Source organism: Pseudomonas sp. 2hn, from assembly GCF_019646095.1.
GTDB classification, from domain to species: Bacteria; Pseudomonadota; Gammaproteobacteria; order Pseudomonadales; family Pseudomonadaceae; genus Aquipseudomonas; species Aquipseudomonas peradeniyensis.
Genome location: NZ_CP081016.1, coordinates 619,774 through 675,616, shown reverse-complemented (window position 1 = coordinate 675,616; position 55,843 = coordinate 619,774). Strand labels below are relative to the sequence as shown.

Below are 55,843 nucleotides of genomic sequence, written 5' to 3'. Positions count from 1 at the left end.
TCGCCCTGATCAAGATCATCGCCATCATGGGCCTGGTCGCCACCGGCCTGTACATGGTCATCACCGGCTTCCAGTCGCCGAGCGGCCACACCGCCACCCTGGCCAACCTGTGGAATGACGGCGGCATGTTCCCCAATGGCCTGCTGGGTTTCTTCGCCGGCTTCCAGATCGCCGTGTTCGCCTTCGTCGGCATCGAGCTGGTGGGCACCACCGCCGCCGAGGCAAAGAACCCCGAGCGCACCCTGCCACGGGCGATCAACTCGATCCCCGTCCGCATCATCGTGTTCTACGTGCTGGCGCTGATCGCGATCATGGCGGTGACCCCCTGGCGCGACGTGGTGCCGGGCAAGAGCCCGTTCGTCGAGCTGTTCGTGTTGGCCGGCCTGCCGGCGGCGGCGAGCATCATCAACTTCGTGGTGCTGACCTCGGCGGCCTCGTCGGCCAACAGCGGCGTGTTCTCCACCAGCCGCATGCTGTTCGGTCTGGCCCAGGAGGGCGATGCGCCCAAGGCGTTCGAGAAACTCTCGCGCCGCGCGGTGCCGGCCAACGGCCTGTACTTCTCCTGCACCTGCCTGCTGCTGGGCGCGGTGCTGATCTACCTGGTACCCAACGTGATCGAAGCCTTCACCCTGGTGACGACGGTGTCGGCGGTGCTGTTCATGTTCGTGTGGACGCTGATCCTGCTGTCGTACCTGAGCTACCGTAAACAGCGCGCGGCGCTGCATGAGCAGTCCACCTACAAGATGCCCGGCGGGCGCTTCATGTGCTATGTGTGCCTGGTGTTCTTTGCCGGCATCCTGGTGTTGTTGAGCCTGGAGGCCGATACGCGCTCGGCGCTGGTGGTGACGCCGATCTGGTTTGTTATTCTGGCGGTGACCTATCAGTTTGTGCGTAGCAGGCGCCAGCCGCGTACCGCCGTGCGTGGGGCGTCGAACAACTGATCCTGAACCCATCGCGGGGCAAGCCCGCTCCCACGCCTGCCGTGTGAGGTCGGCGTGGGAGCGGGCTTGCCCCGCGATGAGGCCCGCTAGCCTTGCTCCAACCCTTCAAGCACGGCTTCGGCCAACGCCAGGCCTTTTTCCAGCGAGTTCTCCGTCGCCGTCAGCAAGCTGCGCAACGGCTCCCCCGCCTTCTCCAGCGCTGCGGCATTGGTCTCATACGCCGCCTTCAACGCCGCCACCGCGCACACCAGCGCATCCTCGCTATCAACGCCAGCACGTACCGAGAGAATCGGATCATGGGCGTGATTGCAGGTGCCAAAGTGGGAACAAGCGGTGACGGGACGTGATTTGCGCGGGGTGAGGTCGAGCAGCGATTCCTGGTTCATGGCTGCACCTCTCGATGAAAGGTGGCGATCTCGACAAATACGAACGGTGGATCTGGAACGATCTTCTTGAGCATGGTGCATCTCCTTGCAGCTCTCTCTTTTGGAAGCTCCGCGCCCATACGCCAAGATGGGTGGACGAAGCCGTGCGGGTTGGCGTGCCGGCAGAGAGAACCGGTGAGCCCGAAGGCTCCCACACACGGCTCCGCCCATAACGGGTGCAGCCATGCAGAACACCGCCGCAAGGTGCGCCAGTGCTCGATCTCTCTGAATACGGGACGCCAATCCCGAACCGCAGAAACTACTGCGGTGCGGCACGGTACTCAAGTACCGCTTATGTGTCAAAAGTGTTCATCGCCCCCGGCCCCAATCCTGTGCAGGCCCAACCTGCAAGCACCATCCTGGCCCCACCCCGCGCCCCGATTCGTCGCACAACCGCTCTACCAAGCACATTCCATCGCTCGGCACAGCCTTTGCAATCTCCGACCTGGCCAACACCCACCATCACATCGGAGTGAGCACATGAAGCGACGCAGTCTGATCAAGGCCTTTACCCTCAGCGCATCGATCGCCGCGATGGGCCTGAGCTGGAGCATCCAGGCCGCCGAGACCATCAAGGTCGGCATCCTGCATTCGCTGTCGGGGACCATGGCGATTTCCGAGACCTCGCTCAAGGACATGGCACTGATGACCATCGACGAGATCAATGCCAAGGGCGGGGTCAACGGCAAGCAGCTCGAGGCGGTGGTGGTGGACCCGGCGTCCAACTGGCCGCTGTTCGCCGAGAAGAGCCGCCAGCTGCTGACCCAGGACAAGGTGGCGGTGGTGTTCGGCTGCTGGACCTCGGTGTCACGCAAGTCGGTGCTGCCGGTGTTCGAGGAGCTCAACGGGCTACTGTTCTACCCGGTGCAATACGAGGGTGAGGAGATGTCGCCGAACGTGTTCTACACCGGTGCTGCGCCCAACCAGCAGGCGATCCCGGCGGTGGAATACCTGATGAGCGAGGACGGTGGCGGCGCCAAGCGCTTCTTCCTGCTGGGTACCGACTACGTCTACCCGCGCACCACCAACAAGATCCTGCGCGCCTTCCTGCACAGCAAGGGTGTGGCCGACAAAGACATCGAAGAGGTGTACACGCCGTTCGGCCACGCCGATTACCAGACCATCGTCGCCAACATCAAGAAGTTCTCCGCCGGCGGCAAGACGGCGGTCATCTCGACGGTCAATGGCGACTCCAACGTGCCGTTCTACAAGGAGCTGGCCAACCAGGGGCTGAAGGCCACCGACGTGCCGGTGGTGGCGTTCTCGGTGGGTGAAGAGGAGCTGCGCGGCATCGATACCAAACCGCTGGTGGGGCACCTGGCGGCGTGGAACTACTTCGAGTCGGTGGATAACCCGGTGAACCAGAAGTTCGTCGCCGACTGGAAGGCCTATGCCAAGGCCAAGAACCTGCCGGGGGCCGACAAGGCGGTGACCAACGACCCGATGGAGGCTACCTACGTGGGCATTCACATGTGGGCGCAGGCGGCGCAGAAGGCCGGCAGCACCGAGGTGGACAAGGTGCGCGAGGCGCTGGCCGGGCAAAGCTTCAAGGCGCCGTCGGGCTTCACCCTGTCCATGGACAAGAGCAACCACCACCTGCACAAGCCGGTGATGATCGGCGAGATCCAGGATGACGGGCAGTTCAGCGTGGTGTGGCAGACCGAGGAGCCGCTGCGGGCGCAGCCTTGGAGCCCGTTCATTCCGGGGAATGACAAGCGGCCGGACTATGCAGTGAAGGGCAACTGACGCCATCGCGGGGCAAGCCCGCTCCCACGCCTGCCCCCTCCCCCATGTGGGTACGGCGTGGGAGCGGGCTTGCCCCGCGATGAATCCACCGCCGATTTCCAGGACTGCCCGCATGCTCAGACTCCTGCTCACGCTACTGCTGCTACTGCCCCTGGCCACCCAAGCCAGCGAGGGCGAATTCTTCCTCAGCGCCAAACCCGCCGAACAGGCCAACCTGCTCGAAACCTGGGCCGCGCAACCGGACCCGGCCCGCCTGCCGCTGCTGGAAAACCTGCGCCAAGGCCGCATCGCCGAAACCGACACGCGCAAACTGCGCCTGAACAACCGCCTGCGCGGCCTGATCGACAACGCCCTGGCCAGCCATCAGCTGTTCAGCGACCAAGCCAACGTGCGCCTGGCCGCCGCCCAGCAACTGCAAAAAACCGCACAACCGGCGCAGATGGCCTTCCTCGACCGCCGCTTCGCCAGCGAACCCGACGCCGCCGTGCACGCCGCACTCGGCCTGGCCCTGGCCAACCTGCAACTGGGCGCCAGCGAGCCCGCGGTACGCCTGGCCGCGGTGCGCCTGCTCGGCGAAACCGGCGACCCGCTGGCCCGCACCCGCCTCGAAGCGCTACTACAACCCGACGCCGAAACCGACGCCGCCGTGCGCACCGCCGCTGAAACCAGCCTAGCCCAAGTGCAGCGCAAATTGCTGGTCGGCGAACTGCTCGGCCAAGCCTTCAGCGGCCTGTCGCTGGGTTCGATCCTGCTGCTGGCGGCGCTGGGCCTGGCAATCACCTTCGGCCTGCTCGGGGTGATCAACATGGCCCACGGCGAAATGCTGATGCTCGGCGCCTACAGCACCTACATGGTCCAGGTGCTGCTGCAGCGTTATGCCCCCGGCGCCATCGAGTTCTACCCGCTGATCGCCCTGCCGGTGGCCTTCGCCGTCAGCGCCGGGGTCGGCATGGCCCTGGAGCGCACGGTGATCCGCCACTTGTACGGCCGCCCACTGGAAACCCTGCTGGCCACCTGGGGCATCAGCCTGATCCTGATCCAGGCCGTGCGCCTGATCTTCGGCGCGCAGAACGTCGAGGTGAGCAACCCAGCCTGGCTGTCCGGCGGCATCCAGGTGCTGCCCAACCTGGTGCTGCCGTACAACCGCCTGGTGATCATCGGCTTCGCCCTTGCCGTGGTGCTGCTCACCTGGCTGCTGCTCAACCGCACGCGGCTGGGCCTGAACGTGCGCGCCGTCACCCAGAACCGCAACATGGCGGCCTGCTGCGGGGTGTCCACCGGGCGCGTCGACATGCTCGCCTTCGGACTCGGCTCAGGCATTGCCGGGCTCGGCGGCGTGGCCCTGAGCCAGGTCGGCAACGTGGGGCCGGACCTGGGCCAGAGCTACATCATCGACTCGTTCCTGGTGGTGGTGCTCGGCGGCGTCGGGCAACTGGCCGGCAGCCTCTGGGCCGCCTTCGGCCTTGGCATCGCCAACAAACTGCTGGAGCCGCAGATCGGTGCGGTGCTGGGCAAGATCCTCATCCTTGCGCTGATCATTCTGTTCATCCAGAAGCGCCCGCAAGGCCTGTTCGCCCTCAAGGGACGGGTAATCGACTGATGAACCAGCCATTGATTGTCACTGCCACGCGCAAGGTCGGCACACGGCTGTCGCTGGCCGTCGGCGCCGTTGTCGTCCTGGTGCTGCTGGCCCTGCCGCTGCTGTCGCTGCTTCCCGACGGGCATGCCTTGCAGGTCTCGGCCTATACCCTGACCCTGGTCGGCAAGATCCTCTGCTACGCCATCGTCGCCCTGGCCCTGGACCTGGTCTGGGGCTATGCCGGGCTGCTGTCGCTGGGCCACGGCCTGTTCTTCGCCCTGGGCGGCTACGCCATGGGCATGTACCTGATGCGCCAGGCAGCCGGCGATGGCTTGCCGGGGTTCATGACCTTCCTGTCGTGGAGCGAGCTGCCCTGGTACTGGGCAGGCACCCAGCATTTCGCCTGGGCGCTGTGCCTGGTGGTGCTTGCACCGGGGCTGCTGGCGCTGGTGTTCGGCTTCTTCGCCTTCCGCTCGCGGATCAAGGGCGTGTACTTCTCGATCATGACCCAGGCCCTGACCTTCGCCGGGATGCTGCTGTTCTTCCGCAACGAAACGGGCTTTGGCGGCAACAACGGCTTCACCAATTTCCGCACCATCCTCGGTTTCGACATCACCGCCCAGGGCACCCGGGCCGTGCTGTTCCTGCTGACGGTTGGCCTGCTGCTGGGCAGCCTGTTCCTGTGCTGGCGCCTGACCCAGAGCAAGTTCGGGCGCCTGCTCACCGCCGTGCGCGATGCGGAGAACAGGCTGATGTTCTGCGGCTACGACCCGCGCGGCTTCAAGCTGCTGGTATGGGTGCTCAGCGCCGTGCTGTGCGGCCTGGCCGGGGCGCTTTACGTGCCGCAGGTGGGCATCATCAACCCCAGCGAGATGTCGCCGACCAACTCCATCGAGGCCGCCGTGTGGGTGGCACTCGGCGGGCGCGGCACGCTGGTCGGGCCGTTGCTTGGCGCAGGCCTGGTCAATGGCATGAAGAGCTGGTTCACCGTGGCGTTCCCCGAGTTCTGGCTGTTCTTCCTCGGCGCGCTGTTCATCCTCGTCACCCTGTACCTGCCCAAGGGCGTGGTCGGCCTTGTAAAGAAAAGGAGCCAGCCATGAGAAGCGTGCCCCCGGTGCATCCGGAATTCATGCTGGAACCGATCTTCGACCAGCTCGGCAGCGGACGCGAGGTCATCGGCCTGGGCCGGCGCCGCGAGGCCGGGCTCGACACCCGACATGGCACGGTGCTGAGCCTGGAGGGCATCAGCGTCAGCTTCGACGGCTTCAAGGCGCTCAACGATCTGAACCTGTACATCGGCGTCGGTGAGTTGCGCTGCATCATCGGCCCCAACGGCGCCGGCAAGACCACGATGATGGACGTAATCACCGGCAAGACTCGGCCCGATACGGGTACCGCGTTTTTCGGCGACACCCTCGACCTGACCCGCATGAGCGAGTGCCAGATCGCCCAGGCCGGCATCGGCCGCAAGCTCCAGAAGCCCACGGTGTTCGAGGCGCTGACGGTGTTCGAGAACCTGGAGCTGGCGCTCAAGGCCGACAAGTCGGTGTGGGCAAGCCTGGTGGCACGGTTGTCCGGCGAGCAGCGCCAGCGCATCGAGGAGGTGCTGACCACCCTGCGCCTGCTGCCCCTGGCCCAGCGCCAGGCGGGGTTGCTGTCCCATGGGCAGAAGCAGTTCCTGGAGATCGGCATGCTGCTGGTGCAGGAGCCAAGGTTGTTGCTGCTCGACGAGCCGGTGGCGGGGATGACCGATGCCGAGACCGAGTTCACCGCCGAGCTGTTCCGCTCATTGGCGGGCAGGCATTCGCTGATGGTGGTGGAGCATGACATGGGCTTCGTCGGCAGTATTGCCGACCATGTGACGGTGCTGCACCAGGGTAGCGTGCTGGCGGAAGGGTCGCTGGCGCAGGTGCAGGAGGATGAGCGGGTGGTCGAGGTGTATCTCGGTAGATAGGCCTGTGAGGGTGGCGTGGGAGCGGCGGTGCGCCGATGCGACTTGCCCCGCGATTGCGTCCGCCCGGCCAACATCATTCCCAGGCCTGACGCTATCGCGGGGCAAGCCCGCTCCCACGAATTGAACGACTTAAGGGCAGAACATGCTGAAAATCGACACCCTGCACCAATACTACGGCGGCAGCCACATCCTGCGCGGCCTGTCCTTCGAGGCCAAGGTCGGCGAGGTCACCTGCCTGCTGGGCCGCAACGGCGTGGGCAAGACCACCCTGCTGCGCTGCCTGATGGGCCTGCTGCCGGCCCGCGAGGGCCGCGTGGAATGGGAAGGCAAGCCGATCACCACGCTCAAGCCCCAGCAAAGGGTCCACGCCGGCATCGCCTACGTGCCCCAGGGCCGCGAGATCTTCCCGCGCCTGACCGTCGAGGAAAACCTGCTGATGGGCCTGTCGCGCTTCCCCGCCCGCGAGGCACGGGAAGTGCCGGCCTTCATCTACGAGCTGTTCCCGGTGCTGGAGCAGATGAAACAACGCCGTGGCGGCGACCTCTCGGGCGGCCAGCAGCAACAGCTGGCCATCGGCCGTGCCCTGGCCAGCCGCCCGCGCCTGCTGATCCTCGACGAGCCCACCGAAGGCATCCAGCCCTCGGTGATCAAGGAGATCGGCGCGGTGATCCGCAAGCTCGCCGACCGGGGCGACATGGCCATCCTGCTGGTGGAGCAGTTCTACGATTTCGCCGAGGAACTAGCCGACCAGTACCTGGTCATGGCCCGCGGCGAGATCGTCCAGCGCGGTCGAGGCGAAAACATGCAGGCCGAAGGTGTGCGCGGCCTGGTTACCATTTAATCTGCAACCACTTCCCCTGCGAGACGCTGTCATGAGTTACCAGATCCGCGACGCCCTGATCGACGACGTGCCGGGCATCCTCGACATCTACAACGACGCCGTGGCCAACACCACGGCGATCTGGAACGAAACCCCCGTGGACCTGGGCAACCGCCTGGCCTGGTTCGAGGCCCGTGCGCAGCAGGGCTACCCGATCCTGGTCGCGGTGGACGACAGCGGCGTGCTGGGCTATGCCTCATTTGGCGACTGGCGGCCGTTCGAGGGTTTCCGGCATACCGTCGAACATTCGGTGTACGTACGTAGCGACCAGCGCGGCAAGGGCCTGGGCCCCGTTCTGATGGAAGTGCTGATCGAACGGGCGCGCCTTTGCGACAAGCATGTGATGGTCGCCGCCATCGAGAGCGGCAACGCCGCGTCGATCCGCCTGCACGAACGCCTGGGCTTCAGCATCACCGGGCAGATGCCGCAGGTGGGGGTGAAGTTCGGGCGCTGGCTGGACCTGACCTTCATGCAGCTGTACCTGGATGACAACACCCTTCCCCCTTCAAGGACCTGAAGCCCATGAACACCGCCCAGCTGCACCGCGTCACCCACGAAGGCCTGGCGTACTACCGCCACGGGCTGGTGGCCCTGTTGCTCGATGCGGTACGCCAGGGCGCGTCGGTGGGGTTTATGGCCGATATCGACGAGCAGCAGGCCAAGGCCTACTTCGATGAGGTGAAGGCAAAGCTGGCCGGTGGCGAGCAGCTGCTCTGGGTCATTGCCCAGGGGCAGGAGGTGCTGGGTAGTGTGCAGCTGGGGTTGTGCCTGAAGCCCAATGGCCTGAACCGGGCCGAGGTGCAGAAACTGCTGGTGCACAGCAATGCGCGGCGGCGTGGGCTGGGGCAGCAGTTGATGCGGGCCCTGGAGGCCGAGACGCGGCGGATCGGGCGGGGGATGCTGTTTCTCGATACCGAGGCGGGGTCTGGGGCCGAGGCGTTCTATCGGGCGCAGGGGTACAGCAAGGCGGGGGAGATTCCGGATTATGCCTGCGGACCGGAAGGGGTTTATCGGCCGACAGCGCTGTACTTTAAAGTGATTGCGAAAGCTTCGTGAAGCTAGGGGCGCTTTGCGCCCCTTTCGCGGCACAAGGCCGCTCCTACAAGGGAACGCGGTCGCCTGTAGGAGCGGCCTTGTGCCGCGAAAGGGCTGCGCAGCAGCCCCAGCTACATCTGGGTAAACCTGCCCAACCGCTGCTTCAACATGCTGTTCTCGCTACGCAGCTGCTGCACCTCTTCCAGCAACTCCAACGCCAGCGCCACCCCTTCCCACTCCAGCTCCAGCTCCTGATGCAGCTTCACCGCGCGCTTCAAGGTCACCGGCGCGCGGTCATCGAACACCCACTCTTCAGGCGTTCGCCCCGACGGTTCGACAATGCCGTGCTCGACGATCTCGATCACCCAGTCGGCCGATACATCGGCCTCCTGGCACAGGGTACGCATGTCCAGTTGAACGATCAGGGTGCTGCTCATGATCACTTACTCCATTGAGTCCTCGGGTTGAACGCGGCTTTCTCGGAGAGCTGGGTCCACAATGCGCGAGTTGCGTCGTCGGATTGGGCAGGCATCACTACCTTGAGCTGGGCGTACAGGTCGCCGCGCTCGCCCTGCTTGTTCAGCAGGCCCATGCCCTTGACCCGCAGGCGCTGGCCGCTCTGGCTGTCGGGGCGGATCGTCAGGTTGATCTTGCCAGTCAGGGTCGGCACGGCCACCTTGGCGCCGAGCGCCGCTTCCCACGGTGCCAGGGGCACGGTGATGATCAGGTCATGGCCTTCGACATCGAACAGCGGGTGCGGTGCCATGCGGATGGTCAGGAACAGGTCGCCATTGGCGCCACCGCCCACGCCCGGCGCGCCCTGGCCCTTGAGGCGGATGCGCTCGCCGTCGGTCACCCCGGCGGGGATCTTCACGTTCAGCGTTTTCGTGGTGAAGCCGGTGCGCTGCCCGGCGCCGTTGGTCTGCGGCACCTGGAAGCTGATCTGCTTGGATTCCTTGTTCAGGGTCTCTTCGAGGAATACCGCCAGTTCAAGCTCCACGTCCTGCCCCCGCCTGCCGGCACTGCGTTGTTGCCGGCCACCGCCGCCACCGAAGGGGTTGCCACCCCGGGCGCCGAAGATCGAGCTGAAGAAGTCAGAGAAGTCGCCACCCTCGAAGCCGCCGCCAGCGCCGCCGCGCGACTCCCAGCCAGGCGGTGCCTGGAACGGCCGGCCATGCTGGCCGCCATACTTGCGGATCTCGTCGTACTCGGCGCGCTTGTCCTTGTCGCCCAGCACTTCGTAGGCCTCGTTGGCCTCCTTGAATTTGTCCTCGGCGTCACGCTCCTTGCTGACGTCGGGGTGATACTTGCGCGCGAGCTTGCGGTACGCGGCCTTGATCGCCTTCTCGTCCGCGCTCGCCTCGACGCCGAGTATCTTGTAATAGTCTTTGAAGTCCATCTATGGATCACCGATGTGAATGTACGTATTGCCACTGAAGATTGGGGTCAAGCATAGCCTTTCAAGGTTCATCCGGGGTTGCGCTATCGCAGACGACCGGTCTTGATTTAGCCGCAGACTGGCATAAACTGCGCGGCCGTTTTGCCTCCGGAAGCTCTCCCCCATGTCTGACGTATCCCCGGCCCGCGCCCTTGGCATCGACTTCGGCACCTCCAACTCCACGGTCGGCTGGCACCGTCCGGGCGTCGAATCGCTGATCGCCCTGGAAGACGGCAAGATCACCCTGCCGTCGGTGGTCTTCTTCAACATCGAGGAGCGTCGTCCCGTCTACGGTCGCCTGGCCCTGCACGAGTACCTGGAGGGCTACGAAGGCCGCCTGATGCGCTCGCTCAAGAGCCTGCTGGGCTCCAAGCTGATCAAGCACGACACCAGCGTGCTGGGCAGCGCCCTGCCGTTCAAGGACCTGCTGGGCATGTACATCGGCGAGCTGAAAAAGCGCGCCGAAGCCGATGCCGGCCGCGAATTCGAACAGGTGGTGCTGGGCCGCCCGGTGTTCTTCGTCGACGAAGACCCCGCCGCCGACCAGGAGGCCGAGGACACCCTGGCGGAGGTTGCGCGCAAGATCGGCTTCAAGGATGTGTCGTTCCAGTACGAGCCCATCGCCGCGGCATTCGACTACGAGTCGGGCATCAGCCGTGAAGAACTGGTACTGATTGTCGATATCGGCGGTGGTACCTCGGACTTTACCCTGATCCGCCTGTCGCCGGAGCGTCACCAGGTGGCCGAGCGTCAGGACGACATCCTCGCCACCGGCGGCGTGCACATCGGCGGGACCGACTTCGACAAGCAACTGAGCCTGCAGGGCGTGATGCCGCTGTTCGGCTACGGCAGCCGGATGAAGAGCGGCGCGCTGATGCCCACCAGCTACCACCTCAACCTGGCCACCTGGCACACCATCAACGCCCTGTATTCGCAAAAGTCGCAGCTGGCCCTGGGCAGCATGCGCTACGACATCGAGGACACGCTGGGTATCGACCGCCTGTTCAACCTGATCGAGCAGCGCGCCGGGCACTGGCTGGCGATGGAAGTGGAAGCGAGCAAGATCGAGCTGACCGACCGCGACAGCCGCCGCATCGACTTCGGCCGCATCGAGCCGGAACTGTCGGCGGAGCTGACCCGGGCGCTGTTCGAAGACGCCATCGATGGTTTGCTGGAGCGAGTGCGCGGCAGCGTGACCGAGCTGCTGGCCAAGGCCGGCGTGAGCGAGGGCCAGGTGGACACGGTGTTCTTCACCGGTGGTTCCAGCGGGATTCCGGCGCTGCGCAACAGCGTGGCGGCGATGCTGCCCAATGCGCGGCATGTGGAAGGCAATATCTTCGGCAGCATCGGCAGCGGGCTGGCGATCGAGGCGCGCAAGCGTTACGGGTCAATCTGATCCATCTCCATCGCCTGTACCGACCTCTTCGCGGGTAAACCCGCTCCCACAGGTTCACCGCAGCCTTCAAGGCATCGGTAACCCTGTGGGAGCGGGTTTACCCGCGAAGAGGCCGACACATGCGAAACAGGTGTCAGACCAACTCCGCCCGCTTCAACTCACTCTTCAGGTAGGCGTAATAAATCGGCCCCGCCACCACCCCCGGCAGCCCGAACGCCGCCTCGAACACCAGCATCGCCAGCAACAGCTCCCAGGCCTTGGCACTGATCTGCCCGCCGACGATCCGCGCGTTGAGGAAGTACTCGACCTTGTGGATCACGATCAGGTACCCCAACGCCGCCATCGCCACCCAGATCGACAGCGACAACCCGACGATGGTGATCAAGGTGTTGGACATCAGGTTGCCGATTACCGGCAGCAGCCCGAGCAGGAAGGTGAGCACGATCAGCGTCTTGGTCAACGGCAGGTGCACGCCGAACAGCGGCAGCACCACGGCCAGGAAGATGCCGGTGAAGACGGTGTTGAGCAGCGAGATCTTGATCTGCGCGAAGACGATGTTGCGAAACGCCTTCACCAGCAGGCTCAGGCGTTCGAACAACGCCGCGGCCAGGGGCTTGCGCCGGGAGATGTCGGGGATGCGCTGCAGGGCGACGATGGCGCCGAGGATCATGCCGATCAGCAGGGTGACGAACATGTGCGCCATGCCCTTGCCCACCAGTTGCAGGTCGCTCAGGTGGCTCTTGATCCAGTCGCCGATGGCCACCTTGAACTCGGCGGCGCTGGCCGGCAGGTAGGCTTCGATGAACGGCGGCAGCTGGCCTCGCGCGCGCTCGACCAGGCCCATGAACTTGTCCAGCGAGGCACCGGGGTTCTCGGCCTCGTGCAGCAGGAAACTGAAGGCGCCGGCGATCAGCAACGTCAGCGTGCTCACCACCAGGGTGCCGAGCAGCGCCACCGCCAGCCAGCGCGCGCGCTGCCCGGCGATCAGCGGTTGCAGGCGCGGGGTGAGCATGTTGACCAGCTCGTAGACCAGCAGGCCGGCCAGCAGGCTCGGCAGCAGCTTCAGCGGCAGCGCCAGCAACAGGCCCGCCATGACGATGATCCAGCTGGCCAGGGTGACCTGGCGGGGAGTGAAAGTCATACAGCCTCAACGGCAGACAGCGGAAAGTCCCGCAGTCTGCCAGCCTTCACGGCAGAGGCATAGGCGCAGGTCATTTCTTCTTCAGGCAGTCACTCATGAAGGTCTTGCGCTCATCGCCCTTGAGCGCCTTGGTGGTGGCGTCGGCGTTGCAGGTCTTCATCTTCTCCTGCTGGGTCTGCGGCACATCCTTTTTCAGGCAGGTGCTCATGAACGCCTTGCGCTCATCGCCCTTGAGCGCCTTGGTGGTGGCGTCGGCGTTGCAGGTCTTCATCTTTTCCTGTTGCGCGGTGGCGGCGAATCCCTGGCCCGCGATCAACAGGCCCAACACCAGCAGGGGTACGTGCAGCAGCTTCATGGAGTAGTCTCCTTGCCTGCGCGCCGGATGCGCGCTCGTCGCAGCTGAGTGTAGACAAGAATTCTTACATCTCTGTCCGCGCCCGCCGCCGGTACTGCTCCGGGGTGCAATTGGCCTGGCGCTGGAACATGGCGATGAAGGCCGAAGCGCTGCTGTAGCCGAGGTCGAAGGCGATGGCCTGGATCGGCGTACCCGCCTCGAGTGCCTCGATGGCCCGCAGAAAGCGCAGGCGCAAGCGCCATTCGCCGAAGCTCATGCCCAGCTCGCGCAGGAACTGCCGGGCCAGGGTACGCTCGCTGACATGCACCTGCCCGGCCCAATGGCCGAGCGGACGGTTGTCGCCAGGCTCGGCGTGCAACGCCTCGAGCACCTGGCGCAGGCTGTCGCTGCGGGCCAACGGCAGGTAGCAGGTCTGCGTAGGTGCCAGGTGCAGTTGGTCGATCAGTACCTGAACCAGGCGCTGGTCGCGCTCGTCCTGGGCGATGTGCAGGTCGCGGCGGGCGAAGTCGCCGAGGATCGCCTTGAGGATGTCGCTGATCACCAGGCTGCAGGGCTGGTCCGGCAGCTCGGCGCACAGGCTGCGCTCCAGGTAGACCGAGCGGTAGATGATGGCCTGGGGGTTGTAGCAGCCGTGCTCGGTGTCCGGCGGCACCCAGACGGCGTAATGCGGGGGCGAGATGAAGCGCTGGCCCTCGACATCCAGGTGCATCAGGCCATGGGAGGCGTAGTTGAGCTGGCCCCAGGGGTGACGGTGCGGCGGGCTGTGGGTGTCGGCGCCGAATTCGTCGTAGCGGAAGTAGACCGATGCGGGGAGCCGGTCGAATTGCGGAATGTCGAGGTACTTGCGGGTCATGCTGTCTGCTTCGCGGGGCGAGTTGTCTGGATGGAAGTATAGGCATTTAGACAGACAAGCGATAATGGCCGCCACGTGGGAGCGGGCTTGCCCCGCGATTGCACCCGCCCGGCCAACATCATTTCCTGGCCTGGCGCAATCGCGGGGCAAGCCCGCTCCCACGGGTCAACCGCAACTCGAGAATCATCATGAACTACCTCTTCCCCCTCATCGCCATCCTCATCTGGGCCGGCAACACCGTGGTCACCAAGATGTCCGCCGGGGCCATCTTCCCCGCCGAGATCGGCTTCTACCGCTGGCTGCTGGCCGGCCTGCTGTTCACCCCTTTCCTGCTGCCGCAGGTCTGGCGCAACCGCGCAGCCATCAGCCCGCACCTGGGCAAGATCTTCGTGCTGGGCGTGCTGGGCATGGCCATCTACCAGAGCCTGGCCTACTTCGCCGCAGCCATCACCAGCGCCACCAACATGGGCATCATCCTCTCGCTGATGCCGCTGATGTCGCTGGCCCTGTCCATCGCCTGGCTCGGCCAGCGCCTGACCTATGGCGCGCTGCTGGGCGCACTGGTGTCGTTCTTCGGCGTGCTGGAGGTGGTCTCGGCCGGGCACCCCGGCGTGCTGTTGCACCAGGGGCTGAACGCCGGCGACCTGATGATGCTGGTGGCCACCTTCGCCTATGCGCTGTACAGCTTCCTGCTGAAGAAATGGCAGCTACGCCTGCCGCCGCTGCAGTTGCTGTACCTGCAGGTGCTGGTGGCGATCCTGGTGTTGCTGCCGCTGTTCCTGCTGTCACCCAAGACCGGATTGAACGGGCACAACATCGGCCTGGTGCTGTACGCGGGCTTGCTGGCCTCGATGGTCGCGCCGCGGGTGTGGATGCAGGCCGTGCACCGCCTGGGGCCAAGCCGTACCACGCTGTTCTTCAACCTGTTGCCGGTGGTCACGGCGGTGATCGCTGCGGTGGTGCTGGATGAGCAGTTGGCCAGTTATCACCTGGTTGGCGGCCTGTTGACGTTGGTCGGTGTGCTGCTGGCTGAGCGTTGGACCACGCCTGTGCGACGTTGACAGATGGGAGCGCTTTGCGCTCCTTTCGCGGCACAAGGCCGCTCCTACAGGCGGACGCAATCCCCGGTAGGAGCGGCCTTGCGCCGCGAAAGGAGCGCAAAGCAGCCCCAGGTTCATCACACCCCTGCCGCCTTGAGCCGGGCAGCATGTTCGGTGAACAACCTCACCGGCTCGGCACCCTTGCCCACCGCGCCCAGCGACTGGTTGACGATATCCAGGTGATCAAGCGGATAGTCATCGCCGATCACCTGCCCCAGGTGCGAACTGAAGCGCCCGACCATGCCGTCGCATTGCCCCTTCTCCCGGACGAAACTGCGGGCGAACAACCGGCAAAATCGGTTGCTGCCGTCAAAACGGTTCAAGCCTTGGTCGGTACGCCCAGGCTGCAGGGTGCCGGACCATGAGTAATAGCGCACCCCGTTCACTTCCGGCGGCCCCTCGCCACCCCAGACCTCAGGCAGCCCCTGTGGATAAGCCTGGTTGAACAGTGCCACCCCGGCACTGGTCAGCGACTGGTGCGAGGCGTGCACGTCGATCGGCAGCGGATCGCGGCGCCAGCCGGTCTCCAGCCAACCCAGCACCACAGCGAAGCCATGCAGCACGGCCTTGAGGATGCGCCCCCGGACAGAGTCACCAGGCGCCGTGCGTTCGAGGTGGTCGGCCAGCTCCGAGCCATGGTTGGGGCCGGCCACCGACGTCACCGAAGCCACCCGATCAGGCCGCTTCGCCGCCGCATAGCGGGCACTGAGGGCGCCCTGGCTATGGCCGATCAGGTTGACCTTGTCGGCCCCTGTGCGCTGGCAGATGTCCTCGATGATGCCCAGCAACTGCTCGCCCCGCACTTCGCTGGAATGCAGCGGCGACACCTGCACCGGGAACACCTGCGCGCCGCCCCGGCGCAATGCCGGCACGATGCCGAACCAGTAGGGATACACCAGCGCCCGCACGAAGCCGAGCATGCCCGGCACCAGCACCAGTGGATAACGCGTGGCCAGCTCCTGACTCATCACCCTTGCCCTCATCCGTGAACAGACCGGCCCACCCTACAGCGCGATCGGCGACAAGCGCAATCGAACTCCCGGCGCGCCGTGCGGTTCCAAGCAGAACAGACCCTGAGCAAGGAGCGGGACCATGTACAAGCGAACCCTGGCCATCCTTCTGGCAAGCGCCACCCTCGCCGCCTGCGGCAGCCGTCCGGAAAACCCGGTGGACTACGTCACCTACCGCGACGAGCCGCTGGTCAAGCAGGTCGAGCACGGCATGACCATGCAGAAGGTCATCGCCATCGGCGGCAGCCCGTCGAATGTCATCGACCTGCCCCACGGCGGCACCTGCAACGACTACATCCTCAACCGCGATGGCCACCAGCAGCCCTACTACGTGCGCTTCGACGCCACCGGCCATGTCGACGCCAAGGGCTTCAAGACCTGCAAGCAACGCCAACAAGACAGCGACGCCGCGCACGGCGCATGACACCCCATGACCACCCTGATGCTTTCGGAGATGAACATGAGCGTTGAACTGACCGATGTGAAGACCCTGCGCGAACGTGCCCGCCAGCATGTCGAGCAAGGCGCGGTGACCGAGGGTTACCACGCCGATCGCGAGAAGATCCTGCGCCTGCTCAATGAGTCGCTGGCCACCGAGCTGGTCTGCGTCCTGCGCTACAAGCGTCACTACTTCATGGCCAGCGGCATCAAGGCCAGCGTTGCCGCCGCGGAGTTCCTCGAGCATGCCAACCAGGAAGCCGAGCACGCCGACAAGCTGGCCGAACGCATCGTGCAGCTGGGCGGCGAGCCGGACTTCAATCCGGACAACCTCACCAAGAACTCCCACGCGCAGTACGTGGCAGGCAATTCGTTGAAGGAGATGGTGCTGGAGGACCTGGTGGCCGAGCGCATCGCCATCGACAGCTACCGCGAGATCATCCAGTACATCGGCGACAAGGACCCGACCACCCGGCGCATCTTCGAGGACATCCTGGCCCAGGAGGAAGAGCACGCGGATGATATGTCGGACCTGTTGAAAGGCCTCTGATCCCAAGGTTTACTGGGAGCGGGCTTGCCCCGCGATGGCGTCGATGCCATCGCGGGGCAAGCCCGCTTCCACGAACCTCAATCACGAACCTCAATGACCTTTGCCGGCCGCCGCCGGCGCCTTGCCGGCGCGCATTTGCTGCAACAACGGCGTGCACTGGTTCGGCTCATCCCCGCTGCTCGGCGCGATCAGCGCCAGCAGCCCCGCGGCCGGCCCGGCCACCACGCCCAACGCCACCATCCCCGCGCCACGCAGCGCCAGCGGCACCGCCTGCACGCCGGCACTTGGCTTGGCGAACGGTCCGCGCACATACAACGGTGAACGCAGCGAGAACAGACGCAGGCCCTTGGACTCCGGGGTGATCTTCAGGTCCAACTGCTCGCTGGCGAAGTTGGCCGTACCGTTGATGTAGATGATCGCGTTCTCGGTGTCGAAGACGAACAACCGCGTGGTGGCCAGGCCATCCTTGATCCCGACATCGGCCGCAGCACAATTGATCTTCACGTCCTCATCGCCGAACAGCTTGCCAACCACGTAGTTGCCCACGTTGAGCCCGGCGATCTCCATCAGGCCACGGCTGATGGCGCCATCGTTCATCAACAGGCGCAGGTCGCCGTTGGCGGTGCCCAGCAGTGCCGCCACCGAGTTGCCGCGGCCACTGATATCGGCATCGCCGTTGAGTTCGCCGAAGCTGGTCTGCATCGGCGCGAAGCCAGGGAACAGCTGCTTGAGCTTGAAGCCACGGGCGGTCAGCCGGGCGCGACCCTGCAACGGCGCGCTGCGCCCGTCCAGGCGGATGTTGGAGTCAAGGTTGCCGCCGGCCACGCCGAAGCGCAGCGGTTCCAGGCGCAACAGGCCATCCTCGAGGATCACATGGGCGGACAGGTCGTTGAACGGCAACTTCTCGCTGTGCACGATGCGCTTGCCGGCGAAGGTCACGTCGGCGTCCATGGCCCGCCAGCGCTCGGTGCGAAACTCCTCGACCGGCAGCACCTTGCCCGCCGGTTGCTTGCTGGCACCGCCGCGAGCCTTCTGCTCGCTGTTGGAGTCGGCGCCGATCAGTGGCGCCAGGTCCTTGAACAGCAGCTGGTTGGATACCAGGTTGCCGGAGAGCTTCGGCCGGGGCTGGCTGGCGACGAAGGCCAGGTCGCCGTGAATGTCGCTGTCGCCGATCTTGCCGTTGAAGCCCTCGTAACGGAACTGCGCGCCGTCGGCGGCGCGCAGGTTGGCGGTCAGGTGACCATCGGTGGCGTACGGCGGCGTATCGGGCAAGGTCACGCCGGTCAGCGGGTAGAGGTTGCCCAGGCTGCTGCCGGAAAGCTTCAGGCGCAGGTCAAGGGCGCCGAGGTTGCGTGGGTCGGTCAGGGTCCCGGCCAGCGCGACCCGGGTGTCGCCGATACGCACGTCGGCCTGCAGCGGAAACGGCTGGCTGGCGTCCTGCAGCGCCAGCAGGCCGCCGATCTTGCCGGTGCCGGACACCGCCAGGCCCTTATAGCGGCCCTGGGCCTTGAAGCCGAAGGCGTAGGCCTGGGCATTGCCGGCCTTCTCGGCGCGGGCCTTGCCGACGATGTCGCTGAACGGGATTGGCTTGCCCAGCGGGTCGACCTGCACCTTCATGCTGGTCTTCAGCGTCTGGTCGTCGAAGCTGACGTTGCCCTGGTCGAAGCCGATGGCGCCGATGTCCAGCTCCCACTTCGATGGAGCCTCGTTCTCATCCTTGGGCCCGAAATCAAACACCCAGTTGGCCCGGCCATCGGCCAGCCGGGTAAGGCTGGCGCTGGGCTTGACCAGGTCGATGCGCGGGATGCTGATGCGCTGGACGATCAGCGGCAACGGCGCCAGGCGAAAGTCCACGCGCTCCAGGGCGACCATGCGCGGCTCCTTGAGCCAGTCGGGGTTGCCCAGGGTGAGGTCCTCGGCGCTGAAGTGTGGCCAGGGCACGAAGGCCCGCCAGCCGCCTTCCTCGGGCTCGGTGCGCCAGTGCACGGCGAGGTTGCCGTTGATCGCGAACGGCCGGTGCAGGGCTTCGGAGACCTTCTCGTTGAGCAGCGGTTTGACGCGGTTCCAGTCGAAAGTGGCGATCACCACCACCAGGATCGCCAGCAGGGTGGCGAGGGTGGCGAAGGTCCAGAAGAGGATTCTGGCAGGGCGCGTCATTGCATGGTTCTCCTGGCTGCATGGCACTCATTATGTCGGACTGATGAAAAACCGCCGGGTTTAATCCGTACGCCATGATAACCAGGATTTTCCTGACGCCTTTCTCAGCTTTTCGTCCATGGACGGCGGCAGTGTTACCGGGGCTCAAGCGTGCCTCAGCGCTTGCGGAACACCTGAAAACATTGATCCAGAGCCCTCCACGCACAGTATCAATCCCGTCGATTGTTACCATTATCCTGATGAACTTTTCTCTGGAGTTACCAGGCGTAGCATTGGCTTCGTAACCACTTTCCAGCCCCCCCGAGGAGCACCGAACCATGAAACGCCATCTGCTGCTGAGCCTGACCCTGTCCGTACTTGCCGCCAACGCCTTCGCCCTGCCAGCCGAAGACCAGCACCTGAGCGCCGAATCACGCTCCAGCGCCGCCACCGTCAGCCAACCGCTGAACACCTTGGCAGAAGGCGGCGCCGAGCGCCTGCAGGAACGCGCAGGCCGCCTGGCCGAAGGCGGTTCCGAGCGTCTGCTCGAACGTAACAACCGTGTCGCCGAAGGTGGCTCGGATCGCCTGATCCAACGCAACGACCGCGTTGCCGAGGGTGGCTCGGATCGTCTGATCCAACGCAACGACCGCGTTGCCGAGGGTGGCTCGGATCGTCTGATCGAACGCAACGACCGTGTCGCCGAAGGTGGCGCCGATCGCCTCAACGAACGCAACAACCGTGTCGCCGAAGGTGGTTCGGATCGTCTGGTCGAACTCAGCCGTGTGAGCTGATCGCCATGGCCGAATACAACAACCCGCCCCACTGCGCCTGCTACCCTCCAAGCCCGGTCCATTGACCGGGCTTTGTTTTTTTATCCAGAATGCCCAGCCGTACCGTCATAGAATCCTGCCCCATGCTGCCGCGCGCCGAACAGAAGTTACAAACCCGCCAGGCCCTGCTGGACGCCGCCTGCCTGCTCATGGAGAGCGGCCGTGGCTTCGGCAGCATCAGCCTGCGCGAGGTGGCCAAGGCCGCGGGCATCGTGCCCACCGGCTTCTACCGTCACTTCCCCGACATGGATGCACTGGGCCTGGCCCTGGTTGCCGAAGTGGACACCACCTTCCGCCAGACCATCCGCCTGGTGCGCCACAACGAATTCGAACTGGGCGGCATCACCGACGCCTCGGTGCGCATCTTCCTCGACGTGGTCATCGCCCACCGGGCGCAATTCCTGTTCCTTGCCCGCGAGCAGTACGGCGGCTCGCAGCCGGTGCGCCAGGCCATCGCCCGCCTGCGCCAGGACATCAGCAGCGACCTGGCCACGGACCTGGCGCGCATGCCGCGCTGGCAGCACCTGGACGGCGCCGCCCTGGCGGTGATGGCCGACCTGGTGGTCAAGACCGTGTTCGCTACCCTGCCCGAGCTGATCGACAGCCCCGAGCCGGGTCATCCACAGGCGCTGACGCCGCAGGAAAAGATCACCCAACAGTTGCGCTTCATCTTCGTCGGCGCGCGACATTGGCAGGGCCTGGGAAATCCCGGCTGACTTTTGCCCAGAGCGGTTCGTGGGAACGGTTCGTGTGCGCGGGCAGCGTGGGAGCGGGCTTGGCCCGCGATGGCGCTATCGCGGGGCAAGCCCGCTCCCACGCTGCCCCTCCCACGCTGCCCGCGCGCACGAAGCACTTGCCACTTCTGCTACCATGGCGCCCTGCCCGACCGTCACGAGCGCGACCATGTCCGACCCCCGCCCCGCATTGACCCGTTTCCAACAGCACTTCGCCGAGCGCATCGTGCCGCTGTGGCAGGGCCCTGGCTGGAACGCCGACATGGCCCTGCCGTACGAAGCCCTCGACAGCCACCACCGCCCGCTGCCGGTGCAACGCTACCGGGCCATGGCCTGCGCCCGCCAGCTGTACCTGTTCAGCAGCCGCATCGAGCAGCCGGGCGCCGCCGAACGCGCCGCCGCGCTGTTCCGCTCGCTGCAGAAGCACTTCCACGACGCCGAGCACGGCGGCTGGTTCTACAGCATCGACGCCCAGGGCAAACCGCTGGACCGGCGCAAGGACCTCTACACCCACGCCTTCATCGTGTTCGCCTGCGCCCATTACTGGGGCAAGGTCGGCGAAGGCCTGGTGGAGGCCACGCTCAACGGCGCCCTCGAAGTCGTCGCCGAGCAGTTCGCCCGCGACGATGGCCTGTACGAGGCCAGCCTCGGTGAGGACTGGTCGGATCTGGGCAGCGGCCCGCTGCAGAACCCGCAGATGCACCTGGCCGAGGCCTTCCTCCAAGTGCTGGCCGTGCGCGAGGACGACGAGGTTCGCCAGTCGCTGCTGCAGTTGTGCGACGCGCTGCAGGTGCAATTCATCGAACCGAGCCACGGCCTGATGCTGGAGAAACCACGCGGGGCTGTGGATAACTGGTTCGAGCCAGGGCACCAGTTCGAATGGTTCTACTTGCTTGACACCTCGCCGCTGCTGCGCGGGACAGCGCTGCACGCCTCCATCACCCGCGCCTTCGACTATGCCGAGCAGTGCGGAGTAAAAGATACGGCGGTGCTGGCGATGCTCGATGTGGACGGCAAGGTCATCGATGCGACCCAGCGGATCTGGGCCCAGGCGGAGTACCTGCGGGCGCTGGCCTTGCGGCCAGGAAGCGAGGCGAGGTTGCTGGCGCAGCTACAGGCGCTGGAGTCGCGATTCCTGCATGACGGTGGCTGGCATGAGTGCCGTGATGGTAATGGCGCGGTCAGCCGCCACGACATGCCATCGACTACGCCGTATCACCTGGCAACCAGCTTGGAAGGCTTGCCCCGCGATCATTGGCGTATCAGCCCTTGGCCGACCGGTCGATCGAGAACCCTGCCCAGTCCTGGCTCACTGGCATCAGCTCAAGACTGTTGATGTTGATATGCGCCGGCTGGTTCAGAATCCAGAAGATGGTTTCGGCGATGTCCTGCGGCTGGATCGGCTCGGCGCCGGCATAGGTGGCGTCATACTTGGCCTGGTCACCGCCGAAGCGCACCAGCGAGAACTCGCTCTCGCACAACCCCGGCTCGATATTGCTCACCCGCACGCCCGTCCCCCGCAGGTCGCAGCGCAGGCTCAGGGAGAACTGGCCGACGAAGGCCTTGGTGCCGCCATACACGTTCGCGCCCGGGTACGGGTAGTTGCCCGCCACCGAACCGACGTTGAGGATCGACGCGCCGCGGCCATGGGCAATCAGCCGTGGCAACAGCAGGCGGGTGGTGTACATCAGCCCCTTGATGTTGGTATCGACCATGGTTTCCCAGTCGTCCAGGCTGCAGTTCTGCGCGGCGTCGACGCCCAGCGCCAACCCGGCGTTGTTGACCAGGCCCTGCAGCTTGTCGAAGCTCGGCGGCAGGCTGGCGATGGCGGCTTCCATTGCCTGACGGTCACGCACGTCGACCACCAGGCCGTGCACCTCGGTCTTGGCCGACAGTTCCTGGCACAACGCATCCAGGCGCTCCTTGCGCCGACCGGTGAGCACCAGCTTCCAGCCGGCGTCGGCGAAACGGCGGGCGGTGGCCTCGCCAAAACCGGACGTCGCGCCAGTGATGAATACGGTGGATGTCATGCTCTTCTCCTCAGCGTTGGATTGTCGTCGACAGGCCTTGCAGCATGCCCGGCGCAAGGCTCGACCACAACTGTCATCGCCACTGGTCAAAAAACATACTAACCCCGCCGAGGCCCGTGCTAGAAGGGCTGCGCCGGGCTATGCGCACCTTATCCACAAGGCTTTCCCCATGGATTGGGGGCAACTCGTCAGGTCAAGGGAACCTCTGCGCGTTGTGGACATCCGTGCATGATGGCGCAACGCTTTCAACCATGCCGCCTCTGGCGGTCTGTCCAAGGTTTTCCCACAGAGTTATCCACAGAAAGCCCCACACTGTAGGGCGGATCCATTGACTGCGCAAAACACATGCAAAATCATGCACAAGCAGCACTTGGTCAAAAAACGACCAAATGCTTGCGCGCACTGATTTATCTGGGCTGGAGCGAGGTGCCACCATGTTTTCCACAGGCGGCTCCACATAATCCGTGGAAAGTTTTGCACCTGTGGAAACAAGGGTTTGCAGTGAGGTTGTGGAGTGTTTCAAGAAAGATATGCGACAAGTTGTCCACATGCGGTGAAAGCATCGCCAAGCGCTGCGACCCCCTGTAGGAGCGGCCTTGTGCCGCGAAAGGGCCGCGAAGCGGCCCCGGCGATTTCACATGATGCTGAGATCTTGGGGCCGCTTCGCGGCCCTTTCGCGGCACAAGGCCGCTCCTACAAAGAGCGTGCTAAATCCTCAGTGCCCGCCCAGATAAGCGTTACGCACCTCCTCATTGACCAACAGCTCCTGCCCCGTCCCGGTCATGCGAATCTGCCCGTTGACCATTACATAGGCCCGGTCCGACAGCTTCAGCGCATGGTTGGCATTCTGCTCAACAAGGAAGATGGTCATGCCGGTCTGCGCCAGCTCGCGCAGGGTGGAGAAGATCTGCTTGACCACGATCGGTGCCAGTCCCAGCGAGGGCTCATCGAGCAGCAGCAGCTTGGGCCTGCTCATCAGTGCCCGGGCGATGGCGAGCATCTGCTGCTCGCCGCCGGACATGGTCATGGCGCGCTGGTTGCGCCGTTCCTTGAGCCGTGGGAACAGCTCGAACATGCGCTGCATGTCTTCACCGGCATGTTTGTCGCCAATCGGAATGGTGCCCATCATCAGGTTCTCCTCGACGGTCATGTCGGGGAACACCCGGCGCCCTTCCGGAGACTGGGCGATGCCGTTGGAGGCAATGTAGTGCGACGACTTGCGGGTGATGTCGGTGCCGCGATAGACGATCTGCCCGGAGGCCGCCCGCGGCTGGCCGAAGATCGACATCAGCAGTGTCGACTTGCCCGCGCCGTTGGCACCGATCAGGCTCACCGTCTCGCCTTCGTTGATGTGCATCGAGACTTTCTTCAGGGCCTGGATCGGCCCGTAGAACACATCCAGGTCCTTCAACTCGAGAATGGGCGCACTCATATCAGCTCCTCTTCGTCTGCACCCAGGTAGGCGGCGATCACCGTCGGGTTGTGGCGGATGTCCTGCGGCGTGCCCTCGGCGATCACGTTGCCGTGGTCGAGCACGACGATATGGTCGGAGATGCTCATGACCATGCCCATGTCGTGCTCGATCAGCACCACGGTGATGTCGTGCTCGTCGCGCAGCACGCGGATCATGCGGCTCAGGGCCTCGGTCTCCTGCGGGTTGAGGCCGGCGGCCGGCTCGTCCAGGCAGATGATCTTCGGCCGCGTGCACATGGCCCGGGCGATTTCCAAGCGCCGCTGCTGGCCGTACGACAGCTCGCCAGCCAGGCGGTTGGCGCAATCGACCAGGTCGACCACCTCCAGCCAGTAGAACGCATGGTCCAGCGCGTCGCTCTCGGCCTTGCGGTAGCCCGGGGTGTTGAGCACGCCGGCCAGCAGGTTGCGGTTGACCCACATGTGCTGGGCCACCAGCAGGTTTTCCACCACCGACATTTCCTTGAACAGGCGGATGTTCTGGAAGGTGCGGGCAAGACCTGCGCGGTTGACCAGGTGGGTCCCGCCGAACATCTTGTAGTACAGGCGGTTGGCGAAGCGCGCCGGCGAGACGAAGTCCGCCGCCTGGAAGCGCTCGCCGAGCAGCTGGATGACGTTGGTGTGGCTGCCGCGCACGTTGAGCTCGATACGCCCGCCGCTGGCCTTGTAGAAGCCGGTGAGGCAGTTGAACACGGTGGTCTTGCCGGCGCCGTTGGGGCCGATCAGGGCGAAGATCTGGTTGCGCTTGACCTTCAGGCTGACATCGCTGAGCGCCTTGATGCCACCGAACTGCATCATCAGGTTGTCGACCGACAGAATGATTTCGTCGCTCATGGCGCCACTCCTTTACGCGGGACCACGCCGGTACGGCTGATGCGAATCAGCCCCCGCGGTCGCCAGATCATCATCAGCACCATCAGCACGCCGAACAGCAGCACCCGGTACTCGGAGAAGCTGCGCAGCAGCTCCGGGGCCACGGTCAGCACGAACGCCGCGATCACCACGCCCACGGTCGAACCCATGCCGCCGAGCACGACGATGGCCAGGATCAGCGCCGACTCGAAGAAGGTGAACGACGACGGGTTGACGAAGCCCTGGTAAGTGGCGAAGAACACCCCGGCCAAACCGGCGGTGGAAGCGCCCAGGGTGAACGCCGAGAGCTTGACCAGCACGTGGTTCAGGCCCATGGAACGGCAGGCGATCTCGTCCTCGCGCAGGGCCTCCCAGGCGCGACCCACCGGCATGCGGGTCAGCCGGTGCTTGATGTACAGCACCGCGAGCACCACCAGGAACAGCACGGCATAGATGAACACGAACTTCAGGTTGGGGTTGTAATCGAAGCCGAAGAACTCATGGATCGGCACTCCGCCGTCCTTCGCCCGACGGCCGAACTCCAGCCCCAGGAAGGTCGGCGACGGCGCCGGCATGCCGTTCGGGCCGCCGGTGAACGACAGCCAGTTGTTCAGCACCAGGCGAATGATCTCGCCGAAGCCCAGGGTGACGATGGCCAGGTAGTCGCCGTGCATGCGCAACACCGGGAAGCCGAGGATGCACCCGGCCAACGCGGCAGCGATCGCCGCCAGCGGCAGCACGCTCCAGAAGCCCAGGCCCAGGTACTGGTAGCCGAGGGCCAGGCCGTAGGCGCCGATGGCGTAGAACGCCACGTAGCCCAGGTCGAGCAGGCCTGCCAGGCCCACCACGATGTTCAGGCCCAGGCCCAGCAGCACGTAGATCAGGCCGAGGATGACCACGGTCAGCAGGTACTTGTTGGCGAACACCGGGAATACGATGGCGATGACGATCAGCGCCGGGATGATGTAGCGCAGCCGCGACTTGTAGTCCGGCGCCAGCACATGCACACCCGAGCCACCGCTGTCGAAGCCCTGGAGCATGCGCTGGCCGGTCGGTGTCTGCAGGAACAGGCTGAGGATGAAGCGCCCGATCATCACGCCGCCGACCAGCCAGGCCACGCGGGCCGGCTCGGCGTTGAAGCTGTAGCCGTCGAGCACCACGCCGACGACCGGACCGAAGACGATGAGGGCCAGCAGGCCGGCGACGATCGTCTCCAGCAGGCTGCGTTTGAGGTCGAAACCTTTGGTTTGGGCAACAGAGGCAGAATTGGCAGCGGACATGTTCACACCTTAGCCACGAGCGGGCGACCCAGTAGGCCTTGGGGACGGAAGATGAGGATCATCACCAGCAGCGAGAAGCTGAACACGTCCTTGTAGTCGGAGTTGATCAGGCCGGAGAACAACGACTCGGAGATCCCCAGGATGATGCCGCCGAGCATCGCCCCCGGCAGCGAGCCGATGCCGCCGAGCACCGCGGCGGTGAATGCCTTGATGCCGATGATGAAGCCGGCGTAGAAGTCGAAGGTGCCGTAGTTCATGGTGATCAGCACGCCGGCCAGCGCGGCCATCACCGCGCCGATGACGAACACGTAGGAGATCACCCGGTCGGTGTTGATGCCCAGGATCGAGGCCATCTTGCGATCCTGCTGCGTCGCCCGGCACATGCGTCCGAGCTTGGTGTACTTGATGACATAGGTGAGCAACGCCATGCCGACGAAGGCGGCCACCAGGATGAAGATCTTGGTGTAGGTCAGCTGCACGAAGCCGGTGCCCACCTCGATGCGCATGGCCCCTTCGAGCAGGGTCGGCACGCCTTGCTGGCGGGCGCCCTGGCTGATCTGCGCGTAGTTCTGCAGGATCAGCGAGATGCCGATGGCGCTGATCAGCGGGGCCAGGCGGGTGGAGTTGCGCAGGGGTTTGTAGGCGATGCGTTCGATGGTGAAGCCATAGACGCCGGTAACGACGATGGTGAACAACAGGGTGCCCAGCATCAGCAGCGGAAACGACTCGATACCAAAGTAGGCCAGCAATGCCAGGCTGATCGCCGCGAGGTACGCGGAGATCATGTACACCTCGCCGTGCGCGAAGTTGATCATGCCGATGATGCCATAGACCATTGTGTAGCCGATGGCGATCAGGCCGTAGACCGACCCGAGGGTCAGGCCGTTGACCAGTTGCTGCAGGAAAATACCATCCATAACGCAATCTCACCTGATTGAGATTGCACGAGCGCCGACCACGCAGGATCCGGATGCAACGGCCCTCGCAGCGCAGAACTGTGCAGATCTACTGACAATGACAGGTACCGCGGGGCTACGGCCCGGTGCGAAACGCACGCGGGCCGTTGGCCATTGTTATTTTTGTTTTTCCAGCTGGTGGTACTTGCCGTTGGCATCCCACTGGTAGACCACGTAGTCGGAGACGGTCAGGTCGCCCTTCTGGTCCCACTTCTTCTCGCCCATGACGGTCTTGACCGGGTTGGCCTTGAGCCACTTGGCGGCGTCTTCGCCCTTGTTCGACTTGGCGCCGTTGAAGGCGGCGGCCAGGGCCTGGACCGAAGCGTAGGCGTACAGTGTGTAACCCTCAGGCTCGGTGCCGTTCTTGCGGAACTCCTCCACCACGGTCTTGCTGTCGGGCAGCAGGCGCGGGTCGGCGCCGAAGGTCATGTACACGCCGTTGGTGTACTGGGCGCCGCCGGCGGTGGCCACCAGTTCGTCGGTGACGATGCCGTCGTCGGACATGAACGCCACGTCCTTCAGGCCCTGCTCGCGCAGCTGGCGTACCAGCGGACCGGCCTCCGGGTGCAGGCCGCCGAAGTAGACGACATCGGCACCGGCGGCGCGGATCTTGGTGACCACGGCGCTGAAGTCCTTCTCGCCACGGGTCAGGCCTTCGTACAGCACAGGTTTGACGCCACGTTTTTCCAGTTGTGCCTTGGTCGCGTCGGCCAGGCCTTGGCCGTAGGTGTCCTTGTCGTGCAGCACGACGACCTTCTTGCCCTTGAGCACATCGACGATGTAATTGCCGGCGACGATGCCCTGCTGGTCGTCACGGCCGCACATGCGGAACATCGCGGACAGGCCGCGCTCGGTCACCTGCGGGTTGGTGGAGCCTGGGGTGATGGCGATCACGCCGGCCTCGTCGTAGACCTCGGAAGCGGGAATGGTGTTGGAGGAGCAGAAGTGACCAACCACGCCCGCCACCTTGTCCTGGTCGACCAGGCGGTTGGCCACGGCCACGGCCTGCTTCGGCTCGCAGGCGTCATCGCCCTTGACCAGGACGATCTTCTCGCCGTTCACGCCACCGGCCTTGTTGATCACATCGGCCGCTGCCTGCGCACCTTTCATGTACTGCTCGCCAAACGCTGCGTTGGCCCCGGTCATGGGACCCGCGACGCCGATCTTGATGTCGGCCTGAACATACGAAGAAACACCCAGTGCCGTGGCTACGGCCAGTGCCAGGAAACCTTTCTTGTAAAACGTCTGCGACATGAGGTGGTGCTCCTAGAGTATTTTTTTTGGTTGGCACTACAACTTCTCAGCCCTGTGCTCCGAGCAAGGGCCGTGCCAGTGGTTTTGTCTTCCGGGAAAACACACGACAGGGGGTGAACAGAGGCGACCGGCGGCCTTTTCTTTATTGAGCGTGCAACCGTCTACTGCGCAACGAGCGCCACCGACACGCCTAGACAAGGAGCAACCTTCGAGCGCCATCATTGCAACCCTTGCGAGTGTTAACGTGCAACCGACCTGTAACAGCGGACGTCACCGAACTGCACACCGCTGGTGCGCGACTGCTACAGGCGGCACCGTTTGAAGGCTAGCTGGCGCACGGAAAAATACCTGCAAAGGCCACGATGGCAGGCAGCGTGGGAGCGGGCCTGCCCCGCGATCTGGCACAATGGTCGCCATTGCCCGCCTTGGAGCTTCCCCCTGATGAGCGAGAGCGCATTCGCCGAGCGCATCGTGCACAACCTGCTCGACACCGACTTCTACAAACTGACGATGATGCAGGCCGTCCTGCACAACTACCCGGACGCCGACGTCGAATGGGAATTCCGTTGCCGCAATGGCGAGGACCTGCGGCCCTACCTGGGCGAGATCCGCAACCAGCTCGAACTGCTCAGCGAGCTGACCCTGGATGACGATCAGCTGGGCTTCCTCGAGCGCATCAGCTTCCTCAAGCCGGACTTCCTGCGCTTCCTGCGCCTGTTCCGCTTCAACCTGCGCTATGTGCGCATCGGCATCGAAAACGATCAGTTGTTCCTGCGCCTGCGCGGCCCCTGGCTGCATGTGATCCTGTTCGAGGTGCCGTTGCTGGCGATCATCAGCGAGGTGCGCAACCGCCACCTGCACCCGCGCATGCGCCTGGCCGAAGCCCGCGACCAGCTTTACCGCAAGTTCGACTGGCTGCGCGCCCACGCCAGCGACGACGAACTGGCCCACCTGCAGGTGGCCGACTTCGGCACCCGCCGGCGCTTCTCCAGCCGCGTGCAGGAAGAGGTAGTGCGGGTGCTGCGCGATGAGTTCCCGGGCCGCTTCGTCGGCACCAGCAACGTCGACCTGGCATGGAAACTGGATATCAAGCCCCTGGGCACCATGGCCCACGAGTGGATCATGGCCCACCAGCAGCTCGGCCCGCGGCTGATCGACAGCCAGATCGCCGCGCTGGACTGCTGGGTCCGCGAATACCGTGGATTGCTCGGTATCGCCCTGACCGACTGCATCACCATGGATGCCTTCCTCCAGGACTTCGATCTGTACTTCGCCAAACTGTTCGACGGCCTGCGCCACGACTCGGGCGAGCCGGTGGCCTGGGCCGAGAAGGCCATCGCCCACTACCAGAAGCTGGGGATCGACCCGATGACCAAGACCCTGGTGTTCTCCGACGGCCTGAACCTGACCCGCTCGCTGGAGATCTTCCGAGCCCTGCGCGGGCGCATCAATGTCAGCTTCGGTATCGGCACCAACCTGACCTGCGACATCCCCGGTGTGGCACCGATGAACATCGTGCTTAAAATGACCGACTGCAACGGCTCGCCGGTGGCGAAGATTTCCGACGAAGCCGCCAAGACCCAGTGCCGCGACGCGAACTTCGTCGCCTACCTGCGTCACGTATTCAAAGTCCCCAGCAAGGAGTAACCCATGCAAGCCGTTCAGCAAGAGATTGCCCGGGCGCTCAAGGTGCAGCCGCCGTTCGCAGACGCCGCCGCGCTCGAGCGGGAAGTCGCCCGGCGCGTGGCTTTCATCAAGGACTGCCTGGCCAATGCCCGGCTCAAGACCCTGGTACTGGGCATCAGCGGCGGCGTCGACTCGCTGACCGCCGCCCTGCTCGCCCAGCGCGCCATCAACGAGCTGCGCAGCGAAACCGGTGACCAGGCCTACACCTTCATCGCCGTGCGCCTGCCGTACCATGTGCAGCACGACGAGCACGACGCCCAGGCCTGCCTGGAGGTGATCAAGGCCGACGAGGTGCACACCATCGACATCGCCCCGGCGGTGAAGGCCCTGGCGGCGGAAGTTCAGGAGCTGAAAAATGGCTCGCCGACCCTGGTGGACTTCGTCGTCGGCAACGTCAAGGCGCGCACGCGCATGGTCGCCCAGTACACCGTCGCCGGCGCCCGCGCGGGCCTGGTGATCGGCACCGACCACGCCGCCGAGGCGGTGATGGGGTTCTTTACCAAGTTCGGTGACGGGGCGTGCGACCTGGCGCCGCTGAGCGGGCTGGTGAAGAACCAGGTGCGGGCCATCGCGCGCAGCTTCGGCGCGCCGGAGTCGCTGGTGGAGAAGGTGCCGACCGCGGACCTGGAAGACCTCGAGCCGGGCAAGCCGGACGAGGCGTCACACGGCGTGACCTACCAGCAGATCGATGCGTTCCTGCATGGGCAGCCGGTCGATCAGGCAGCGTTCGACATCATCGTCGCCACCTACCGCAAGACCCAGCACAAGCGCGAGCTGCCGTTCGCGCCCTGAATAGCATGAGGTTGAACGTGGGAGCGGGCTTGCCCCGCGATGACATCGGTGATTTCACCATCGCCATCGCGGGGCAAGCCCGCTCCCACAGGGTACTGCGTCAAATTTTGATTACTTGACGACAACCTTGCCCTTCATCATCGAGATGTGGCCCGGGAAGGTGCAGAAGAAGCTGTAGTCGCCACCGGCTTCCAGCTTCGAGGTGTCGAGCTTGATGGTGTCCTTCTCGCCGGCACCGATCATCTTGGTGTGGCCGATGATCGCGGCGTTGTCGGCTTTGATGTAGTCCTTGTCCAGGCCTTGCGACATGCCTTCTGTGGCGATGGCCTGCATGTCGGCGGTCTTGCTGATGACCAGGTTATGGCCCATGACGTTCTTCGGCAGGCTGCCACCGTGGGTCAGTTCGATCTCGACGGTCTTGCAGCTCTTGTCGATGGTGAATTCCTTGGTGTTGAACGACATCTGGTCGGTCGAGTCGACAGTCACCTTGCAGTCGGCGGCAAAGACAGAGGCGCTGGCGAGGGTCAGCAGGGATACCGCTACAGCTTTCGCAAACATCATGAATCTCCTTGGCAGGGTTTTATCAATTGCGAGACTGCCTGAAAATCGGACGCCCGTACCTGATGTGGGTCAAGGGGTGTCAAGTGGCCAGGCAGTAGATTTGTTCAATGGATTGTATACAACCAATCAAAGTGCACATCATGCCCTCTTGATAGACGATGGGACAACCTCTCATTTAGGAGTTGAATGAAATGTCCCTTTCCAGCTTCATGAACAGCCTGCTCGCCGCCTACGCCCACGGTGCCAGTGGCGCCATCTGCGAGTTCGCCCGCCCCGAGTGATCTCCCCCTTGGAAGCGACAGGCATGCGCCTTACCCTGTGCGCGCATGTAAAGGGAGATAAGCAATGCCTGTACGTTCCGTTTGTGTCTTCTGCGGCGCCAGCATCGGTGCCAACCCCGCCTATCGCGAAGCCGCCGTGGCCCTGGGCCAGGCCATCGCCCGCCGTGGCCTGACCCTGGTCTATGGCGGTGGCGCGGTCGGCCTGATGGGCACCGTCGCCGATGCCGCGCTGGCTGCTGGTGGCGAAGTCATCGGCATCATTCCCCAGAGCCTGATGAACGCCGAGATCGGCCACAAAGGCCTGACCCGCCTCGAGGTGGTGGACGGCATGCACGCGCGCAAGGCGCGCATGGCCGAGCTCAGCGATGCCTTCATCGCCCTGCCGGGTGGCCTGGGCACGCTGGAGGAGTTGTTCGAGGTGTGGACCTGGGGGCAACTGGGCTATCACGCCAAGCCGCTGGGGCTGCTGGATGTGAACGGGTTCTATGAAAAGCTGGGCGGGTTCCTCGACCATATCGTCGAGGAGGGCTTCGTGCGGCCGCAGCATCGGGCGATGCTGTTGCTTGGGCAGCAGCCGGATGAGCTGCTGGAGGGGATGGATCGGTTCGAGTCGCCGGTGTTGCCGAAGTGGGTCGACAAGCAGCCTGATTGAAGACTGAGAGCCTGGGACCGCGTTGCGGTCCTTTCGCGGCACAAGGCCGCTCCTACAGGTGAATGCGATCCCCTGTAGGAGCGGCCTTGTGCCGCGAAAGGGCTGCGCAGCAGCCCCAAAATGGACCAGTTAGCGCGGAATGACCGGCTGGCGCGGCTTCTTGCCCTTGCCGCCCTTGGCTGCCTCTTTACGCTCCTTGGCCGCCTGCTGGTTGCGGGCGAACGCCTCGGCCTTGGCCTTCTCGCGCTTGTCCCACGGCTTGCTGCCGTCACTGGCGCGCGGTGGCAGGCCAGTGTGCTGGGTGAGGATCTTCTGGTCCTTGCCCACCTTGTGGCTGCCGGCGGGCGTCGAGTTCTTGCGCCGCGCGCTCTGGTAGCTGTCGGTCTGCGGCTGGTGCAGCGGGATCAGCTGGTGCTTGCCCGGCCCGATCAGGTCGGCGCGGCCCATGCGCTGCAGTGCTTCACGCAGCATCGGCCAGCCCTTCGGATCGTGGTAGCGCAGGAACGCCTTGTGCAACCGGCGCTGCTCCTCGCTCTTGACGATCTCCACCCCTTCGCTCTTGTAGGTGACCTTGCGCAGCGGGTTCTTGCCCGAGTGGTACATGGCCGTGGCCGAGGCCATCGGCGAGGGGTAGAACGCCTGCACCTGGTCGGCGCGGAAGCCGTTGCCCTTGAGCCACAGGGCCAGGTTCATCATGTCTTCGTCGGTGGTGCCCGGGTGCGCAGCGATGAAGTACGGGATCAGGTACTGCTCCTTGCCGGCTTCCTTCGAGAACTTCTCGAACATGCGCTTGAAGCGGTCGTAGGTGCCGATGCCCGGCTTCATCATCTTGTCCAGCGGGCCACGCTCGGTGTGTTCCGGGGCGATCTTCAGGTAGCCGCCGACGTGGTGGGTGACCAGCTCGCGCACGTACTCCGGCGACTCGACCGCCAGGTCGTAGCGCAGGCCCGAGGCGATCAGGATCTTCTTCACCCCCGGCAAGGCGCGGGCCTTGCGGTACAGCTCGATCAACGAGCTGTGGTCGGTGTTGAGGTTCTCGCAGATGCCCGGGAACACGCACGACGGCTTGCGGCAGTGCTTCTCGATATCGTGGCTCTTGCAGGCGATGCGGTACATGTTGGCAGTCGGGCCGCCGAGGTCGGAGACCACGCCGGTGAAGCCCGGCACCTTGTCGCGCATCTCCTCGATCTCGTGCAGGATCGACTCGTGGGAGCGGTTCTGGATGATCCGGCCTTCGTGCTCGGTGATCGAGCAGAAGGTGCAGCCACCGAAGCAGCCACGCATGATGTTCACCGAGAAGCGGATCATCTCGTAGGCCGGGATGCGCTCCTTGCCATAGGCCGGGTGCGGGACGCGTGCGTAGGGCATGCCGAACACATAGTCCATTTCCTCGGTGGTCATGGGAATGGGTGGCGGGTTGAACCACACATCCACGTCGCCATGCTTCTGCACCAGGGCGCGGGCATTGCCCGGGTTGGTCTCCAGGTGCAGCACGCGGTTGGCGTGAGCGTAGAGCACCGGGTCGTTGCGTACCTTCTCGAACGACGGCAGGCGGATCACCGACTTCTCGCGGGTGACGCTCGGGCTGTCGAGGATCTGCACGACCTTGGCTTCGTTCGGGTCTTCCTGCTCGCCCTTGGCCTGCTCGATGGCACAGGCCTGGGTGTCCTGGGTGTTCACGTACGGGTTGATGATCTTGTCGACCCGGCCCGGACGGTCGATGCGGGTGGAGTCGATCTCGAACCAGCCCTGCGGGGTGTCACGGCGAATGAACGCGGTGCCGCGTACGTCGGTGATGTGCTCGATGCTTTCACCCTGGGACAGGCGCTGTGCGACCTCGACGATCGCCCGCTCGGCGTTGCCGTAGAGCAGGAGGTCGGCGCTGGCGTCGACCAGGATCGAGTGGCGGACCTTGTCCTGCCAGTAGTCGTAGTGGGCGATGCGGCGCAGCGAGGCCTCGATGCCGCCGAGCACGATCGGCACGTGCTTGTAGGCTTCCTTGCAGCGCTGGCTGTACACCAGGCTGGCACGGTCAGGGCGCTTGCCGGCCATGCCGCCGGGGGTATAGGCGTCGTCGGAACGGATCTTCTTGTCCGCGGTGTAGCGGTTGATCATCGAGTCCATGTTGCCCGCCGCGACACCGAAGAACAGGTTCGGCTCGCCGAGCTTCATGAAGTCGTCCTTCGACTGCCAGTTCGGCTGGGCGATGATGCCTACGCGGAAACCCTGGGCTTCCAGCAGGCGGCCAATGATGGCCATGCCGAACGACGCATGGTCGACGTAGGCGTCGCCGGTCACGATGATGATGTCGCAGGAATCCCAGCCGAGCTGATCCATCTCCTCCCTGCTCATCGGCAGGAAAGGCGCTGGCCCGAAGCATTCGGCCCAGTACTTGGGATAGTCGTAGAGTGGTTTGGCTGCTTGCATGTCAGTGACCGGTTCTAATGTGCAGGAAAATCGCGGGCGCGGAATATAGCACAAATTTTGACCAAATCCGACGGTAGTGGTCGGATTCAAGCGTGCGAACAAATATCACTGTGGGAGCGAGCTTGCCTCGCGATGACATCGGTGAATTCACCATCGCCATCGCGGGGCAAGCCCGCTCCCACGATCCGCTACCACAGGGGGCCAGTCCAGGCCGAGGGCTTTATTCGTCGTCGTCGAAGTTGTACATGCCCGGGGCGAGGTTCTCGAAGCGGGTGTACTTGCCGATGAACGCCAGGCGCACGAAGCCGATGGGGCCGTTACGCTGCTTGCCGATGATGATCTCGGCCACGCCCTTGTGCTCGGTCTCGGGGTGATACACCTCGTCGCGGTAGACGAACATGATCACGTCGGCGTCCTGCTCGATCGCGCCCGATTCACGAAGGTCGGAGTTGACCGGGCGCTTGTTGGGGCGCTGCTCCAGGGAGCGGTTGAGCTGCGACAGGGCGATCACCGGGCAGTTGAATTCCTTGGCCAGTGCCTTGAGCGAGCGGGAGATCTCGGAAATCTCGTTGGTCCGGTTGTCACCGGCCGAACCCGGAATCTGCATCAGCTGCAGGTAGTCGACCATGATCATGGCGATCTCGCCATGCTCGCGGGCCAGCCGGCGGGTACGCGCACGCATCTCCGAGGGGCTGATACCGGCGGTATCGTCGATGAACAGCTTGCGGTCGTTAAGCAGGTTCACCGCCGAGGTCAGGCGCGGCCAGTCATCGTCGTCCAACTGGCCGGAACGTACCTTGGTCTGGTCGATCCGCCCGAGCGACGAGAGCATACGCATGATCAGCGATTCACCGGGCATCTCGAGGGAGAACACCAGCACCACCTTGTCGCTGCGCAACACGGCGTTTTCCACCAGGTTCATGGCGAAGGTGGTCTTGCCCATCGACGGACGGCCGGCGACGATGATCAGGTCGGCCGCCTGCAGGCCGCTGGTCTTCTCGTCCAGGTCGGTGAAACCGGTGGACACGCCGGTGATGTCGCTGTCGGAGTTGAACAGCGTGTCGATGCGGTCGATGGCCATGGTCAACAGCTCGTTGACCCCCACCGGGCCACCGGTCTTCGGCCGCGCCTCGGCGATCTGGAAGATCTGCCGTTCGGCGTCGTCGAGGATCTCCTCGGCGTTGCGCCCCTGGGGGTTGAAGGCGTTGTCGGCGATGTCGGTGCTGATGCTGATCAGCTGACGCAGCGTGGCCCGCTCGCGGATGATCGCGGCGTAGGCCTTGATGTTGGCCACCGACGGGGTGTTCTTGGCCAGCTCGGCCAGGTACGCCAGGCCGCCGACCTGGGTGGACACGCCTTCCTTGTCCAGCTGCTCGTGCAGGGTCACCACGTCGAACGGCTGGTTCGCGTCCACCAGCTTGTGAATGGCGCGGAAGATCAGGCGGTGGTCATGCCGGTAGAAATCGCCGTCCGACACCTGGTCCAGCACCCGCTCCCAGGCGTTGTTGTCCAGCATCAGGCCACCGAGCACGGCCTGTTCGGCCTCGATGGAATGCGGCGGCACCTTCAGGGCGGCGGTTTGCAGGTCGAGCTGTTCGGGAGTGGTGATCTCGTTCATGGCCACGAAAGAATTCTGGGGGATGAAAAAGACAAAGGGCACGGCCTGTTCAACACAGGACCGTGCCCGATGTTAACCGTCTGACCCACAGGGAGCCAGCCGGTCAGCGCAGCTTAGGCAGCTACGACGACCACACGTACGGTGGCTTCAACGTCGCTGTGCAGGTGCACGGCTACGTCGTATTCGCCAACCTGACGGATGGTGCCGTTCGGCAGACGAACTTCAGCCTTGGCCACTTCAACGCCGGAGGCGGTCAGGGCATCAGCGATGTCGTGGGTGCCGATCGAACCGAACAGCTTGCCTTCGTCGCCAGCGGTGGCAGTGATGGTCACTTCCAGCTCGGCCAGTTGGGCAGCGCGGCTTTCAGCCGAAGCTTTCTTGTCTGCTGCGGCTTTTTCCAGCTCGGCGCGGCGTTCTTCGAACGCGGCCAGGTTGGCGGCGTTGGCAACGGTGGCCTTGCCGAATGGCAGCAGGAAGTTACGGCCGTAACCAGCCTTAACGTTTACTTTGTCGCCCAGGTTGCCCAGGTTGGCGACTTTTTCCAGCAGGATCAGTTCCATTTGGTAAAACCTCTTAACTTTTAACCTTCACCGTTCGCGGAGTCGTCACCCTGTGAAGGGGACTTGCGACCGCGAAAATCAATCAGGCTGTCGACAATGGCCAAAACCACGAGCAACGGATACATCAGCTGCATGAGCAGCGGCAGCGTCACGTACATCCCCACCAGCCAGAAACCGGCCAGTCGCCGCTGCGCCACCAGCCCATGAACCAGGGCGATGCCAGCAAGCAGCAGCACCAGGCTGGAGGCGGTGGCCAGGACGATGAACGACGACCCGAGGAACGGGCCCAGCACCATCAATGACACCAGCACCAGCATTGGCACCAGCGGCAGCCTCAGCTCGCGAAACTCGCGGGCGAAACCACCGGGGTTGTACAACGCCGCCTGCCAATAGCGCGCCAGCATCAGAGCCAGCAGGCTGAACAGCTGCAGCATTACCGCACTGGAAGCGACCAGCAAAGGGCCGATCAGCTCACCAGGTAGTACCGGTTGGCCCTCGATCTGCGGCAGGGCTTTTTCAAGCGCCTTGGCCAGCACCTCGAAGGTCTCGCGCATCACCGCGTCCAGGATCAGGCTGTACAGCAAGCCTAATGCGACACTGGACAGCAACACCCGGGTCCAGGAATGCCCGGCCCGCAACAAGGCGGCCAGACTCAGCGTTCCCAACAGCACCAGCAAGGTGCTCGGTTCGCCGAAGAACGCGATGATCAACGCTGGCAAAAGGCCCCAGGCGATGACCGATGACGCGTCCTTGAACCCGCGCCGCAGGAGCACCAGGCTCCCGGCGGCGGCACTCAACCAGAACAGCAGCGGCAGTACCGCGCTGATGACCACCACGAGGGTGGCCTGCACACGACCGCGCATGATGAAACTTGCCAACGCTCGCATGCTTATCCCTTGCTACTTAAGTCGACGACCCGGTCTCAGCGGCCGTGGCTGTCGGTGTAGGGCAGCAGGGCCAGGAAGCGGGCGCGCTTGATAGCGGTAGCCAGCTGACGCTGATAACGAGCTTTGGTACCGGTGATGCGGCTTGGAACGATCTTGCCGGTTTCGGATACGTAAGCTTTCAGGGTGTTGAGATCTTTGAAGTCGATCTCTTTCACGTCTTCAGCAGTGAAGCGGCAGAATTTACGACGACGGAAGAAACGTGCCATGTGATTGGCTCCTCAAAAGGTCCGTGGATTACTCGTCAGCGTTATCGCTGTTGTCGCTGTCATTGCTGTCGTCGCCTTCGGCGCCATCAGCATGCTCAGGACGTTCGCGACGCTCACGGCGCTCGCTGCGGTTCTCTTCTGCCTTGAGCATCTCGGACGGGCCGGTAACGGCTTCGTCGCGACGGATGACCAGGTTACGGATCACGGCATCGTTGTAGCGGAAGTTGTCTTCCAGCTCGGCCAGGGCCTTGCCGGTGCACTCAACGTTCAGCATCACGTAGTGAGCCTTGTGAACATTGTTGATTGCGTAGGCCAGTTGACGACGGCCCCAGTCTTCCAGACGGTGGATCTTGCCGCCGTCTTCTTCGATCAGCTTGGTGTAACGCTCAACCATGCCGCCGACTTGCTCGCTCTGGTCCGGGTGAACCAGGAAGATGATTTCGTAATGACGCATGAATGCTCCTTACGGGTTAGTAGTCTGCCAGCGAATCTGGTCAGACAAGGAGTGAATGACACTGTAAGTCTTGCCCCGGCGTGTAGGCGCATGCGCACCGGCCAGCTGGCAAGGGGCGCAATTGTAGAGAAGGCCGGGGGGACAAGCAAGGTGATTGGCGAATATTTGAACAGCCAGAAACATATTCAGCCTTGTGGAGCACAACGTGGGAGCGGGCTTGCCCCGCGATACGATGTTGAACCTTCCATCGCCATCGCGGGGCAAGCCCGCTCCCACGTTTTTACCTGCTAGCGCTTGGCCTGGCGCTGACGCACGGCCTCGAACAGGCACACCCCGGTCGCCACCGAGACGTTCAGGCTGCTGACGCTGCCCGCCATCGGCAACTTGACCAGGAAATCGCAGTGCTCGCGGGTCAGGCGGCGCATGCCCTTGCCTTCGGCGCCCATGATCATCACCAGCGGGCCGGTTAGGTCCTGCTGGTAGATCTCCTGCTCGGCCTCGCCGGCAGTGCCGACCACCCACAGGCCACGCTGCTGGAGTTTTTCCAGGGTGCGGGACAGGTTGGTCACGGCCACCAGCGGAATCACTTCCGCGGCGCCGCAGGCCACTTTGCGCACCACGGCGGTCAGGCTCGCGGACTTGTCCTTGGGAATCACCACGGCGGTGGCACCCGCAGCATCGGCAGTGCGCAGGCAAGCGCCAAGATTGTGCGGATCGGTGACACCATCGAGCACCAGGATCAGCGGCGGCGTTTCGGTGCGTTCGAGCAACTCCTCGAGCATCAATTCGCCCCACACCTGGCTCGGGCTCACCTCGGCGACCACGCCCTGGTGCACACCCTCGACCCAGGCGTCGAGCTCACGACGCTCGGCCTGGCCGACCTGGACGCGGTTTTCTGCGGCCAGGGCCAGCAAGGCCTGGATGCGCGGCTCGCTGCGCCCCTCGGACAGCCAGATCTGCTTGACGCGCTTGGGATGGTGCTGCAGCAGCGCCTGCACGGCATGCACACCGTAGATCTTTTCCAGCTGACTCATGACTTGCTCTTGCCCTTACGTGGCGCGCCGGACTTCGACGGCCCCTTGCGATGCTTGGTCTTGCCCGACGCCTTGGCGCCCTTCTCCGCCTTGCCGCCAGCGTGAGCGCTGTGCTTGGCGTCGCTCATCAGCGCCTTTTTCATCTCGCGGCTCTTGCGCACCTCGGCGTTGCGCTGCACCGCGTCTTTCGGGAAGTACGCCTCGGCGGTCTCGCTCTTGCGGCTGCGCGGCTTGGGCGAGATCTTCGCCTCGGGCGCCGCTGCCGGCTCCGCCGCGGCCTTGCCGGCAGGCGCGGCGGACTTGCGGCCGACCGGCGCGTTGACGGTGGCCTCGGACATCTCGAAATCGATCTTGCGCTGTTCGAGATCGACGCGCATGACCTTGACCTCGACCGTGTCGCCCAGGCGGAAGCTGCGGCCGCTGCGCTCGCCCGACAGACGGTGGTGTACCGGGTCGAAGTGGTAGTAGTCGCCCGGCAGGGCGCTGACATGCACCAGGCCTTCGACATAGATGTCGGTCAACTCGATGAACAGGCCGAAACCGGTCACCGCAGTGATCACGCCGGGGAAGGTCTCGCCGACACGGTCACGCATGTATTCGCACTTGAGCCAGTTGACCACGTCGCGGGTAGCCTCGTCGGCACGGCGCTCGGTCATCGAGCACTGTTCGCCCATCTGCTCGAGGGTGTTCTCGTCGTACGGGTAGATGCGCGCCTTGGGAATGCTCATGGCGCCGGCACGCTTGACGTGCGGGGTATCGACCTTGGAGCGGATCACGCTGCGGATGGCACGGTGCACCAGCAGGTCCGGGTAACGGCGGATCGGCGAGGTGAAGTGGGTGTAGGCCTCGTAGTTCAGGCCGAAGTGGCCGTTGTTCTCGACGCTGTACACCGCTTGGCTCAACGAGCGCAGCATGACGGTCTGGATCAGGTGGAAGTCCGGACGCCCGGCGATGCTCGCCAGCAGTTGCTGGTAGTCCTTGGGCGATGGGTCCTTGCCCTTGTGCAGGGTCAGGCCCAGCTCGCCGAGGAAGGCGCGCAGCTTTTCCAGGCGCTCCGGCGGCGGACCGTCGTGCACGCGGTACAGCGCAGGCACGTTGTGCTTCTGCAGGAACTCGGCGGTGGCGACGTTGGCCGCCAGCATGCATTCCTCGATCAGCTTGTGGGCATCGTTGCGCACGGTCGGACGAATTTCGTCGATCTTGCGGTCTTCGCCGAATATGATCCGGGTTTCCTGGGTTTCGAAGTCGATCGCGCCACGGGTGTGACGGGCGTCGACCAGCACCTTGTACAGGTTGTACAGGTTCTTCAGGTCCGGCAGGACTTCCTTGTATTCCTCGCGCAGCGCCTTGCCTTCACGGGTACGGGCATGTTCGAGCATGCTGCTGACCTTGTTGTAGGTCAGGCGCGCGTGGGAGTGGATCACCCCTTCGTAGAACTGGTAGTCGACCATCTGGCCGGCCTTGTTCATGGTCATTTCGCAGACCATGGCCAGGCGATCGACGTGCGGGTTCAGCGAGCACAGGCCGTTGGACAGCTCCTCGGGGAGCATCGGCACCACGCGCTCGGGGAAGTACACCGAGTTGCCGCGCTGCTGGGCCTCGACATCCAGGGCCGAGCCCAGGCGCACGTAGCTGGACACGTCGGCGATCGCCACGTACAGGCGCCAGCCGCCGGAGAACAGGCGCAGCTTGCCCAGCGGTTCGCAATAGACGGCGTCGTCGAAGTCGCGGGCATCCTCACCGTCGATGGTGACGAACGGCAGGTGGCGCAGGTCGACGCGCTTTTCCTTGTCCTTCTCCTCGACTTCGGAGCGGAACTTGCGCGCTTCCTTGATCACGTCCTTCGGCCAGACATGCGGGATGTCATAGCTGCGCAGGGCGATGTCGATTTCCATGCCCGGCGCCATGTAGTTGCCGATCACCTCGACCACGTCGCCCTGGGGCTGGAAGCGTGGGGTTGGCCAGTGGGTGATCTTGATCGAGACGAACTGGCCGATCTTGGCGCCGCCGTTGCGCCCGGCGGTGACCAGCACTTCCTGCTGGATCTTCGGGTTGTCCGGGGTCACGTAGCCAATGCCGCCTTCTTCGAAGTAGCGGCCGACCACGCTTTCGTGGGCGCGGGAGATGACTTCGACCAGCACGCCTTCGCGGCGGCCACGGCGGTCGACGCCGGAGACCCGGGCCAGGCCGCGGTCACCGTCGAACACCAGGCGCATCTGCGCCGGACTGAGGAACAGGTCCTCGCTGCCGTCGTCGGGGATCAGGAAGCCGAAGCCATCACGGTGACCGGATACGCGGCCGCAGATCAGGTCGAGCTTGTCCACCGGGGCATAGGTGCCGCGCCGGGTATAGATAAGCTGACCATCGCGCTCCATGGCACGCAGGCGGCGGCGCAGGGCTTCGATCTGGTCTTCTTCATAAAGACCGAACTCTTCGGCCAGCTGTTCGCGGGCAGCCGGTTCGCCACGGTCGGCGAGGCGCTGCAGGATCAGCTCACGGCTGGGGATGGGGTTGTCGTATTTTTCCGCTTCGCGAGCGGCCTCGGGATCGAGGGATTGCCAATCGGCCATCAGAAAGGATTCACCTTGGGGTATATAGAGTGGAATTCTGGCATAGGCGTATTGAAACCGGAAATGTCAGCCTTGGACAGCCCCGGCAGTGCGTCCGTCGTGCAGCAATAGGCCTGCGGAATCAACAAGTTGAATTTTTTGAATTTTTTTTCGTTCGGGGGGTTTACAGGCATCAGGAGCGTCCGTATAGTGCGCACCACAACGACGGACAACCCCGAAGTTGTAGTAGAGATGAACGACGCTGTAAAGCATCTTGTAATCTCGAATGTGTGCCCAGGTGGCGGAATTGGTAGACGCGCTGGTTTCAGGTATCAGTGGCTTAACGGCCGTGGAAGTTCGAGTCTTCTCCTGGGCACCAAATTTTTCAAGTAACAGATGACCAAGGATCTGTTACTACTGTGTGAAAGCGAACGATAGTCGCCTTCATCAGATGATGCAAAGCTTTGCCCAGGTGGCGGAATTGGTAGACGCGCTGGTTTCAGGTATCAGTGACTTAACGGTCGTGGAAGTTCGAGTCTTCTCCTGGGCACCATACAAAAACCCACTAGCTTGCTAGTGGGTTTTTTCTTGCCTGCGATTTTTGCAGCCATCTAACGCGCCCCCCCTGTAGGAGCGCCCTTGTGCCGCGAAAGGGTCGCACAGCGACCCCGGCGATCTTGACGTGAACGCTGAAACCGAGGGCCGCTGTGCGGCCCTTTCGCGGCAAAAGGCCGCTCCTAAACAGATCCCATGAATTTCCCGTCATACGCCCATTTGAGAAACAATTTCGTTTACCATTGTTTCCAAATATGTAGCCGTAAGCGAGGAAGTACCCGCATGACGATCCGCCCGCAACCGCTGATGCGCACCCTGGCCGCCGCAGTTCTGAGCCTGGTGATCGGCGCACCGGCCGCCCTGGCAGACGAACCGGTCACGCTGACGATGTACAACGGCCAGCACAAGGAAATCGGCGACGCCATCGCCAAGGCCTACGAGGCCAAGACCGGCATCCATATCAATATCCGCAAGGGCAGCAGCAACCAGCTGGCCAGCCAGATCATCGAGGAAGGCGCACGCTCGCCGGCCGACATCATCTACACCGAGGAATCCCCGCCCCTGAACAACCTGGGCGAGCTGGGCCTGCTGGCGAAGATCGACGACGCCACCGCGAACATGATGCCCAAGGAATACGTAGGTGCGAATGGCACCTGGATGGGCATCACCGCCCGTACCCGTATCGTGGTGTTCAACCCGAAGAAGATCGACGAGAAAGACCTGCCGACCACGGTCATGGACTTCGCCAACCCCGAGTGGGAAGGGCGCGTCGGCTACGTCCCCACCAGCGGCGCCTTCCAGGAACAGGCCGTGGCCATCCTGAAGATGCATGGCCGCGAAGCCACCGAAGAATGGCTGACCGGCCTGAAAGCCTTCGGCAAGACCTACACCAACAACATGGTGGCCCTCAAGGCCGTGGAAAAAGGCGAAGTGGCCGCAGTACTGGTGAACAACTACTACTGGTATGCCCTCGAGCGCGAGCGCGGCAAGCTGGACTCCAAGCTGTACTACCTGGCCGATGGCGATGCCGGCAACCTGGTCACCATTTCCGGCGCCGCAGTGGTCAAGGCCAGCAAGCACCCCAAGGAAGCCCAGGCCCTGCTCAACTGGATGGCCAGCGAAGAAGGCCAGCGGGTGATCACCCAGACCACCGCCGAATATCCGCTGCACAAGGGCATGGTCTCGGACCGTGGTCTGAAGCCGTTCGAGGATCTGCGCCCACCGAAGATCTCGCCGGCCGACCTTGGCAATGCCGAGGAAGCCATCGAGCTCGAACGTGAGGTTGGCCTGCTCTGATGACTGCCGCCCTGCCCTCGCCCGCCTTGTCGCGCTTCGTACCGAAGCGCAAGCGGCCCTCCGTCTGGGTGGTGCTGCCCGTGTTGTTCCTGGTGGCGATGAGCCTGTTGCCACTGCTTTATGTCGGACTCAAGGCCTGGGAAGCCGGGTGGCATGAAGCCCTGCGCCTGCTCTGGCGTCCGTTTGTCTGGGGCCTGCTGCGCAACACCCTGCTGCTGATGGTCGGCGTCACCGTGCTGTGCCTGGTGCTGGGCGTGGCCCTGGCCTGGCTGCTGGAGCGCAGCGACCTGCCGGGGCGGCGCCTGTGGGGCGTGGTGCTGTGCCTGCCGTTCGCCGTGCCGTCGTTCGTCAGCAGCTTCACCTGGGTGTCGCTGAGTTCGGACTTCGAGGGCTTGGGTGGGGCCATTCTGGTGATGGCGCTGTCGAAATACCCGCTGGTGTTCCTGCCGGTGGCCGCCACCCTGCGCAACCTCGACACCTCGCTGGAGGAATCGGCGCGCACCCTGGGCTGCGGTCGCTGGGGCGTGTTCCACAAGATCACCCTGCCGCTGCTGTGGCCATCGATGCTGGGCGGCGCGCTGCTGATCGCCCTGCACATGCTGGTGGAGTTCGGCGCCCTGTCGATCCTTGGCCTGCAGACCTTCACCACGGCGATCTACCAGCAGTTCGAGCTGGAATTCAGCAACGCCAATGCGGCCATGCTCTCGGCGGTGCTGCTGGTCATGTGCCTGGCGATGCTGTGGCTGGAACTGCGGGTGCGCGGCAAGGCCCGCCATGTGCGCATTGGCCAGGGCGTCGCTCGTCGCGCGCAGCCGCTTCGCCTGCGCGCCTGGATGCCGCTGGGGCAATTGTTCTGCCTGGCCCTGGCGGTGCTGGGCAGCGGCATTCCGCTGGCAATGCTCGGCTACTGGCTCAGCGTCGGGTCATCAGCGGCCTTCCCGGTCGCGGCCATCGGCAAGGCCTTGGCCACGTCGCTGTCGGTATCCCTGGGCGGCGCCGGCTTCTGCGTGTTGCTGGCCCTGCCGATCAGCTTCCTGGTGGTGCGCTACAAAGGACGCCTGGCGATCTGGGCCGAGCGCCTGCCGTACCTGCTGCACGCCCTGCCCGGACTGGTGATCGCCCTGACCCTGGTGTTCTTCGCCCTGCACTATGTGCCGGCGCTGTACCAGACCACCGCGCTGCTGATCCTGGCCTATGCCCTGTTGTTCCTGCCCTTGGCGCAGTCGCCGGTGCGCACCGCACTGAACAAGGCCTCGCCGACCCTGGAAGAAGCCGCGCGCACCCTGGGTGCGAGCAGTTTCGCGGCGTTCTGCCGGGTCACCCTGCCGATCATCTTCCCGGCGATGGCGGCGGCATTTGCCCTGGTGTTCCTGGATGCGATGAAGGAGTTGACCGCGACCCTGCTGCTCAGCCCGACCGGCATGACCACCCTGGCCACCGAGGTGTGGGCGCACACCGCCAACGTCGAGTTCGCGGCGGCGGCGCCTTATGCGGCGTTGCTGATCGTGGTGTCGGGATTGCCGGTGTATCTGCTGACCACGCGGATGTATCTGAACAAGGCCTGACAGGCCACACCGCACCTGTAGGAGCGGCCTTGTGCCGCGAAAGGGGTGCGAAGCGCCCCCAGGATTTCGGCGTTGACGCAAAGCTTGCTGGGGGCGCTTCGCGCCCCTTTCGCGGCACAAGGCCGCTCCTACAGGGATCGCACAACCCTCAGGCCCGGAACTGCCCCAGACTGGCGCGCAACTGCGCCGCCAGGTCATCCAGTACCTTGCTGCTGGCCGTGGTCTGCATCACCACCTCGGCCGAGCGCTCGGCCTGGGCATGGATATTCTCCACCCGCCCGCGCACCGCCTGCGCGCCATTGGCCTGCTGCTCCGCCGCGCGGGTGGCCAGGCCGATCGCCGCATGCACCTGCTCCACCGCCGCCTGCACCGACTGCTGACGACGTTCGTTGTCGCGCAGCACCAGCAGGCCTTCGCTGGCCTGGCGCCCGGCCTGGCTGATGGTCGCCACCGCTTCCTTGGCCCCCTGCTGCAGGGCGGCGATATGCGACTGGATATCCCCGGTCGAGCTCTGCGTCTTGCTCGCCAGCGCCCGCACCTCGTCGGCCACCACGGCGAAACCACGCCCGGTTTCGCCGGCCCGAGCCGCCTCGATGGCGGCGTTCAGCGCCAATAGGTTGGTCTGCTCGGCAATACCATGGATCACCGTCAGCACCACTTCGATCTGTTCACTCTGCTTGGCCAGGCGCTCGATCACCTGGGAGCCGGTCTGCACCTCGCCGGCCAGGTTCTCGATCAACCGCGCCAGCTGGGTGGAGGCGCGGCTGTTCTCGTCGGTGGCCTGGCGAATGTCCACCACCTGCTGCAACGCCGCCTGCATGGCATGACTCTCGGCCTGGGCCTCGTCGGCCATGCTGGACAGGTCGCGCAGGCTGGCCGCCACTTCGTCGCGTTGCAGCGCGGCAGCGGCATCGGCCCCCGCGTTGCGCTGGGCCATGCTGCCGATCTCCACGCCGGTGCGCTGTGCTACCTCACCGGCCTCGCGAACGATGGGCTGGAGTTTGTCGACGAAGCGGTTGACCGCCGAGGCCATGTCGCCGATCTCGTCACGGCTGTCGAGCTTGACCCGCTTGGTCAGGTCGCCCTCGCCCGCGGCCAGGTCGTTCAGCGCGGCGATCAGCAGGCCGAGCTTGCTCAGCACCCGGCGCCCGAGCACCACCGCCACCACCAACAGCACGCCCAGCCCGACCAGCACCAGGCCCAGGCCGATGCGCCAGCGCAGCTCGGCGGCGGCATCGCGCACGGTCTGCGCGGTATTGGCCTGCATCGCCGTGGCGCTGTTCTGCGCCGTCTCCAGCCGCGCCCGCAGGGCCTTGCCGCTGTCGGCGGCGGCAGCCACCAGGCTGTCGCCGACCAATTGCTCACCACTGGCGATCAGCGCGGCGAAGCGCTGGTCGAGGGCCTTGAGCTCCTGGTCGACGCCGGCGGTGGAGACGCCCATCAGCACCTTGCCGATCTCGGCACCGTTGGGGTTGATCGAGGCCTCGACGTAGTACACCGACGGATCCTTGCGCGCGGCATCCAGTACCTTGTCCAGCGCCCGCTCGCCCTGCCCCTTGTCCATCAGCGCCTGGTTGATCGGGTTCTGTCGGTTGAGGTAGCGGGTCAGGTGCTGGCCCTGAGCGTCGTCATAGATCACGAACAGCACATTGGGGTTGCGCTGGGCGCGACGGGCGAAGTCCGACAGCGTCGGTACGTCATTGTCCCAGATCGCCCGCGGCGCGACCGAGGCCAGCAACTCGGCCATGTCGTTGGCCGAGTCCTTGAGGTTCTTCTCCAGGGTAGCGCGCAGTTGCTGCTGTTCGCCCTGCAGCCGCTCGGAAAGACCGGCACTGAGGCGTTGGCGGGTGCTGGCCGACAGGCTGTCGAGCCCGGCACGGACATCCTGCCCGGCCTGCTCCAGTTCGGCGGCCAGTTTCTGGCTGTCGTTACCCAGGCGCGCGCCCAAATCGGCCTCCAGGGCGGTGACCGTGCTCCGCGTCAGTGCAACGGCAACCAGCACCTGCACCAGAAGAGCGATACCAAGCGCAACAAACACAGGCCGCAAGAGGCGGCTTCGTAACAGTGAAAGGATGGCAGACACGTTGTAACCCTCGTGTTTCTGGCGCCATTACTTTGATGGCATCGTCAGAAACTTCTTACAGCAAGGGTTGTGCCGAAGGCAGCAGGTAAAAATGCCAGTATGCGCGGCATCTGTACCGACACTGCCACGGGCAGGCCCGATCCCACAGGTACGGTGCGACTGCCATGGGTGTCGGCTTACCGGAAGAAGGACCCCAATTCACCCGTCCAGGCATTCTGCGGCATACTCGACGCATCGATTTTCCCGGAACCCGCCATGCGCCGCCTGCTCCCCCTGACCCTGATCCTGTTGCTCGCCGCCTGCGGCGAAGGCGAACCGCTGTCGCCCCCGGACGCCCGGCTGCCCGATGGCGGTCGCTACCGTGGCCAGGTAGTCGACGGCCTGTTGCAAGGCGAGGGGCGCATCGACTACCCCAATGGAAGCTGGTACGCCGGCACCTTCAAGGACGGCCAGTGGCATGGCCAGGGCGAATGGCACGGCAGCAACGGCGAGGTCTATCGCGGCCAGTTCAGCGCGGGCCTGTTCCAGGGTCTGGGCGACCTGACCACCCCCGGCAGCCATTATGCGGGCACCTTCAAGCATGGCCGCCGCGACGGCGAGGGCGCGCTCAGGCAGAACGACCAGACCTACCGCGGTCAGTTCAAGGACGACCAGTACGAAGGTGCCGGCCAGCTCGAACTGGCCGACGGCAGCCGCTACCAGGGCCTGTTCGCCAAGGGCAAGCCCAACGGCGCCGGGGTGCGCAGCGACGCCAGCGGCAACCAGTTCAGCGGCCACTTCATCGACGGACAGTTGCAAGGCGCCGGCACCTACGACAGCGCCGACGGCGAGCAGTACATCGGCGAATTCAAGGACAACCGCCTCGAAGGCCGGGGCCGCTACGAGAGCGCCGACGGCGACGTCTGGATCGGCGACTTCAAGGATGGATCGCTGGTCGGCCAGGGCGAACTGCTGGGCAGCGACGGCAGCCGCTACAAAGGTGGTTTTCGCGACTGGCGCTTTGCCGGCAACGGCACCTTGCAACTGGCCGACGGCAGTCAGTATGTCGGCGGCTTCGCCGATGACGCCTACCACGGTCGCGGCAAGCTGACCCATCCGGACGGCCGGGTCGAGAGCGGCACCTGGGTCAACGGCGTGCGCGTGCGCGATGCCCAGGACAAGCTGCTGCCCGACCCGCTGGACCTGGCCCTGCTCAACCAGGGCAAGCTGCTGGCCGATGCCCTGGCCAAGGTGCCGGCCTCGGAGCCGCCAGTGCAGCTGTACAGCCTGGTGGTGGGCGGCGACGGCCAGCAGAGCGTGTTCCTGCGCGAGGCCGACTATGTCAGCAACATGCTCAAGGTGCGCTTCGGCGCCCACGGCCAGGTGACCCTGGTCAACCATCGCGACCACCTGGCCGACCGCCCGATGGCCACCCGCGAGAACCTCACCCGCGCCGCCCGCACCCTGGCCGAGCGCAGCGGTCCCGAGGACCTGGTGTTCATCTACCTGACCAGCCACGGCAGCCACGACCACCAACTGGTGCTCGACCAGCCGCGCCTGCAACTGGCCGACCTGTCCGCCGACGAGCTGGCCAGCGCCCTGGCCCCGCTCAAGGACCGCGACAAGGTGATCGTCATCTCGGCCTGCTATTCCGGTGGCTACATCGCCCCGCTCAAGGACGACCGCACCCTGGTCATGACCGCCGCCCGCCCCGACCGGGTGTCGTTCGGCTGCTCCGAAGAAGCCGACTTCACCTATTTCGGCGACGCCCTGTTCGCCCAGGCGCTGAACCAGACCGACGACCTGAAACAGGCGTTTGAACTGGCGCGGCAAAGCGTTGCCGAAAGAGAACGAAGGGAAGGCTTCGAAGCCTCGGAGCCGCAGCTCTGGGCGCCGCCGGCGGTGATCAGCCACTGGCAGCGCCTGCGCCGCCAACAGGCCGAGCAAGCCCTGCGCAATGAAGCCCAGCCAGCTTCGGGGCAACAGGCAAAAAAACCTGGCGCCCACTAAGCTGTGTAGTAACGAGGGAGAGACATCATGTACCTGACGCCTCAACATGTCCTGCTTGCCGGTGCCACGGGTCTGACGGGTGAACACCTGCTCGACCGCCTGCTCAACGAGCCCACCATCAGCCGCGTGCTGGCACCGACCCGCCGCCCCCTGGCCGAGCACCCGCACCTGGAAAACCCGGTGGGTGACCCGGCCGTGTTTCTCCCGCAACTGGCCGGCCGCGTCGATATCGCCTTCTGCTGCCTGGGCACCACGCTCAAGCAGGCAGGCTCGGAAAACGCCTTCCGCGCCGTCGACCTGGACATGGTCGTGGCCTTCAGCAAGCGTGCCCGCGAGATGGGCGCACGCCACCTGCTGGTGATCAGCGCCCTGGGCGCCGATCCGAAATCGTCGGTCTTCTACAACCGGGTCAAGGGCGAGATGGAAGAGGCGCTCAAGCAGCAGGACTGGCCGCAGTTGACCATCGTGCGGCCTTCGTTGTTGCTCGGAGAGCGCATAGAGCCGCGCCTGGGTGAGCGCATTGCGGCGCCGTTTGCGCGTCTGATACCGGGCAAGTACCGAGGTATCGAGGCCTGCACCCTGGCCCGGGCGCTGTGGCGCCTGGCGCTGGAGGAGGAAGACGGGATTCGGGTGGTCGAGTCGGACGAGTTGCGAAAACTCGGCAAGAAATAGCGTTGACCTGTCATGGCCCTTTCGCGGGTAAACCCGCTCCCACAGGTAGCGCACTGACCCTGTGGGAGCGGGTTTACCCGCGAAAGGGCCGCTACAGACCGCCGGTGGCGTTAAAGCCCACCCCCGCCGCCGTCAACAACGACAAGGGCAGCAGCAAGGTATCCAGCAACGCACTCCCCGGCAGGTCCAGCCCCGGATAGGCCGGCGCCTCGGCGCCAAAGCGATCCTCGGGGCAACAACCGCCATTGATCACGTACAGGTCAAGCCGCGTCCCGGCATACACCACCGGCGCCCCAGGTTTGTTGGCATCGAGGGTGCGCACCGTCGCGCAACCACCGAGCTGAGCCAGTATCACCAGCCCCGCCAGCACCCGCTTCAATCATCGACCCCGTAGTGATGCTCGCCCCAGCGCGGCAGCATGTCCTGCGGGATGTTCAGCAGGTTGAGGATACGCGCCACGACGAAATCGACCAGGTCGTCGATGCTCTGCGGCTGGTGGTAGAAACCCGGGGCCGCCGGCAGGATCACCGCACCCATCTGCGACAGCTTGAGCATGTTCTCCAGGTGGATGGTGGAGAACGGCGCCTCGCGCGGCACCAGGATCAATTGCCGACGCTCCTTGAGGGTCACGTCGGCGGCGCGCTCGATCAGGTTGTTGCAGGCACCTGTGGCGATCGCCGAGAGGGTACCGGTGGAACAGGGCACCACCACCATCGCCGCCGGCGCGCCGGAGCCCGAGGCCACCGGCGACATCCAGTCTTCCTTGCCGTACACGCGGATCTGCCCGTCGGCCGCACCGGTGTACTCGGTGAGGAACGCCTGCATGGCCTGGGGCTTGGCCGGCAGCAGCACGTCGGTCTCGGTGGCCATCACCAGCTGCGCGGCCTTGGAGATGAGGAAGTGCACCTCACGGTCCTCGCGCACCAGGCAGTCGAGCAGACGCAGGCCATACTGCGCCCCGGAGGCGCCGGTCATGGCCAGGGTGATGCGTTCCGGCCCGTTCACTTCAGCGCCTCGGCCAGCTTGCCGTGCAGGCCGCCGAAGCCGCCGTTGCTCATGATCACCACATGGGTGCCCGGGCGGGCCTGGCCCTTGATGCGCTCGATGATGGCTTCGAGGCTGTCGGCCACCACGCTCGGCACCTTGCACTGCGCAGCGGTGCCCGCCAGGTCCCAGCCCAGGTTGGGCGGCGCGTACCAGATCACCTGGTCGGCATCGTTGACGCTCTCCGGCAGGCCATCGCGGTGGGCGCCGAGCTTCATGGAGTTGGAACGCGGCTCGATCACCGCGATCACCGGCGCCTCGCCGACGCGCTTGCGCAGCCCATCGAGGGTGGTGGCGATGGCGGTCGGGTGGTGAGCGAAGTCGTCATAGATGGTCACGCCCTGCACTTCGGCGACCTTCTCCATGCGCCGCTTGACGCTCTTGAACGCACTCAGGCCTTCGATGCCCATGGCCGGCGCCACGCCGACATGGCGGGCGGCGGCCAAGGTAGCCAAGGCGTTGGCGACGTTGTGCTGACCGGTCAGCGCCCAGTCCACGACACCCTGTGCCTCACCGTCGAACAGCACCTCGAAGCGCGAACCGTCGGCGCTGAGCAGGCGCGCCTGCCATTGCCCGCCTTCGCCGGTGGTCTGCACCGGGGTCCAGCAGCCCATGCCGATGACCCGCTCCAGCGCCTGCTCGGTGGTCGGGTGGATGACCAGGCCTTCGCTGGGGATGGTGCGCACCAGATGGTGGAACTGCCGCTCGATGGACGCCAGGTCCGGGAAGATGTCCGCGTGGTCGAACTCGAGATTGTTGAGGATCGCGGTGCGCGGGTGGTAGTGGACGAACTTGGAGCGCTTGTCGAAGAAGGCGCTGTCGTATTCGTCGGCCTCGACCACGAAGAACGGCGTACCGCCCAGGCGCGCCGACACCGAGAAGTTCTGCGGCACGCCGCCGATCAGGAAGCCGGGGCTCATGCCGGCATGCTCCAGGACCCAGGCCAGCATGCTGCTGGTAGTGGTCTTGCCATGGGTACCGGCAACGGCCAGCACCCAGCGGCCCTGCAGCACATGGTCGGCCAGCCACTGCGGGCCGGACACATAGGGCAGGCCCTTGTTCAGCACGTACTCCACCGCCGGGTTGCCCCGCGACATGGCGTTGCCGATCACCACCAGGTCAGGCGCCGGCTCCAGCTGGGCCGGGTCGTAGCCCTGGGTCAGCTCGATGCCCTGGGCCTCGAGCTGGGTGCTCATCGGGGGATAGACGTTGGCATCGGAGCCGGTGACGCGGTGGCCCAGTTCCTTGGCCAGCACGGCCAGCGAACCCATGAAAGTGCCGCAAATACCGAGAATATGAATGTGCATGATCGACCTCGCAAAACGTCGAGGCAGGGTAGCCCAGGGCGAGGGAAATCGCACTCGCTGTTTCGCTCAACCGGCCCTGGCGATGCCGTGTTTGCGCAGTTTTCGATACAAGGTATTGCGGCTGATGCCCAGGTGCTCGGCGACGCGGGTCAGGTGCCAGCGGTTTGCCTCCAGTACGGCGAGCAGTGCATCGCGCTCGGCGTGTAGGAGCGGCCTTGTGCCGCGAAAGGGCTGCGCAGCAGCCCCGGCGATTTCAGCGGCTTGGTCAGGATCCTGGGGCCGCTCTGCGGCCCTTTCGCGGCACAAGGCCGCTCCTACAGAGGACGCGCCATTGCGAACAATTGCCGGGAGATCGGAAAACTCGATATGCGCGCCTTCGCACAAGGCCACCACGGTGCGCAGCACATTCCTCATCTGCCGCACGTTCCCCGGCCAGGTGAAGTCCAGCAGCGCCTGGCGGGCGGCCGGGTCGAGAGTGATGGCCTGGCCCTCGGCTTCCTGCGCCAGCAGGAAGTCGAGCAACTGCGCCTTGTCGCTGCGCTCGCGTAGTGCCGGCAGGGCGACTTCCAGGCCATTGAGGCGGTAATAGAGGTCTTCGCGGAAACCACCCTGCTCCACCCGTTCCAGCAGGTCACGGTGGGTGGCGCTGACGATTCGTACATCCACCGCCTGCGGCTCGCCACCGATGGGCACCACCTGGCGCTCCTCGAGCACCCGCAGCAGGCGGGTCTGCAACGCCAGCGGCATGTCGCCGATCTCGTCCAGCAACAAGGTGCCGCCATCAGCCTGCAACAGCTTGCCGCGCATGCCTTCCTTGCGCGCGCCGGTGAAGCTGCCGCCGCGATAGCCGAACAGCTCGCTCTCGATCAGGCTCTCGGGAATCGACGCGCAGTTGATTGCCACGAACGGCTTGTGCCGGCGCGAACTGGCCTGGTGCACGGCCTGGGCGAAGGCCTCCTTGCCGCAGCCGGTCTCGCCGCGCAGCAGCAGGGGCACGTCGCGCTCGAACACCCGCACGGCGCGGCGAAAGTCCTCGCGCAGAGCCGGGTCGAGCAGGCAGATGCCGGGCTCGCTGGCCCGGGGCAAGGCCACCGGCACCGACCACACCGGCGTCCGGGCCTGGCCGCGCAGGCTGGCGAACACCTGGCGACCATCGCGGGTATGCAGCGGCCAGGCGCTGTTGCCCTGGGGCGTGGCGCGACTGAACAGCTCGTCGTGACTGCAGGCGAAGAACCTGTCCAAGGGCTTGCCCAGCACGCCGCCTCGGATGGTGCCCAGCAGGTTCAAGGCGCTCTGGTTGGCTGCGCAGATCCGCCCGTCGCCATCGACGGCCAGCAAGCCCTCGCTGAACAGACCGACCGACTCGGCCTGCAGGTGGAAGCGCAGCAGCCACTGCTGCTCGAAATGGCGCAGGAAATAGCAGCTTTCGATCATCTTCGCCGACAGGTTGACGAGGGCCATGGTGTGGAACTGGCTCTGGCGCGATACATCCGGCCGCGCCGACGACACGTCGAGCACCGCCAGCAGCTCACCATGGGGGTCGAACACCGGGCTGGCCGAGCAGGTCAGCCCGGTGTGACGGCCACGGAAATGCTCGTCCTGGTGAATGGTCAGGGCCTGGCGCTCGACCAGGCAGGTGCCGATGCCGTTGGTGCCCTCGCGGGCTTCGCTCCAGTCGGCGCCCAACCACAGCCCGGCGCGCTCGAAGATGCGCCGCTCGCCAGGGGCGGTGACGCAGTTGAGGATCACCCCGCGGGCGTCGGTCAGCAACACGGCGTGCCCACTGCCAGACAGTTGCTGATGCAGGCTATTCATCTCGTTGTCGGCGATCTGCAGTACCTGGTGCAGGCGCTCGCGGCTCTCCAGCAGTCGGCCGTGCTCGAGCACCACCGGGGCCTGGGCCCGTGCCGGGTCGAGGTGATAGTCCTCCAGGCAGCGCAGCCAGGAGCGTGCGATCGACGGGTCGCTGCCCGGCCCGCTGGCCTGGCCGTGGGCGACCGTGAGCACTTGCTGGGCATGGCGGCTGAACGGGTTGCTCTGCATTTGTAGTTGTTCTCCGCAGATAGAGCGTGTCGCCAGCATCCTCCAGGCGGGAACGCTTTGCAATGGTGCACTGACCCTGCGGTCACGGGCTGCGTCGAAAACGGTACAAAGTGTCACCCAGGCCGTGCCGGCCCTGGCACAGGGCCGCGCCAGTCACTGCCCGATCTTGACCCAAGTCATTGATACACAAGGACCTCCAGGCGCTGGCCCGACCTTTGCTCTACGCTAGGAAACTCCGCAACAATCACAACGACCAGGAGACACACCATGCGTTACGCACATCCCGGTACCGAGGGCGCGAAGGTTTCCTTCAAGAGCCGCTACGGCAACTACATCGGTGGTGAGTTCGTTCCTCCGGTAAAGGGTGAGTACTTCACCAACACCTCACCGGTGAACGGCCAGCCGATCGCCGAGTTCCCCCGTTCCAGCGCCGAAGACATCGAAAAGGCCCTCGACGCCGCCCATGCCGCCGCCGACGCCTGGGGCCGCACCTCGGTGCAGGACCGCTCCAACGTCCTGCTGCGCATCGCCGACCGCATCGAGCAGAACCTCGAACTGCTGGCCATCACCGAAACCTGGGACAACGGCAAGCCGATCCGCGAAACCCTCAACGCCGACATCCCGCTGGCGGTCGATCACTTCCGCTACTTCGCCGGCTGCATCCGCGCCCAGGAAGGCGGCGCCGCCGAGATCAACGAAACCACCGTGGCCTACCACATCCACGAGCCGCTGGGCGTGGTCGGGCAGATCATCCCGTGGAACTTCCCGCTGCTGATGGCCGCCTGGAAGCTGGCCCCGGCCCTGGCCGCCGGCAACTGCGTGGTGCTCAAGCCCGCCGAGCAGACCCCGCTGGGCATCACCGTGCTGCTGGAGCTGATCGGCGACCTGCTGCCCAAGGGCGTGCTCAACGTGGTCCAAGGCTATGGCCGCGAGGCCGGTGAAGCCCTGGCCACCAGCAAGCGCATCGCCAAGATCGCCTTCACCGGCTCCACCCCGGTCGGCGCGCACATCATGAAATGCGCGGCCGAGAACATCATCCCGTCCACCGTCGAGCTGGGCGGCAAGTCGCCCAACGTCTACTTCGAGGACATCATGCAGGCCGAGCCTGCGTTCATCGACAAGGCCGCCGAAGGCAT

General features: G+C 64.8%; 49 protein-coding genes, 2 tRNA genes and 3 pseudogenes (2 of these 54 running past the window's edge). 25 read left to right on the top strand and 29 right to left on the bottom strand.

Annotation, left to right across the window (positions count from 1 at the left end):
• Window positions 1–941, top strand: partial view of a D-serine/D-alanine/glycine transporter gene (gene cycA / locus K2O50_RS03215; protein WP_028691296.1) — the 3' portion only. 475 nt of this gene lie to the left of the window's left edge; only the last 941 of its 1,416 coding nucleotides appear in the window; its start codon lies beyond the left edge, outside the window; its stop codon occupies window positions 939–941.
• Between the two features lie 86 nt (window positions 942–1,027).
• Here cycA and K2O50_RS03210 read toward each other — a convergent pair whose 3' ends face one another.
• Window positions 1,028–1,327, bottom strand: coding sequence for a hypothetical protein (locus tag K2O50_RS03210; protein WP_050707103.1), 300 nt, complete (start codon window positions 1,325–1,327; stop codon window positions 1,028–1,030).
• A gap of 519 nt (window positions 1,328–1,846) precedes the next feature.
• Between K2O50_RS03210 and urtA the strand changes: the two genes are divergently transcribed.
• The 7 genes from urtA (at window position 1,847) to K2O50_RS03175 (ending at window position 8,581) form a co-directional block, all read left to right on the top strand.
• Window positions 1,847–3,112 (top strand): urea ABC transporter substrate-binding protein, encoded by a 1,266-nt coding sequence (gene urtA / locus K2O50_RS03205; RefSeq protein WP_050707104.1) that lies wholly within the window; start codon window positions 1,847–1,849, stop codon window positions 3,110–3,112.
• Between the two features lie 112 nt (window positions 3,113–3,224).
• Window positions 3,225–4,712, top strand: coding sequence for an urea ABC transporter permease subunit UrtB (gene urtB / locus K2O50_RS03200; protein WP_050707105.1), 1,488 nt, complete (start codon window positions 3,225–3,227; stop codon window positions 4,710–4,712).
• Window positions 4,712–5,791 (top strand): urea ABC transporter permease subunit UrtC, encoded by a 1,080-nt coding sequence (urtC, locus tag K2O50_RS03195; RefSeq protein WP_050707106.1) that lies wholly within the window; start codon window positions 4,712–4,714, stop codon window positions 5,789–5,791. The genes urtB and urtC overlap by 1 nt, the downstream gene beginning before the upstream one ends.
• Window positions 5,788–6,645, top strand: coding sequence for an urea ABC transporter ATP-binding protein UrtD (gene urtD, locus K2O50_RS03190; protein WP_050707107.1), 858 nt, complete (start codon window positions 5,788–5,790; stop codon window positions 6,643–6,645). The genes urtC and urtD overlap by 4 nt, the downstream gene beginning before the upstream one ends.
• Window positions 6,646–6,787: 142 nt before the next feature.
• Window positions 6,788–7,486, top strand: a complete 699-nt coding sequence (urtE, locus tag K2O50_RS03185; RefSeq protein ID WP_050707108.1) for an urea ABC transporter ATP-binding subunit UrtE — start codon at window positions 6,788–6,790, stop codon at window positions 7,484–7,486.
• A 31-nt stretch (window positions 7,487–7,517) separates the two neighbouring features.
• Window positions 7,518–8,042: a GNAT family N-acetyltransferase gene (locus K2O50_RS03180; protein WP_050707109.1), complete on the top strand. Its 525-nt coding sequence runs from the start codon at window positions 7,518–7,520 to the stop codon at window positions 8,040–8,042.
• Window positions 8,043–8,047: 5 nt separating this feature from the next.
• Window positions 8,048–8,581 (top strand): GNAT family N-acetyltransferase, encoded by a 534-nt coding sequence (locus tag K2O50_RS03175; RefSeq protein WP_050707110.1) that lies wholly within the window; start codon window positions 8,048–8,050, stop codon window positions 8,579–8,581.
• Window positions 8,582–8,691: 110 nt separating this feature from the next.
• Here K2O50_RS03175 and K2O50_RS03170 read toward each other — a convergent pair whose 3' ends face one another.
• On the bottom strand, window positions 8,692–8,997 hold the full coding sequence (locus tag K2O50_RS03170) for a chaperone modulator CbpM (protein WP_011535907.1): 306 nt from the start codon (window positions 8,995–8,997) through the stop codon (window positions 8,692–8,694).
• A 2-nt stretch (window positions 8,998–8,999) separates the two neighbouring features.
• Complete coding sequence (cbpA, locus tag K2O50_RS03165) at window positions 9,000–9,959, bottom strand: curved DNA-binding protein (protein ID WP_050707111.1); 960 nt, start codon at window positions 9,957–9,959, stop codon at window positions 9,000–9,002.
• A gap of 163 nt (window positions 9,960–10,122) precedes the next feature.
• Here cbpA and K2O50_RS03160 point away from each other — a divergent pair, with 163 nt between their 5' ends.
• Window positions 10,123–11,394 carry an Hsp70 family protein gene (locus K2O50_RS03160; RefSeq protein ID WP_050707112.1) on the top strand — a complete coding sequence of 424 codons (1,272 nt, stop codon included), beginning with the start codon at window positions 10,123–10,125 and terminating at the stop codon, window positions 11,392–11,394.
• Between the two features lie 133 nt (window positions 11,395–11,527).
• On the opposite strand, the gene K2O50_RS03155 is transcribed toward K2O50_RS03160, so the two are convergent.
• The 3 genes from K2O50_RS03155 to K2O50_RS03145 form a co-directional block, all read right to left on the bottom strand.
• Complete coding sequence (locus K2O50_RS03155; RefSeq protein WP_050707113.1) at window positions 11,528–12,535, bottom strand: AI-2E family transporter; 1,008 nt, start codon at window positions 12,533–12,535, stop codon at window positions 11,528–11,530.
• Window positions 12,536–12,605: 70 nt separating this feature from the next.
• Window positions 12,606–12,890, bottom strand: a complete 285-nt coding sequence (locus tag K2O50_RS03150; protein ID WP_050707114.1) for a PsiF family protein — start codon at window positions 12,888–12,890, stop codon at window positions 12,606–12,608.
• A gap of 64 nt (window positions 12,891–12,954) precedes the next feature.
• Complete coding sequence (locus tag K2O50_RS03145; protein WP_050707115.1) at window positions 12,955–13,743, bottom strand: helix-turn-helix transcriptional regulator; 789 nt, start codon at window positions 13,741–13,743, stop codon at window positions 12,955–12,957.
• A gap of 188 nt (window positions 13,744–13,931) precedes the next feature.
• On the opposite strand from K2O50_RS03145, the gene K2O50_RS03140 reads away from it, so the two are divergent.
• Window positions 13,932–14,804: a DMT family transporter gene (locus K2O50_RS03140; RefSeq protein WP_050707116.1), complete on the top strand. Its 873-nt coding sequence runs from the start codon at window positions 13,932–13,934 to the stop codon at window positions 14,802–14,804.
• A gap of 116 nt (window positions 14,805–14,920) precedes the next feature.
• On the opposite strand, the gene K2O50_RS03135 is transcribed toward K2O50_RS03140, so the two are convergent.
• Entirely contained in the window at window positions 14,921–15,811 is an 891-nt protein-coding gene (locus K2O50_RS03135; RefSeq protein ID WP_050707117.1) for a triacylglycerol lipase, read from the bottom strand.
• A gap of 124 nt (window positions 15,812–15,935) precedes the next feature.
• On the opposite strand from K2O50_RS03135, the gene osmE reads away from it, so the two are divergent.
• Complete coding sequence (osmE, locus tag K2O50_RS03130) at window positions 15,936–16,277, top strand: osmotically-inducible lipoprotein OsmE (protein ID WP_050707118.1); 342 nt, start codon at window positions 15,936–15,938, stop codon at window positions 16,275–16,277.
• A gap of 6 nt (window positions 16,278–16,283) precedes the next feature.
• Complete coding sequence (locus K2O50_RS03125) at window positions 16,284–16,841, top strand: bacterioferritin (RefSeq protein WP_156329670.1); 558 nt, start codon at window positions 16,284–16,286, stop codon at window positions 16,839–16,841.
• A gap of 90 nt (window positions 16,842–16,931) precedes the next feature.
• Here K2O50_RS03125 and K2O50_RS03120 read toward each other — a convergent pair whose 3' ends face one another.
• Window positions 16,932–18,998 (bottom strand): AsmA family protein, encoded by a 2,067-nt coding sequence (locus K2O50_RS03120; protein ID WP_050707119.1) that lies wholly within the window; start codon window positions 18,996–18,998, stop codon window positions 16,932–16,934.
• 317 nt (window positions 18,999–19,315) lie between these two features.
• Here K2O50_RS03120 and K2O50_RS03115 point away from each other — a divergent pair, with 317 nt between their 5' ends.
• The 3 genes and pseudogenes from K2O50_RS03115 to K2O50_RS03105 form a co-directional block, all read left to right on the top strand.
• Window positions 19,316–19,771 carry a hypothetical protein gene (locus K2O50_RS03115; RefSeq protein ID WP_050707120.1) on the top strand — a complete coding sequence of 152 codons (456 nt, stop codon included), beginning with the start codon at window positions 19,316–19,318 and terminating at the stop codon, window positions 19,769–19,771.
• Window positions 19,772–19,893: 122 nt separating this feature from the next.
• Window positions 19,894–20,526 carry a TetR family transcriptional regulator gene (locus K2O50_RS03110; protein WP_050707121.1) on the top strand — a complete coding sequence of 211 codons (633 nt, stop codon included), beginning with the start codon at window positions 19,894–19,896 and terminating at the stop codon, window positions 20,524–20,526.
• A 187-nt stretch (window positions 20,527–20,713) separates the two neighbouring features.
• A pseudogene (locus tag K2O50_RS03105) lies at window positions 20,714–21,793 on the top strand (AGE family epimerase/isomerase); the annotation flags it as partial.
• 13 nt (window positions 21,794–21,806) lie between these two features.
• On the opposite strand, the gene K2O50_RS03100 reads toward K2O50_RS03105, so the two are convergent.
• From K2O50_RS03100 to K2O50_RS03075, 6 genes are all read right to left on the bottom strand, one after another.
• Window positions 21,807–22,574: an SDR family oxidoreductase gene (locus K2O50_RS03100; RefSeq protein WP_023629361.1), complete on the bottom strand. Its 768-nt coding sequence runs from the start codon at window positions 22,572–22,574 to the stop codon at window positions 21,807–21,809.
• Between the two features lie 715 nt (window positions 22,575–23,289).
• Window positions 23,290–24,006, bottom strand: a complete 717-nt coding sequence (locus tag K2O50_RS03095; RefSeq protein WP_028688239.1) for an ABC transporter ATP-binding protein — start codon at window positions 24,004–24,006, stop codon at window positions 23,290–23,292.
• Window positions 24,003–24,878: an ATP-binding cassette domain-containing protein gene (locus tag K2O50_RS03090; protein WP_050707124.1), complete on the bottom strand. Its 876-nt coding sequence runs from the start codon at window positions 24,876–24,878 to the stop codon at window positions 24,003–24,005. The genes K2O50_RS03095 and K2O50_RS03090 overlap by 4 nt, the downstream gene beginning before the upstream one ends.
• Complete coding sequence (gene livM, locus K2O50_RS03085) at window positions 24,875–26,176, bottom strand: high-affinity branched-chain amino acid ABC transporter permease LivM (RefSeq protein WP_050707125.1); 1,302 nt, start codon at window positions 26,174–26,176, stop codon at window positions 24,875–24,877. Before livM ends, K2O50_RS03090 begins: the two co-directional genes overlap by 4 nt.
• A gap of 2 nt (window positions 26,177–26,178) precedes the next feature.
• Window positions 26,179–27,093 carry an ABC transporter permease subunit gene (locus K2O50_RS03080; protein WP_028688242.1) on the bottom strand — a complete coding sequence of 305 codons (915 nt, stop codon included), beginning with the start codon at window positions 27,091–27,093 and terminating at the stop codon, window positions 26,179–26,181.
• A 156-nt stretch (window positions 27,094–27,249) separates the two neighbouring features.
• The gene (locus K2O50_RS03075) at window positions 27,250–28,386 is read right to left on the bottom strand and encodes a branched-chain amino acid ABC transporter substrate-binding protein (RefSeq protein ID WP_050707126.1); all 1,137 of its coding nucleotides are present in this window, start codon (window positions 28,384–28,386) and stop codon (window positions 27,250–27,252) included.
• Window positions 28,387–28,827: 441 nt separating this feature from the next.
• On the opposite strand from K2O50_RS03075, the gene pncB reads away from it, so the two are divergent.
• Window positions 28,828–30,033 (top strand): nicotinate phosphoribosyltransferase, encoded by a 1,206-nt coding sequence (gene pncB / locus K2O50_RS03070; RefSeq protein WP_050707127.1) that lies wholly within the window; start codon window positions 28,828–28,830, stop codon window positions 30,031–30,033.
• Between the two features lie 3 nt (window positions 30,034–30,036).
• Window positions 30,037–30,864 carry an ammonia-dependent NAD(+) synthetase gene (nadE, locus tag K2O50_RS03065; RefSeq protein WP_050707128.1) on the top strand — a complete coding sequence of 276 codons (828 nt, stop codon included), beginning with the start codon at window positions 30,037–30,039 and terminating at the stop codon, window positions 30,862–30,864.
• A gap of 111 nt (window positions 30,865–30,975) precedes the next feature.
• On the opposite strand, the gene azu is transcribed toward nadE, so the two are convergent.
• Window positions 30,976–31,422, bottom strand: a complete 447-nt coding sequence (gene azu / locus K2O50_RS03060; protein ID WP_050707129.1) for an azurin — start codon at window positions 31,420–31,422, stop codon at window positions 30,976–30,978.
• Between the two features lie 348 nt (window positions 31,423–31,770).
• Here azu and K2O50_RS03055 point away from each other — a divergent pair, with 348 nt between their 5' ends.
• Window positions 31,771–32,358: a TIGR00730 family Rossman fold protein gene (locus K2O50_RS03055; RefSeq protein WP_050707130.1), complete on the top strand. Its 588-nt coding sequence runs from the start codon at window positions 31,771–31,773 to the stop codon at window positions 32,356–32,358.
• 129 nt (window positions 32,359–32,487) lie between these two features.
• Here K2O50_RS03055 and K2O50_RS03050 read toward each other — a convergent pair whose 3' ends face one another.
• From K2O50_RS03050 to rnr, 8 genes are all read right to left on the bottom strand, one after another.
• On the bottom strand, window positions 32,488–34,785 hold the full coding sequence (locus K2O50_RS03050; protein WP_220689969.1) for a YgiQ family radical SAM protein: 2,298 nt from the start codon (window positions 34,783–34,785) through the stop codon (window positions 32,488–32,490).
• A 220-nt stretch (window positions 34,786–35,005) separates the two neighbouring features.
• Window positions 35,006–36,403 carry a replicative DNA helicase gene (gene dnaB, locus K2O50_RS03045; RefSeq protein ID WP_023629368.1) on the bottom strand — a complete coding sequence of 466 codons (1,398 nt, stop codon included), beginning with the start codon at window positions 36,401–36,403 and terminating at the stop codon, window positions 35,006–35,008.
• Window positions 36,404–36,516: 113 nt separating this feature from the next.
• Window positions 36,517–36,963 carry a 50S ribosomal protein L9 gene (gene rplI / locus K2O50_RS03040; protein WP_011535934.1) on the bottom strand — a complete coding sequence of 149 codons (447 nt, stop codon included), beginning with the start codon at window positions 36,961–36,963 and terminating at the stop codon, window positions 36,517–36,519.
• 20 nt (window positions 36,964–36,983) lie between these two features.
• The gene (locus K2O50_RS03035) at window positions 36,984–37,850 is read right to left on the bottom strand and encodes a hypothetical protein (protein ID WP_050707131.1); all 867 of its coding nucleotides are present in this window, start codon (window positions 37,848–37,850) and stop codon (window positions 36,984–36,986) included.
• A 35-nt stretch (window positions 37,851–37,885) separates the two neighbouring features.
• Window positions 37,886–38,116 (bottom strand): 30S ribosomal protein S18, encoded by a 231-nt coding sequence (gene rpsR, locus K2O50_RS03030; protein WP_003249563.1) that lies wholly within the window; start codon window positions 38,114–38,116, stop codon window positions 37,886–37,888.
• Between the two features lie 28 nt (window positions 38,117–38,144).
• Complete coding sequence (gene rpsF / locus K2O50_RS03025; protein WP_011535936.1) at window positions 38,145–38,570, bottom strand: 30S ribosomal protein S6; 426 nt, start codon at window positions 38,568–38,570, stop codon at window positions 38,145–38,147.
• 287 nt (window positions 38,571–38,857) lie between these two features.
• Window positions 38,858–39,604 carry a 23S rRNA (guanosine(2251)-2'-O)-methyltransferase RlmB gene (gene rlmB / locus K2O50_RS03020; protein WP_050707132.1) on the bottom strand — a complete coding sequence of 249 codons (747 nt, stop codon included), beginning with the start codon at window positions 39,602–39,604 and terminating at the stop codon, window positions 38,858–38,860.
• Window positions 39,601–42,174, bottom strand: a complete 2,574-nt coding sequence (gene rnr, locus K2O50_RS03015; protein WP_050707133.1) for a ribonuclease R — start codon at window positions 42,172–42,174, stop codon at window positions 39,601–39,603. Before rnr ends, rlmB begins: the two co-directional genes overlap by 4 nt.
• A gap of 271 nt (window positions 42,175–42,445) precedes the next feature.
• On the opposite strand from rnr, the gene K2O50_RS03010 reads away from it, so the two are divergent.
• The 4 genes from K2O50_RS03010 (at window position 42,446) to K2O50_RS02995 (ending at window position 45,569) form a co-directional block, all read left to right on the top strand.
• Window positions 42,446–42,532, top strand: a tRNA-Leu gene (locus tag K2O50_RS03010).
• A gap of 87 nt (window positions 42,533–42,619) precedes the next feature.
• Window positions 42,620–42,706 (top strand) — tRNA-Leu (locus K2O50_RS03005).
• Between the two features lie 284 nt (window positions 42,707–42,990).
• Window positions 42,991–44,004 carry an extracellular solute-binding protein gene (locus tag K2O50_RS03000; RefSeq protein WP_050707134.1) on the top strand — a complete coding sequence of 338 codons (1,014 nt, stop codon included), beginning with the start codon at window positions 42,991–42,993 and terminating at the stop codon, window positions 44,002–44,004.
• Entirely contained in the window at window positions 44,004–45,569 is a 1,566-nt protein-coding gene (locus tag K2O50_RS02995) for an iron ABC transporter permease (RefSeq protein WP_050707135.1), read from the top strand. The genes K2O50_RS03000 and K2O50_RS02995 overlap by 1 nt, the downstream gene beginning before the upstream one ends.
• A gap of 148 nt (window positions 45,570–45,717) precedes the next feature.
• Here the strand turns inward: K2O50_RS02995 and K2O50_RS26835 are convergent.
• Both K2O50_RS26835 and K2O50_RS26830 read right to left on the bottom strand, forming a co-directional pair.
• Window positions 45,718–46,233, bottom strand: a pseudogene (locus tag K2O50_RS26835) (methyl-accepting chemotaxis protein); the annotation flags it as partial.
• Between the two features lie 390 nt (window positions 46,234–46,623).
• Window positions 46,624–46,836 (bottom strand): annotated as a pseudogene (locus K2O50_RS26830) (methyl-accepting chemotaxis protein); the annotation flags it as partial.
• Window positions 46,837–47,907: 1,071 nt separating this feature from the next.
• Between K2O50_RS26830 and K2O50_RS02985 the strand changes: the two are divergent.
• Both K2O50_RS02985 and K2O50_RS02980 read left to right on the top strand, forming a co-directional pair.
• Window positions 47,908–49,641, top strand: coding sequence for a C13 family peptidase (locus K2O50_RS02985; protein ID WP_220689968.1), 1,734 nt, complete (start codon window positions 47,908–47,910; stop codon window positions 49,639–49,641).
• Window positions 49,642–49,668: 27 nt separating this feature from the next.
• Entirely contained in the window at window positions 49,669–50,313 is a 645-nt protein-coding gene (locus K2O50_RS02980) for an oxidoreductase (RefSeq protein ID WP_050707138.1), read from the top strand.
• Window positions 50,314–50,404: 91 nt separating this feature from the next.
• Here the strand turns inward: K2O50_RS02980 and K2O50_RS02975 are convergent, their stop codons facing one another.
• The 4 genes from K2O50_RS02975 to K2O50_RS02960 all read right to left on the bottom strand — a co-directional run bounded on the left by K2O50_RS02975 (window position 50,405) and on the right by K2O50_RS02960 (window position 54,707).
• Window positions 50,405–50,692 (bottom strand): YceK/YidQ family lipoprotein, encoded by a 288-nt coding sequence (locus K2O50_RS02975; protein ID WP_050707139.1) that lies wholly within the window; start codon window positions 50,690–50,692, stop codon window positions 50,405–50,407.
• Entirely contained in the window at window positions 50,689–51,318 is a 630-nt protein-coding gene (gene ubiX, locus K2O50_RS02970; RefSeq protein ID WP_050707140.1) for a flavin prenyltransferase UbiX, read from the bottom strand. Before ubiX ends, K2O50_RS02975 begins: the two co-directional genes overlap by 4 nt.
• Window positions 51,315–52,664: a UDP-N-acetylmuramate:L-alanyl-gamma-D-glutamyl-meso-diaminopimelate ligase gene (gene mpl / locus K2O50_RS02965; RefSeq protein ID WP_050707141.1), complete on the bottom strand. Its 1,350-nt coding sequence runs from the start codon at window positions 52,662–52,664 to the stop codon at window positions 51,315–51,317. The genes ubiX and mpl overlap by 4 nt, the downstream gene beginning before the upstream one ends.
• Before the next feature lie 66 nt (window positions 52,665–52,730).
• Window positions 52,731–54,707, bottom strand: a complete 1,977-nt coding sequence (locus tag K2O50_RS02960; RefSeq protein WP_050707142.1) for a sigma-54-dependent Fis family transcriptional regulator — start codon at window positions 54,705–54,707, stop codon at window positions 52,731–52,733.
• Between the two features lie 267 nt (window positions 54,708–54,974).
• Between K2O50_RS02960 and K2O50_RS02955 the strand changes: the two genes are divergently transcribed.
• Window positions 54,975–55,843, top strand: partial view of an aldehyde dehydrogenase family protein gene (locus K2O50_RS02955; protein ID WP_050707143.1) — the 5' portion only. 652 nt of this gene lie beyond the right edge of the window; only the first 869 of its 1,521 coding nucleotides appear in the window; its start codon is at window positions 54,975–54,977; the stop codon falls past the right edge of the window.

What these genes read in the sequence shown, in the direction of transcription:
- K2O50_RS03210 (WP_050707103.1), bottom strand. Translation starts at nt 1,327, where the DNA reads ATGAACCAGGAATCGCTGCTCGACCTCACCCCGCGCAAATCACGTCCC.
- urtA (WP_050707104.1), top strand. Translation starts at nt 1,847, where the DNA reads ATGAAGCGACGCAGTCTGATCAAGGCCTTTACCCTCAGCGCATCGATC.
- urtB (WP_050707105.1), top strand. Translation starts at nt 3,225, where the DNA reads ATGCTCAGACTCCTGCTCACGCTACTGCTGCTACTGCCCCTGGCCACC.
- urtC (WP_050707106.1), top strand. Translation starts at nt 4,712, where the DNA reads ATGAACCAGCCATTGATTGTCACTGCCACGCGCAAGGTCGGCACACGG.
- urtD (WP_050707107.1), top strand. Translation starts at nt 5,788, where the DNA reads ATGAGAAGCGTGCCCCCGGTGCATCCGGAATTCATGCTGGAACCGATC.
- urtE (WP_050707108.1), top strand. Translation starts at nt 6,788, where the DNA reads ATGCTGAAAATCGACACCCTGCACCAATACTACGGCGGCAGCCACATC.
- K2O50_RS03180 (WP_050707109.1), top strand. Translation starts at nt 7,518, where the DNA reads ATGAGTTACCAGATCCGCGACGCCCTGATCGACGACGTGCCGGGCATC.
- K2O50_RS03175 (WP_050707110.1), top strand. Translation starts at nt 8,048, where the DNA reads ATGAACACCGCCCAGCTGCACCGCGTCACCCACGAAGGCCTGGCGTAC.
- K2O50_RS03170 (WP_011535907.1), bottom strand. Translation starts at nt 8,997, where the DNA reads ATGAGCAGCACCCTGATCGTTCAACTGGACATGCGTACCCTGTGCCAG.
- cbpA (WP_050707111.1), bottom strand. Translation starts at nt 9,959, where the DNA reads ATGGACTTCAAAGACTATTACAAGATACTCGGCGTCGAGGCGAGCGCG.
- K2O50_RS03160 (WP_050707112.1), top strand. Translation starts at nt 10,123, where the DNA reads ATGTCTGACGTATCCCCGGCCCGCGCCCTTGGCATCGACTTCGGCACC.
- K2O50_RS03155 (WP_050707113.1), bottom strand. Translation starts at nt 12,535, where the DNA reads ATGACTTTCACTCCCCGCCAGGTCACCCTGGCCAGCTGGATCATCGTC.
- K2O50_RS03150 (WP_050707114.1), bottom strand. Translation starts at nt 12,890, where the DNA reads ATGAAGCTGCTGCACGTACCCCTGCTGGTGTTGGGCCTGTTGATCGCG.
- K2O50_RS03145 (WP_050707115.1), bottom strand. Translation starts at nt 13,743, where the DNA reads ATGACCCGCAAGTACCTCGACATTCCGCAATTCGACCGGCTCCCCGCA.
- K2O50_RS03140 (WP_050707116.1), top strand. Translation starts at nt 13,932, where the DNA reads ATGAACTACCTCTTCCCCCTCATCGCCATCCTCATCTGGGCCGGCAAC.
- K2O50_RS03135 (WP_050707117.1), bottom strand. Translation starts at nt 15,811, where the DNA reads ATGAGTCAGGAGCTGGCCACGCGTTATCCACTGGTGCTGGTGCCGGGC.
- osmE (WP_050707118.1), top strand. Translation starts at nt 15,936, where the DNA reads ATGTACAAGCGAACCCTGGCCATCCTTCTGGCAAGCGCCACCCTCGCC.
- K2O50_RS03125 (WP_156329670.1), top strand. Translation starts at nt 16,284, where the DNA reads ATGACCACCCTGATGCTTTCGGAGATGAACATGAGCGTTGAACTGACC.
- K2O50_RS03120 (WP_050707119.1), bottom strand. Translation starts at nt 18,998, where the DNA reads ATGACGCGCCCTGCCAGAATCCTCTTCTGGACCTTCGCCACCCTCGCC.
- K2O50_RS03115 (WP_050707120.1), top strand. Translation starts at nt 19,316, where the DNA reads ATGAAACGCCATCTGCTGCTGAGCCTGACCCTGTCCGTACTTGCCGCC.
- K2O50_RS03110 (WP_050707121.1), top strand. Translation starts at nt 19,894, where the DNA reads ATGCTGCCGCGCGCCGAACAGAAGTTACAAACCCGCCAGGCCCTGCTG.
- K2O50_RS03100 (WP_023629361.1), bottom strand. Translation starts at nt 22,574, where the DNA reads ATGACATCCACCGTATTCATCACTGGCGCGACGTCCGGTTTTGGCGAG.
- K2O50_RS03095 (WP_028688239.1), bottom strand. Translation starts at nt 24,006, where the DNA reads ATGAGTGCGCCCATTCTCGAGTTGAAGGACCTGGATGTGTTCTACGGG.
- K2O50_RS03090 (WP_050707124.1), bottom strand. Translation starts at nt 24,878, where the DNA reads ATGAGCGACGAAATCATTCTGTCGGTCGACAACCTGATGATGCAGTTC.
- livM (WP_050707125.1), bottom strand. Translation starts at nt 26,176, where the DNA reads ATGTCCGCTGCCAATTCTGCCTCTGTTGCCCAAACCAAAGGTTTCGAC.
- K2O50_RS03080 (WP_028688242.1), bottom strand. Translation starts at nt 27,093, where the DNA reads ATGGATGGTATTTTCCTGCAGCAACTGGTCAACGGCCTGACCCTCGGG.
- K2O50_RS03075 (WP_050707126.1), bottom strand. Translation starts at nt 28,386, where the DNA reads ATGTCGCAGACGTTTTACAAGAAAGGTTTCCTGGCACTGGCCGTAGCC.
- pncB (WP_050707127.1), top strand. Translation starts at nt 28,828, where the DNA reads ATGAGCGAGAGCGCATTCGCCGAGCGCATCGTGCACAACCTGCTCGAC.
- nadE (WP_050707128.1), top strand. Translation starts at nt 30,037, where the DNA reads ATGCAAGCCGTTCAGCAAGAGATTGCCCGGGCGCTCAAGGTGCAGCCG.
- azu (WP_050707129.1), bottom strand. Translation starts at nt 31,422, where the DNA reads ATGTTTGCGAAAGCTGTAGCGGTATCCCTGCTGACCCTCGCCAGCGCC.
- K2O50_RS03055 (WP_050707130.1), top strand. Translation starts at nt 31,771, where the DNA reads ATGCCTGTACGTTCCGTTTGTGTCTTCTGCGGCGCCAGCATCGGTGCC.
- K2O50_RS03050 (WP_220689969.1), bottom strand. Translation starts at nt 34,785, where the DNA reads ATGCAAGCAGCCAAACCACTCTACGACTATCCCAAGTACTGGGCCGAA.
- dnaB (WP_023629368.1), bottom strand. Translation starts at nt 36,403, where the DNA reads ATGAACGAGATCACCACTCCCGAACAGCTCGACCTGCAAACCGCCGCC.
- rplI (WP_011535934.1), bottom strand. Translation starts at nt 36,963, where the DNA reads ATGGAACTGATCCTGCTGGAAAAAGTCGCCAACCTGGGCAACCTGGGC.
- K2O50_RS03035 (WP_050707131.1), bottom strand. Translation starts at nt 37,850, where the DNA reads ATGCGAGCGTTGGCAAGTTTCATCATGCGCGGTCGTGTGCAGGCCACC.
- rpsR (WP_003249563.1), bottom strand. Translation starts at nt 38,116, where the DNA reads ATGGCACGTTTCTTCCGTCGTCGTAAATTCTGCCGCTTCACTGCTGAA.
- rpsF (WP_011535936.1), bottom strand. Translation starts at nt 38,570, where the DNA reads ATGCGTCATTACGAAATCATCTTCCTGGTTCACCCGGACCAGAGCGAG.
- rlmB (WP_050707132.1), bottom strand. Translation starts at nt 39,604, where the DNA reads ATGAGTCAGCTGGAAAAGATCTACGGTGTGCATGCCGTGCAGGCGCTG.
- rnr (WP_050707133.1), bottom strand. Translation starts at nt 42,174, where the DNA reads ATGGCCGATTGGCAATCCCTCGATCCCGAGGCCGCTCGCGAAGCGGAA.
- K2O50_RS03000 (WP_050707134.1), top strand. Translation starts at nt 42,991, where the DNA reads ATGACGATCCGCCCGCAACCGCTGATGCGCACCCTGGCCGCCGCAGTT.
- K2O50_RS02995 (WP_050707135.1), top strand. Translation starts at nt 44,004, where the DNA reads ATGACTGCCGCCCTGCCCTCGCCCGCCTTGTCGCGCTTCGTACCGAAG.
- K2O50_RS02985 (WP_220689968.1), top strand. Translation starts at nt 47,908, where the DNA reads ATGCGCCGCCTGCTCCCCCTGACCCTGATCCTGTTGCTCGCCGCCTGC.
- K2O50_RS02980 (WP_050707138.1), top strand. Translation starts at nt 49,669, where the DNA reads ATGTACCTGACGCCTCAACATGTCCTGCTTGCCGGTGCCACGGGTCTG.
- mpl (WP_050707141.1), bottom strand. Translation starts at nt 52,664, where the DNA reads ATGCACATTCATATTCTCGGTATTTGCGGCACTTTCATGGGTTCGCTG.
- K2O50_RS02960 (WP_050707142.1), bottom strand. Translation starts at nt 54,707, where the DNA reads ATGCAGAGCAACCCGTTCAGCCGCCATGCCCAGCAAGTGCTCACGGTC.